The 56,865-nt window shown below is 38.3% G+C and carries 50 protein-coding genes, 1 other RNA gene and 1 pseudogene (1 of these 52 running past the window's edge); 27 read left to right on the forward strand and 25 right to left on the reverse strand.

All coding sequences use genetic code 11. From position 1 onward, the window contains the following. The 14 genes from WA338_RS11960 to WA338_RS12025 form a co-directional block, all read left to right on the forward strand. A protein-coding gene (locus WA338_RS11960) for a M48 family metallopeptidase (protein WP_273016962.1) crosses the window boundary here: on the forward strand, positions 1-341 show its 3' portion. Its footprint begins 892 nt before the window's first position; only the last 341 of its 1,233 coding nucleotides appear in the window; the start codon falls outside the window, past its left edge; the stop codon is at positions 339-341. 86 nt (positions 342-427) lie between these two features. Then, positions 428-2,644 (forward strand): RelA/SpoT family protein, encoded by a 2,217-nt coding sequence (locus WA338_RS11965; RefSeq protein WP_009780488.1) that lies wholly within the window; start codon positions 428-430, stop codon positions 2,642-2,644. Between the two features lie 23 nt (positions 2,645-2,667). Beyond that, positions 2,668-3,156: a Fur family transcriptional regulator gene (locus WA338_RS11970; protein WP_009780489.1), complete on the forward strand. Its 489-nt coding sequence runs from the start codon at positions 2,668-2,670 to the stop codon at positions 3,154-3,156. Further along, positions 3,157-4,428: an adenylosuccinate synthase gene (locus WA338_RS11975; protein WP_272984857.1), complete on the forward strand. Its 1,272-nt coding sequence runs from the start codon at positions 3,157-3,159 to the stop codon at positions 4,426-4,428. Positions 4,429-4,560: 132 nt separating this feature from the next. Next, positions 4,561-5,613, forward strand: coding sequence for a zinc-binding metallopeptidase family protein (locus tag WA338_RS11980; RefSeq protein ID WP_272984859.1), 1,053 nt, complete (start codon positions 4,561-4,563; stop codon positions 5,611-5,613). Between the two features lie 48 nt (positions 5,614-5,661). Further along, positions 5,662-6,231 (forward strand): class IV adenylate cyclase, encoded by a 570-nt coding sequence (locus tag WA338_RS11985; RefSeq protein WP_272984861.1) that lies wholly within the window; start codon positions 5,662-5,664, stop codon positions 6,229-6,231. An 89-nt stretch (positions 6,232-6,320) separates the two neighbouring features. Then, the gene (locus WA338_RS11990) at positions 6,321-8,150 is read left to right on the forward strand and encodes an OstA-like protein (RefSeq protein WP_273016963.1); all 1,830 of its coding nucleotides are present in this window, start codon (positions 6,321-6,323) and stop codon (positions 8,148-8,150) included. Next, a complete protein-coding gene (locus WA338_RS11995; RefSeq protein WP_009780494.1) occupies positions 8,140-9,330 on the forward strand; it encodes an aspartate aminotransferase family protein in 1,191 nt (396 codons plus the stop codon). Before WA338_RS11990 ends, WA338_RS11995 begins: the two co-directional genes overlap by 11 nt. Positions 9,331-9,445: 115 nt before the next feature. Then, the gene (locus WA338_RS12000; RefSeq protein WP_009780495.1) at positions 9,446-10,843 is read left to right on the forward strand and encodes a tetratricopeptide repeat protein; all 1,398 of its coding nucleotides are present in this window, start codon (positions 9,446-9,448) and stop codon (positions 10,841-10,843) included. 129 nt (positions 10,844-10,972) lie between these two features. Further along, positions 10,973-11,953 (forward strand): DUF368 domain-containing protein, encoded by a 981-nt coding sequence (locus tag WA338_RS12005; RefSeq protein WP_009780496.1) that lies wholly within the window; start codon positions 10,973-10,975, stop codon positions 11,951-11,953. After that, positions 11,943-12,965, forward strand: a complete 1,023-nt coding sequence (locus WA338_RS12010) for a DUF368 domain-containing protein (protein ID WP_273016964.1) — start codon at positions 11,943-11,945, stop codon at positions 12,963-12,965. The genes WA338_RS12005 and WA338_RS12010 overlap by 11 nt, the downstream gene beginning before the upstream one ends. A gap of 57 nt (positions 12,966-13,022) precedes the next feature. Further along, positions 13,023-13,754 (forward strand): shikimate dehydrogenase family protein, encoded by a 732-nt coding sequence (locus WA338_RS12015; protein ID WP_272984870.1) that lies wholly within the window; start codon positions 13,023-13,025, stop codon positions 13,752-13,754. Between the two features lie 84 nt (positions 13,755-13,838). Continuing rightward, positions 13,839-15,884: a DUF349 domain-containing protein gene (locus WA338_RS12020; protein ID WP_009780499.1), complete on the forward strand. Its 2,046-nt coding sequence runs from the start codon at positions 13,839-13,841 to the stop codon at positions 15,882-15,884. Positions 15,885-15,887: 3 nt separating this feature from the next. Continuing rightward, positions 15,888-16,517, forward strand: coding sequence for a class I SAM-dependent methyltransferase (locus WA338_RS12025; protein WP_272984872.1), 630 nt, complete (start codon positions 15,888-15,890; stop codon positions 16,515-16,517). Between the two features lie 177 nt (positions 16,518-16,694). On the opposite strand, the gene WA338_RS12030 is transcribed toward WA338_RS12025, so the two are convergent. The 6 genes from WA338_RS12030 to WA338_RS12055 all read right to left on the reverse strand — a co-directional run bounded on the left by WA338_RS12030 (position 16,695) and on the right by WA338_RS12055 (position 21,226). Then, entirely contained in the window at positions 16,695-17,708 is a 1,014-nt protein-coding gene (locus tag WA338_RS12030) for a hypothetical protein (RefSeq protein WP_009780502.1), read from the reverse strand. A gap of 225 nt (positions 17,709-17,933) precedes the next feature. Further along, the gene (locus WA338_RS12035) at positions 17,934-18,062 is read right to left on the reverse strand and encodes a hypothetical protein (protein ID WP_009780503.1); all 129 of its coding nucleotides are present in this window, start codon (positions 18,060-18,062) and stop codon (positions 17,934-17,936) included. Between the two features lie 43 nt (positions 18,063-18,105). Beyond that, positions 18,106-18,471: a 1-acyl-sn-glycerol-3-phosphate acyltransferase gene (locus WA338_RS12040; protein ID WP_009780504.1), complete on the reverse strand. Its 366-nt coding sequence runs from the start codon at positions 18,469-18,471 to the stop codon at positions 18,106-18,108. Next, a complete protein-coding gene (gene kdsB / locus WA338_RS12045) occupies positions 18,471-19,223 on the reverse strand; it encodes a 3-deoxy-manno-octulosonate cytidylyltransferase (protein ID WP_272984874.1) in 753 nt (250 codons plus the stop codon). The genes WA338_RS12040 and kdsB overlap by 1 nt, the downstream gene beginning before the upstream one ends. Further along, a complete protein-coding gene (locus WA338_RS12050; protein WP_272984876.1) occupies positions 19,220-19,789 on the reverse strand; it encodes a DUF4126 domain-containing protein in 570 nt (189 codons plus the stop codon). The genes kdsB and WA338_RS12050 overlap by 4 nt, the downstream gene beginning before the upstream one ends. A 6-nt stretch (positions 19,790-19,795) precedes the next feature. Then, entirely contained in the window at positions 19,796-21,226 is a 1,431-nt protein-coding gene (locus WA338_RS12055) for an ATP-dependent DNA helicase (protein ID WP_272984878.1), read from the reverse strand. Between the two features lie 116 nt (positions 21,227-21,342). Between WA338_RS12055 and WA338_RS12060 the strand changes: the two genes are divergently transcribed. From WA338_RS12060 to rsmD, 3 genes are read left to right on the forward strand one after another with little or no spacing between them, the layout of a single operon-like run. Continuing rightward, on the forward strand, positions 21,343-21,996 hold the full coding sequence (locus WA338_RS12060; RefSeq protein ID WP_009780508.1) for a hypothetical protein: 654 nt from the start codon (positions 21,343-21,345) through the stop codon (positions 21,994-21,996). Continuing rightward, positions 21,986-22,777 (forward strand): DUF3822 family protein, encoded by a 792-nt coding sequence (locus WA338_RS12065; RefSeq protein ID WP_009780509.1) that lies wholly within the window; start codon positions 21,986-21,988, stop codon positions 22,775-22,777. The genes WA338_RS12060 and WA338_RS12065 overlap by 11 nt, the downstream gene beginning before the upstream one ends. After that, a complete protein-coding gene (gene rsmD, locus WA338_RS12070) occupies positions 22,774-23,319 on the forward strand; it encodes a 16S rRNA (guanine(966)-N(2))-methyltransferase RsmD (protein ID WP_009780510.1) in 546 nt (181 codons plus the stop codon). Before WA338_RS12065 ends, rsmD begins: the two co-directional genes overlap by 4 nt. A 425-nt stretch (positions 23,320-23,744) precedes the next feature. Here the strand turns inward: rsmD and rnpB are convergent. Then, an RNA gene (gene rnpB, locus WA338_RS12075) (RNase P RNA component class A) lies at positions 23,745-24,064 on the reverse strand. Positions 24,065-24,246: 182 nt separating this feature from the next. Here rnpB and WA338_RS12080 point away from each other — a divergent pair. Both WA338_RS12080 and WA338_RS12085 read left to right on the forward strand, forming a co-directional pair. Then, positions 24,247-26,015 (forward strand): annotated as a pseudogene (locus tag WA338_RS12080) (DNA polymerase III subunit gamma/tau). After that, the gene (locus WA338_RS12085; RefSeq protein ID WP_009780514.1) at positions 26,015-26,596 is read left to right on the forward strand and encodes a tRNA-(ms[2]io[6]A)-hydroxylase; all 582 of its coding nucleotides are present in this window, start codon (positions 26,015-26,017) and stop codon (positions 26,594-26,596) included. Before WA338_RS12080 ends, WA338_RS12085 begins: the two are co-directional and overlap by 1 nt. Positions 26,597-26,654: 58 nt before the next feature. Here the strand turns inward: WA338_RS12085 and WA338_RS12090 are convergent, their stop codons facing one another. The 10 genes from WA338_RS12090 to WA338_RS12135 form a co-directional block, all read right to left on the reverse strand. After that, positions 26,655-27,242 (reverse strand): porin family protein, encoded by a 588-nt coding sequence (locus tag WA338_RS12090; protein ID WP_009780515.1) that lies wholly within the window; start codon positions 27,240-27,242, stop codon positions 26,655-26,657. A gap of 71 nt (positions 27,243-27,313) precedes the next feature. Further along, positions 27,314-28,213 (reverse strand): Ppx/GppA phosphatase family protein, encoded by a 900-nt coding sequence (locus WA338_RS12095; RefSeq protein ID WP_009780516.1) that lies wholly within the window; start codon positions 28,211-28,213, stop codon positions 27,314-27,316. 3 nt (positions 28,214-28,216) lie between these two features. After that, on the reverse strand, positions 28,217-30,301 hold the full coding sequence (ppk1, locus tag WA338_RS12100; RefSeq protein ID WP_336093499.1) for a polyphosphate kinase 1: 2,085 nt from the start codon (positions 30,299-30,301) through the stop codon (positions 28,217-28,219). Further along, complete coding sequence (locus WA338_RS12105) at positions 30,302-30,787, reverse strand: SixA phosphatase family protein (RefSeq protein ID WP_272984880.1); 486 nt, start codon at positions 30,785-30,787, stop codon at positions 30,302-30,304. 11 nt (positions 30,788-30,798) lie between these two features. After that, entirely contained in the window at positions 30,799-31,443 is a 645-nt protein-coding gene (gene pdxH, locus WA338_RS12110) for a pyridoxamine 5'-phosphate oxidase (RefSeq protein ID WP_272984882.1), read from the reverse strand. Positions 31,444-31,559: 116 nt separating this feature from the next. Beyond that, positions 31,560-32,480, reverse strand: a complete 921-nt coding sequence (locus WA338_RS12115) for a ribonuclease Z (protein WP_272984884.1) — start codon at positions 32,478-32,480, stop codon at positions 31,560-31,562. A gap of 43 nt (positions 32,481-32,523) precedes the next feature. Further along, a complete protein-coding gene (locus WA338_RS12120) occupies positions 32,524-32,859 on the reverse strand; it encodes a hypothetical protein (RefSeq protein WP_009780521.1) in 336 nt (111 codons plus the stop codon). Further along, positions 32,856-33,788, reverse strand: coding sequence for an aspartate carbamoyltransferase catalytic subunit (locus WA338_RS12125; RefSeq protein WP_009780522.1), 933 nt, complete (start codon positions 33,786-33,788; stop codon positions 32,856-32,858). Before WA338_RS12125 ends, WA338_RS12120 begins: the two co-directional genes overlap by 4 nt. A gap of 15 nt (positions 33,789-33,803) precedes the next feature. Further along, positions 33,804-34,343: a bifunctional pyr operon transcriptional regulator/uracil phosphoribosyltransferase PyrR gene (pyrR, locus tag WA338_RS12130; RefSeq protein WP_009780523.1), complete on the reverse strand. Its 540-nt coding sequence runs from the start codon at positions 34,341-34,343 to the stop codon at positions 33,804-33,806. Between the two features lie 221 nt (positions 34,344-34,564). Beyond that, positions 34,565-35,311, reverse strand: coding sequence for a DUF4294 domain-containing protein (locus WA338_RS12135; RefSeq protein ID WP_272984888.1), 747 nt, complete (start codon positions 35,309-35,311; stop codon positions 34,565-34,567). Positions 35,312-35,363: 52 nt separating this feature from the next. Here WA338_RS12135 and WA338_RS12140 point away from each other — a divergent pair, with 52 nt between their 5' ends. The 6 genes from WA338_RS12140 to WA338_RS12165 all read left to right on the forward strand — a co-directional run bounded on the left by WA338_RS12140 (position 35,364) and on the right by WA338_RS12165 (position 46,969). Then, positions 35,364-36,452 (forward strand): M42 family metallopeptidase, encoded by a 1,089-nt coding sequence (locus WA338_RS12140; protein ID WP_088124386.1) that lies wholly within the window; start codon positions 35,364-35,366, stop codon positions 36,450-36,452. Positions 36,453-36,647: 195 nt separating this feature from the next. Next, positions 36,648-37,724, forward strand: a complete 1,077-nt coding sequence (locus tag WA338_RS12145) for a DNA topoisomerase IB (protein ID WP_009780526.1) — start codon at positions 36,648-36,650, stop codon at positions 37,722-37,724. Positions 37,725-37,837: 113 nt separating this feature from the next. Continuing rightward, positions 37,838-40,669 carry an excinuclease ABC subunit UvrA gene (gene uvrA / locus WA338_RS12150; RefSeq protein ID WP_009780527.1) on the forward strand — a complete coding sequence of 944 codons (2,832 nt, stop codon included), beginning with the start codon at positions 37,838-37,840 and terminating at the stop codon, positions 40,667-40,669. Positions 40,670-40,701: 32 nt separating this feature from the next. Continuing rightward, on the forward strand, positions 40,702-41,391 hold the full coding sequence (locus WA338_RS12155) for a TIGR00730 family Rossman fold protein (RefSeq protein WP_040532753.1): 690 nt from the start codon (positions 40,702-40,704) through the stop codon (positions 41,389-41,391). A gap of 115 nt (positions 41,392-41,506) precedes the next feature. Beyond that, the gene (locus WA338_RS12160) at positions 41,507-44,338 is read left to right on the forward strand and encodes a metalloprotease (RefSeq protein WP_336093506.1); all 2,832 of its coding nucleotides are present in this window, start codon (positions 41,507-41,509) and stop codon (positions 44,336-44,338) included. Between the two features lie 219 nt (positions 44,339-44,557). Then, positions 44,558-46,969, forward strand: a complete 2,412-nt coding sequence (locus tag WA338_RS12165) for an alpha-ketoacid dehydrogenase subunit alpha/beta (RefSeq protein ID WP_273016969.1) — start codon at positions 44,558-44,560, stop codon at positions 46,967-46,969. A gap of 7 nt (positions 46,970-46,976) precedes the next feature. Here the strand turns inward: WA338_RS12165 and WA338_RS12170 are convergent, their stop codons facing one another. The 8 genes from WA338_RS12170 to WA338_RS12205 all read right to left on the reverse strand — a co-directional run bounded on the left by WA338_RS12170 (position 46,977) and on the right by WA338_RS12205 (position 54,663). Beyond that, complete coding sequence (locus tag WA338_RS12170; protein WP_272984897.1) at positions 46,977-48,509, reverse strand: PH domain-containing protein; 1,533 nt, start codon at positions 48,507-48,509, stop codon at positions 46,977-46,979. Next, entirely contained in the window at positions 48,502-49,020 is a 519-nt protein-coding gene (locus tag WA338_RS12175; RefSeq protein ID WP_272984899.1) for a PH domain-containing protein, read from the reverse strand. The genes WA338_RS12170 and WA338_RS12175 overlap by 8 nt, the downstream gene beginning before the upstream one ends. A 56-nt stretch (positions 49,021-49,076) precedes the next feature. Next, positions 49,077-49,916 carry a 1,4-dihydroxy-2-naphthoyl-CoA synthase gene (locus WA338_RS12180; RefSeq protein WP_009780534.1) on the reverse strand — a complete coding sequence of 280 codons (840 nt, stop codon included), beginning with the start codon at positions 49,914-49,916 and terminating at the stop codon, positions 49,077-49,079. A 42-nt stretch (positions 49,917-49,958) separates the two neighbouring features. Beyond that, a complete protein-coding gene (locus WA338_RS12185; RefSeq protein WP_272984901.1) occupies positions 49,959-50,804 on the reverse strand; it encodes a CvfB family protein in 846 nt (281 codons plus the stop codon). A 155-nt stretch (positions 50,805-50,959) separates the two neighbouring features. After that, on the reverse strand, positions 50,960-51,301 hold the full coding sequence (locus WA338_RS12190) for a DUF2853 family protein (protein ID WP_009780536.1): 342 nt from the start codon (positions 51,299-51,301) through the stop codon (positions 50,960-50,962). A gap of 74 nt (positions 51,302-51,375) precedes the next feature. Further along, a complete protein-coding gene (gene menD, locus WA338_RS12195) occupies positions 51,376-53,091 on the reverse strand; it encodes a 2-succinyl-5-enolpyruvyl-6-hydroxy-3-cyclohexene-1-carboxylic-acid synthase (protein WP_336093511.1) in 1,716 nt (571 codons plus the stop codon). A 31-nt stretch (positions 53,092-53,122) separates the two neighbouring features. Continuing rightward, the gene (locus tag WA338_RS12200) at positions 53,123-54,235 is read right to left on the reverse strand and encodes a chorismate-binding protein (RefSeq protein WP_040532755.1); all 1,113 of its coding nucleotides are present in this window, start codon (positions 54,233-54,235) and stop codon (positions 53,123-53,125) included. A 2-nt stretch (positions 54,236-54,237) separates the two neighbouring features. Next, positions 54,238-54,663: a PaaI family thioesterase gene (locus WA338_RS12205; RefSeq protein WP_272984904.1), complete on the reverse strand. Its 426-nt coding sequence runs from the start codon at positions 54,661-54,663 to the stop codon at positions 54,238-54,240. 142 nt (positions 54,664-54,805) lie between these two features. On the opposite strand from WA338_RS12205, the gene WA338_RS12210 reads away from it, so the two are divergent. Together WA338_RS12210 and WA338_RS12215 are read left to right on the forward strand one after the other, a co-directional pair. Next, positions 54,806-55,450, forward strand: a complete 645-nt coding sequence (locus WA338_RS12210; protein ID WP_336093514.1) for an alpha/beta hydrolase — start codon at positions 54,806-54,808, stop codon at positions 55,448-55,450. A gap of 583 nt (positions 55,451-56,033) precedes the next feature. Beyond that, complete coding sequence (locus WA338_RS12215; RefSeq protein ID WP_272984907.1) at positions 56,034-56,759, forward strand: leucine-rich repeat domain-containing protein; 726 nt, start codon at positions 56,034-56,036, stop codon at positions 56,757-56,759. Positions 56,760-56,865: the final 106 nt, after the last annotated feature.

Here is a 56,865-nt window from a genome sequence, read left to right on the forward strand (position 1 = left end):
GTTTTACGCTTTGGCTTTTAGGCATGTTCATCAGCAACGCTGTTTTTTCTGAAGCTTTAGGTGTTGATGAACCCAGTTTTCATATAGGCCTTATCGCTTTTGGTATTTTATATAGCCCCATTAGTGGAATCACCGGATTTTTAATGAGCGTGCTTTCCAGAAAATTTGAGTATCAAGCCGATAATTTTGCCAAAAACACCTACGCGGGAGACCCTTTGATCACTTCGCTTAAAAAATTGTCCCGCAACAATCTGAGTAATTTAACTCCGCATCCATTGTATGTAAAATTGCATTATTCTCATCCTACGCTTTTGCAGCGTTACCGCAATTTAAAAGCGTAAAAAACACGCTTTTTATTTATTCAGATAAACCTCAAACACTGTCAAAATCCATTTGCTTTTTTAGGATATAATTGTACTTTTAAATTATGACTCCCGTTGATATAGAAAAAGAAAATAAAGAGCTCGCCAGACAGTATAAAGAACTGTTACGCATAAGTTATCGTACGCTTTCTGATGATGATAAAAAATTGATCAGAGAGGCGTTTGACGTAGCTGTTGATGCGCACAAAGATCAACGTCGTAAGTCTGGTGAGGCTTACATTTTTCACCCGCTTGCTGTTGCACGCATTGTAGCCAGTGAAATTGGGATGGATGCGACCTCTATTGCTGCAGCGCTCTTGCACGATGTTGTTGAAGATACTATTTATACGCTTGAAGATTTAGAGGAACGTTTTGGCCCTACAGTTGCCAGAATCGTTGACGGACTCACAAAAATCTCAAATCTTAAAAAACACCGGGACGTCTCGCTACAGGCAGAGAATTTTAGAAAGATGTTACTTACCATAAACGACGACGTTAGGGTAATTATCATCAAGATCGCAGACCGTTTGCACAATATGCAAACAATGGATTCTATGCGGCCTGATAAGCAAATTAAAATTGCAAGTGAAACACTATACATCTATGCTCCTCTTGCGCATAGAATAGGGCTTTACAACATCAAAACCGAACTTGAGGATCTTGGTCTAAAATACACAGAGCCAGAAATATTCAAAGATATTTCTCGCAAAATGAAAGAGACCAAAGAGCAGCAAGATCAATATATTGAAGAGTTTACACGCGCGGTTCAGCAATCGCTTGATAAAGAAATTCTGGATTACGAGATCAAAGGCCGCCCGAAATCTATCTATAGTATTCGTCGTAAAATGCTCAAACAGAATATTCCGTTTGACGAGGTTTATGACAAGTTTGCGATCAGAATTATTTACAAGGCAACCCCTGAAAGCGAAAAATTTCTGGCTTGGAAAATCTATTCCATAGTTACAGATCACTTTAGACCCAATCCCACACGCTTACGCGACTGGATTTCATCTCCAAAATCAACTGGATATGAAGCGCTTCACATCACCGTTATGGGCTTAAAAGGACGTTGGGTTGAAGTGCAAATACGTTCTGAGCGTATGAACGAAATTGCAGAAAAAGGTTATGCTGCGCATTATAAATACAAGCAAGGAGCTTCCAATGAAAATGAAGAAGACCAAACCCTTGATGAATGGCTTAACCGTCTACAAGATGCCCTCGAGAATAATGAGACCAACGCTGTTGACTTTGTAGAACAATTTAAACTCAACCTTTACAACAAAGAGATTTTTGTATTTACGCCGCAAGGGGATCTAAAATCCTTACCAAAAGCGGCTACACCGCTTGATTTTGCTTTCAGTATTCACACCGAAATAGGAATGCATACCCGCGGCGCTCGTGTAAATGGAAAATTGGTTCCACTAAGTCACGAATTAAAAAGTGGAGATCAAGTGGAGATCATCACTTCTGAGCATGCAAAGCCTAACAACAACTGGTTGGATTATGCAACGACTGCCCGCGCCAGATCTAAGATTAAATCTTCGCTTAAAGACGAGAAGAAAACCATCGCCGAGGACGGTAAAGTGATTCTTACCCGCAAGTTGCGCTCTCAAAAAATCTCGTTGGATCAAAACATCATCAATGAGATGGTCATTTATTTTAAGCTTAAAACGAGCCTGGATCTTTTTTACAGAGTAGGTATCGGAACGATCGACAATAAAATGATCAAAGAGTATGCAGCCTCACGCAGCAGTGCCATTGTAAGCTTCTTTAAGAATAAGATCAGAAAAACACCGGTTGCAGAAAACGTAGACAAAGATGAGATTACCGATAAATTTGACCTCCTTGTTTTTGGTAAAGACGAGCAAAAGTTAGACTACACCCTAGCTCCTTGCTGTAACCCTATTCCAGGTGATAAAGTTTTTGGTTTCACTACCGTTTCAGACGGTATCAAAGTGCATAAACAAAACTGTCCTAATGCGATTCAATTACAAAGTAATTATGCCTATCGCATTATTCCTGCAAAATGGATAGACTCCTCTGCTCAAGAATTTAGAGCAGATCTTGAATTAACAGGAATCGACACCCTCGGACTGGTTAATCACGTGACCCGTGAAATTTCAGAACATATGCACGTAAATATGCGTGGCTTGAATTTTACCACCAACGATGGCGTTTTTAAAGGTAACATTACGGTCATCGTTCAAAACAAGAAGCATTTACACAGGCTCATCGAAAACTTGAAAAAAATAAACGGTATCGACAAAGTCATACGTCTGTAAATGCGTAAGTTTGCAAAACTATTATGATACCAAAAGCTACAATAAATAAAGATCAGGAAGTCGTTAAAAACGTCTTCACTAAGTTTCTAGAAGAAAACGGTCATCGTAAAACTCCAGAGCGTTATGCGATCTTACAGGAGATTTATAATTACAATGATCATTTTGATATCGAGACCCTGTACATCAGTATGAAGAATAAAAAATATCGGGTAAGTAGAGCGACGCTTTACAACACGATAGAACTTCTACTGGCTTGTGGTTTAGTGCGTAAGCATCAATTTGGCCAAAACCAATCTCAATATGAGAAATCCTATTTTGACAAGCAGCACGACCACGTTATTCTTACAGATACCGGTGAGGTCATAGAGTTTTGTGACCCGCGTATCGAGTCTATCAAAAAAACCATAGAAGAGGTTTTTGATATTGATATCAATAAACACTCCCTTTATTTTTACGGTAACAGAAAGCAAAAAGATTCAACCGAAAATACAACCGAAGACAACAACTCATAAATGGCAGTAGATTTACTTCTTGGTCTCCAATGGGGAGACGAAGGTAAGGGCAAAATCGTAGATGTTCTTACAAAAGATTATGATATTATTGCGCGCTTTCAAGGCGGGCCTAATGCAGGACACACCCTTGAATTTGATGGCATCAAACACGTTTTACACACGATCCCATCGGGTATATTTCACGAGAACGCCATCAACCTTGTTGGTAATGGCGTCGTGATTGATCCTGTCATCTTTAAAAAAGAATTAGACAATCTAGCGCAGTTTAAACTGAATATCGCAGAGAAACTTCTTATTTCGCGCAAAGCGCACTTAATCTTACCTACGCATCGCTTACTTGATGCTGCTTCTGAAGCTTCAAAAGGAAAGGCAAAAATTGGTTCTACTTTAAAAGGTATCGGCCCAACGTATATGGATAAAACCGGGCGTAACGGTATTCGCGTAGGAGACCTTGAGCTTGAAGACTGGAAAGACCGCTATGCAGCATTAAGAGACAAGCATATTGATATGATTGACTTTTATGATGCAAAAATTGAATATGATCTTGACGAATTAGAAGCTGAATTCTTTAAGGCTGTCGAAGTTTTAAAAGAGTTAACCTTCATCGATTCTGAAGAATATCTATACCAGGCACAACAAGCCGGAAAATCTATTTTAGCTGAAGGTGCACAGGGATCTTTATTAGATATTGATTTTGGAACCTATCCTTTTGTAACATCTTCAAATACTACTGCCGCCGGTGCTTGTACAGGACTTGGAGTAGCACCTAATCAAATAGGTGATGTATTTGGGATTTTTAAAGCATACACGACACGTGTAGGCTCTGGCCCCTTCCCTACCGAACTTTTTGATGAAGTTGGTGAAACTATGGGACGCGTAGGTAACGAGTTTGGAGCAACTACAGGAAGACCTCGCCGTTGTGGATGGTTAGACCTTGTAGCACTAAAGTATGCTGTTCGCGTAAACGGGGTAACCCAATTGATGATGATGAAAGGCGATGTTTTGAGTGGTTTTGACACGCTTAAAATTTGTACGCAATACAAATATAAAGGCGAAGTTATTGACCACCTTCCTTACAACATCGAGCCTGAAAATGTAGAACCTGTATATTCTGAAATGAAAGGCTGGGAAGAAGACCTTACCAAAATGAAAGGCGATGAGCAACTTCCTAAAGAGCTTAATGCGTATATCGAATTCTTAGAAAAAGAATTAAATGTACCTATCAAAATCGTTTCTGTGGGACCAGATAGAACACAAACGATTCACAGATAGTTACAAGACCATATTAATTGATAAAAATCCGAAGTACTGCTTCGGATTTTTTTATGCATTATTTCTAAAAGCATTAAGAAAAGTTAGTCCAGCTAAACACTACATTTACAACAAACTACCAACCATAAGCCCATGAAACTTTTTCAGTGTACTAATTGTAAGAATCCGGTGTATTTCGAAAATACAACCTGCGAAAAATGCGGTAATAATTTGGGCTACTTCAATACAATTGAAGAAATTCTTTCCTTCCCTGCAGCAAGCAAAACAGTTTATAGTCCGTTACAGCAAGGGAGCGCACTCACCTACTGCGCCAATCACAAGCACAATGCTTGCAATTGGCTGGTTTCTACCGAAAGTGGCACTTCTTTTTGTGAAGCTTGTAGTTCTAATCGAACTATTCCCGATTTGAATGATGCAGAGAATAAACTGGATTGGCAGAAAATTGAAACAGCAAAACATCGCTTATTTTACTCACTTCATAAACTGAAGCTTCCTACAAAATTCAACATTAATGATCAACCGCTGAATCTTAGGTTTGATTTTTTGGCTCCAGATCCTAACAATCCTTCTGCCATAAAAACAGGACACGCAAACGGATTGATAACACTTAATATTCAGGAAGCCAATGCAGCACATAGAGAATACATCAAAGAGCAACTTTCAGAACGCTATCGAACGCTTTTGGGGCATTTTAGACACGAAGTTGGTCACTTTTACTGGGAAGTTCTAATTCAGCCTAACCCAAAAAAACTTGAAGAATTTAGAGCACTTTTTGGGGATGATACTCAAGACTATGGTGCTGCCTTGCAAGCGCATTACAAAAATGGCGCACCTGAAAATTGGCGCGAAAATTACATCAGCAGTTATGCAACCATGCACGCTTGGGAAGATTGGGCAGAAACTTGGGCCCACTACCTGCATCTAATGGATATGCTAGAAACCTCGTATAGCTTTGGTCTAAGCTTAGATCCAGAAATATCTAAAGTACCTAACCTTGAGGTTGCCTGTGATTTTGACCCCTATGAGGAAAAAGATTTTCAGAACATCATTAAACATTATTTACCCCTAACCTACGCGCTCAATTCGCTTAATCGAAGTATGGGGCATCAAGATGCTTACCCATTTGTGCTTTCCCCTCCGGTTATAAAAAAATTGACTTTTATTCATAAAGTCGTTCAGTTTTAAATTTCTTCTAAGCTTAGATGTGTATTTTTAGTTTACAAAAAGCATTTTATGTACGAAGTAGAACTTACTGCACGGCTAAAAGATTATGAGCAAACACGTACTCAAATTCAAAAGCTGAATATTGATTCGCACTACAAATTAGATTACGACGATCGCTATTATGACATAAACGCTAAGCTCACTCAGGAAGATCAAGAATTTAGATTACGTACGAAAACAAATCTGGATACTGCTGAGGCCAAACACTACCTCACCTTTAAAGACAAGCCTTTTGAGCAAGTAACACGTTCAAAGCCTGAATATGAAACCTTAGTTTTAGACCATTATAACACGGAGCAGATCCTTTTTAAGTTAGGTTACCAAAAAAGCGCGCATTATACCAAGCATTGCGAAATCTTCAATCTAAGGTATTTAGAGGCTTCAGTTGAAATTGCTTTGGTCCAATTTGACGAACTCAAAGATTCTTTCATTGAAATCGAAACCAACACCAACGTAGAATCTCACACCGATGCACTTTTTGAAAAGCTTTACGCGCTTATGGAAAAAATAGGCGTTTCAAAAAGTCAACTTACTAAAGATTTTTACATCGAGATGATCAAAGCGGCGCAAAGGGAATAGAATTCACAGGTTTTAAACGCTTTAGATTTTTGATTTGAACACATACTTGAAGCGGCTGTTTTTCCGTTATATTTGCATCAAAATTTGCTATGCTCAATTTTTTTAGAAAAAGCGCACTTCTGTTTCTCGTTCTTTTTTCGATTAGTCTTTCGGCTCAAGAAAAGAAGGAGTTGGATATTCAATCTGACGTTTCACAAATCGATGAAGAGAAATATCCCGGAGCCTTGGTAATGTACAAAAGCACTAAGCAAGTATACATTCAGCACGAAGGTATTGAGATGTGGTGTGATCTAGCTTTTCATTATAAAGCTGAAAATTTTGTGCGCGCCATTGGTAATGTACGTATGAAGCAAGGCGATACCATAAGTATGCGCAGCAATTATGCCGAGTATAATGGCGACACACAATTTGCCTGGGCTTCTGGTGGTGTCAATCTCAGAACACCAACCGCTACCTTAGACACAGATACACTTTATTTTAATCGAATAAAACAACAGGCCTATTACAGAACCGGAGGTACATTACGCGATACTGCTAGTGTTATCGAAAGTAAAATAGGACGGTATTATTTAGATCAGGATAAATATTCCTTTATTCAAAATGTAGTTGTTACCAATCCTGAATATGTAATTAATAGCGACCAACTTGATTTTTATTCAGAATCTGGTGCCGCTTATTTATACGGCCCGTCTACCATTACAAGTGAAACCAGCACCGTGTATTGTGAGCGTGGGTATTATGACACGCGCAATGACAATGGGTATTTTGTTAAAAATTCGCGCATAGACTATGACAATCGCACCGTGTATGGCGATAGTTTATATTTTGACCGTCCTACAAGTTTTGCTTCGGCCACAAACAATATACGCGTTATAGACACCGCAAATAACAGTGTGATCAAAGGACATTATGCTGAAGTGTTCAAGGATAAAGATTCAGTATTCATTACAAAAAGAGCCGTTGCGATAACGGTACAAGATCAGGATTCGATTTATGTACACGGCGATCGACTTGTGGTAACCGGAGTTCCTGAAAAACGCATCGTACGCGGCTATTACAATGTACGGCTTTTTAAAAGTGATATGAGCGGTAAAAGTGACTCCATTCATATCAACCAAGCCAATGGTCTTACCCAGCTCATTGGGAGGCCTGTGTTATGGAGCGGCCTAAGCCAGATGACGGGCGATTCTATTCACTTACAAAGCAACACAAAAACCGAACAATTAGATTCACTTCATGTTTTTGACAATGCATTTTTGGTACAACAGGATACGATTCCGCTGTTTGATCAAGAGAAAAGTGGATTCAATCAAGTGAAAGGAGATGTCCTCTACGGAACATTTCAAGACAATGCGCTTCATCAGATAGATATTATAAAAAATGCTGAAAGCATCAATTATATGCGTGCTGATGATGGAGAATTACAAGGAATAGACAAAAGTAAATCGGCGTCGATTAGAGCCATTTTAGAAAATAATGCGCTGGTAACGATTACAAAATTTAAGCAGGTTGATGGTGAGGTTTTTCCACTTTCAAAATTCCCTAAAGAATCCAGAGAATTTGAAGGATTGGTCTGGCGTGGTGACGAACGTTTGCTCACAAAAGAAGATATTTTTAAAGGAGAGGCTCCTTTTACACTTACAAAAATTGAAGGTATACCTCTGCCAGAAATCGATGAAGACTTCTTTGATAACAGCATTCCTGATGAAGAACTCGATATTCCTGAAGCCTCAAAACTGACTCCCTCAGATCTAAAAAATCGAGAGGAAGACGCTCCAGAGATTGGCGTCCCAATGAGTGATAAGGCAACCATAAAAAAGGAAACTAAAACTCCGAAAAGAGAAAAACCTACTCCTAAATTTAAAGTCAAAGAATTGCCCAATTTAAAAGCTAAAGATTCAACAGATAATGAAAGCTGATTTCCTTAAATATCAGGCGCAAACGAGTCCGCATCCTCTTGCGATGGAAGTTTCGCACGCTAAAGGCAGCTACATTTATGATACTTCAGGAAAAGCGTATTTAGACTTTGTAGCCGGAGTTTCTGCTGCGAGTATCGGGCATTGCCATCCTGCGGTAGTAAAAGCCATTCAAGAGCAAAGTGAAAAATATTTGCATGTGATGGTATATGGTGAATATGCCCAAGACCCGGCAGTTGAATTGACACGTTTAATTGCTGCAAATCTTCCTGATCCACTAGAACAAACCTATTTGGTAAACAGCGGTACTGAAGCTATAGATGGCGCAATGAAACTCGCCCGTCGAGTCACCGGCCGTAGTAAGATCATTTCTGCAAATCAAGCCTATCACGGGAATACCTTTGGCGCATTGAGTTTGATGAATTATGAGGAACGCGTTGCACCGTTTAGACCAGTTGTAGGTGACATCTCTCATATCAACTTCAATAGTTTTGAAGATCTAGAAAAGATTACCGAAGATGTAGCGGGTGTTGTTTTAGAAACCATTCAAGGTGGTGCCGGATTTATTCAACCAGAAAATGGCTGGCTTACTGCGGTAAAAAAGCGCTGTGAAGCAGTTGGCGCACTTTTAATACTAGACGAGATACAGCCTGGGTTTGGAAGAACAGGAGCTTTTTTTGGTTTTGAGAATTATAACGTGGTTCCTGATGTTGTGGTAATGGGAAAAGGAATGGGCGGCGGAATGCCCATTGGTGCTTTTACCGCTTCAACGGCGCACATGCGTTTACTTTCAGACAATCCTAAAATGGGACATATAACCACATTTGGTGGTCATCCTGTCATTGCAGCAGCAGCTTTAGCAACCTCAAAAACGATCTTAGAAGGAGACCTCATTCAGCAAACTTTAGAAAAAGAAAACCTGTTTAGAAGCTTATTGAAGCATCAACTCATTACCGAAGTTCGCGGTAAAGGGCTTATGCTGGCTGCCCTTACGCCTTCCGCAGAAATTACAAACGAGGCCATCTTGATGGCTCAAGATGAAGGTTTAATTTTATTTTGGTTGTTGTTTGAAACTAAGGCCATTCGCATCACCCCACCACTCACCATCTCTGAAGATGAGATTGTTAAAGGTTGTGAGATCTTGCTTAAGGTTTTAGATAAAATAGCGACTAAATTGTCATAATCAGCTGTTTGGGCGCAATTGTTGATTACTTTGTTAACAACAATATGTAGCGCACAGCCTTCTGCCTATTATCCTTTATAAATTTATATAGGCAGAAATTTTAAAAGCAACGTGTATGAAGTTTAATCAAGAACACGAAGAGAATAATTTCCCGCTCACCCGTTTTGAATCTATGTTAAAGACAAATGATGTCCTTTTCTTCGATTCGGATGAATTTGAGAATATTGTCAACCATTACTTAGAAAATGGCAAAATTGCACTCGCAAAGAAAGCTGTAAAACTTGGTCTTGACCAGCACCCTTCCTCCTCAAACCTCAAGCTTTTTAAGATTGAAATTTTAATTTTTGAGAACAAGCTTGATGAAGCAGATCGTTTACTGGCAGAACTTTATGAATTAGAACCTCAAAACGAAGAAGTTTACATTCAAAAAGCCAATATTTTCTCTAAACGAGATGATCATAAAATGGCGATCGAATTGCTAGAAACTGCTCTTGAACTTACAGACGCCGATGCCGATATCTATTCTCTTATAGGAATGGAATATTTGTTTATGGACGACTTTCAAAAAGCTAAATACAGCTTTATGAAATGTCTGGAAGTTGATGAAGATGACTATTCGGCATTGTATAATGTGATTTATTGCTTTGACTTTTTAGAACAACACGAGGAAGCAATAGATTACCTCAATATGTTTCTTGACAAAAATCCATACTGCGAAGTGGCTTGGCATCAAGTAGGGAAACAATATTTTGACCTGAAAAATTACACCAAAGCACTCGCTGCTTACGATTTTGCGATTATTAGTGATGACACCTTTATCGGCGCTTATTTTGAAAAAGGAAAAGTGCTTGAAAAATTAGGTCGCTATAATGAAGCGATAGAAAATTATCAAATAACTTTAGGCTTAGATGATCCCACATCATTTGCCTACTTAAGAATGGGTAAATGCTATCAAAAGTTGCATTGTGATGATCTTGCCATTGAATTCTTTTTAAAAACGGTAAAAGAAGATCCATTGCTAGACAAGGGTTGGATCGCGATAACCGATTTCTATACCAAGAAGATGGATTATCAAAATGCGCTCTACTACATCAACAAAGCCATAAATATTGATGGTGAAAATGTTTTGTATTGGAAACGCTATGCGAAAATAAACAACCGTTTAAAATTTTACGAGGAAGCAGAACGCGGTTATCGTAAAACCTTAGAATTAGGTAACTATGAACTAGACACCTGGTTGACCCGATGCGATATTCTTATTTACCTGGGTGAATATGAAGCAGCCGTAACCAACTTGTTTGAAGCCATAGAGTTTTATCCTGAATCTCCTCAGATTGAATTTAGATTAGCAGGCTTATACTTCAGCCTAAATCAAGATGAAAAAGGATATTTTCACCTGGAGAATGCTTTACGTTTAGAACCGGATTATGACATCATTCTCGAAGAACTTTTTCCTTTTGTCTATGCCAAACGCAGCGTCTTGAAAAAAATAAAAAAGGCAAAAAAATCCTAAAATTAAAGGCAAAATTTAAACAGAAGCCACATTGTAAAAACGATGTGGCTTTTCTTTATACTATCCCTGCGGTTTAGAGATAGATTTTATATTTCTTTCATACATTTGAGGCATAATCAAAACCAAACCATGTCTCAGAAACGATCTCTAGTTAATTATGCTGTCATTACTTTAAAAGGTTTGGCTATGGGTGCTGCAGATGTAGTTCCTGGAGTATCAGGAGGAACAATCGCATTTATCGCCGGTATTTATGAAGAACTCATCGCCACGATAGATAAGCTAGATACATCCTTTTTTAAAGTTTGGAAGAAAGAGGGATTCAAAGCTGCTGCAGAAGCATACAATTTAAAATTTCTTGGTGCTCTTTTTTTAGGTATTGGCCTCAGTATTCTATCCCTTGCAAAGCTCATTACCTTCTTATTAGAAGAACACCCGCTGTTGCTTTGGGGATTCTTTTTTGGACTCATCGTTGCCAGTATTCTTTATATAGGATCTCAAATTAAATCCTGGAATGTTGGTGTAGTTATTTCAGGCGTAATAGGCATTGTGGTCTCATACTACATCACCATTGCAGAGCCTTTGAGTACCGGTGCGAGTTATTGGTTTATTTTTCTTTCAGGATTTATAGCAATCATTGCAATGATCCTTCCGGGAATATCGGGTTCTTTTATCCTATTACTTTTAGGCTCCTACAGTATTGTTTTAGGAACCGTACGTAATTTTGTTGATGCGCTTTTAGCCTTAGACTTTTCGGCGCTTAAAGACGCTTTATTACGCCTCATTCTTTTTATGTTGGGATGTGTTACCGGTTTAAAAGCATTTTCTAAAGTACTCACCTACCTCTTTAAAAATTATCAAAACCTTACGCTGGCATTACTCACCGGTTTTATGATTGGTGCTTTAAATAAAGTTTGGCCTTGGAAAGAGGTGCTTTCTTATCGCACAAATTCGCACGGGCAGCAAGTTCCGCTTCTAGAAAAAAGCATTTTGCCACAAAATTTTGAAGGCGACCCTAAAATCATTTTGGTAAGCGTATTGGCAATAATTGGCTTTTTAACTATTTTTCTGTTAGAACGCTTTGCGAATTCTAAACAAAATAATGGAATCTAAACACCGCTCTTTTTCAGATAAAATCTGGCTGGTACTTAAGGGGCTTGCTATGGGAGCGGCCAATAAAGTACCCGGCGTTTCTGGTGGTGTTGTAGCTTATGTTGCAGGGTTTTATGAAGAATTTATTTATTCGCTACAAAAAGTGAATAAAAATGCGTTCAAACTCCTTTTGAACGGAAGGTTCCGCAGTTTTGTACGCTATGTAAATGGAAGATTTTTATTTCTGCTCATTTTAGGAATGATCATCAGTTATTTTAGCGTTTCAAAATTACTTGATGTAGCGATTGAGCATTATCCGCTTCATGTATGGAGCACATTTTTTGGGATGATCATTGGCAGTATTTACTACATAGGTAAAGATTTTGACGACTGGTCTCAAAAAAATATCATTATTCTTTCACTGGGAATCATAACCGGAGTCTTGATAAGCTTGTTAGAACCTGCTACACAAAATGACAATCTCATCTTTGTATTTTTCTGCGGAATCATTGGCGTCTCTGGGATGACCTTACCCGGATTATCAGGATCATTCATTTTGATTCTCCTAGGTAACTATGTGTTACTTCTGGTAGATTCTGTAAATGCGCTATACGACACCCTATCCGATTTGGTTCAAGCTGATTTTTCTTTCATAAACGATCCGCATCGTGTGCGTTTATTAAAAGTAATTGCGGTATTCACCTTAGGTTCGGTTACCGGTTTAGTCACCTTGTCTAACTTTTTAGGCTACTTGTTAAAGCACTATAAAAATCAGACAAACGCCGGAATCATTGGGTTTATCGCAGGTTCTTTAGGCGTTGTTTGGCCTTGGAAAAACCCTGTTTTTGAACGCAACGAATTAGGCGAAATTAACTACGACCGCGTAGGTGATCCTATTCTTACCAATTATGATCGTTTTTGGCCTTCGAGTCTTTCTTTAGAAAACTGCCTGGCAACGGTTTTTATTCTTATAGGTATTTTTAGTGTGGTTGCTTTAGGAAAATACGGGGAAAAAACCCGTGCAAAGAATTAAACTAAAGCTGACATTTGCAGCCAACCCAACCAAAAACTATTGAATTACCCAACCGATATGATTAAACTTGGACTTATAGGAAAAAACATTGACTACTCGTTCTCTCGAAAATATTTTACCGAGAAATTTGAAAATGAATCCATTGACGGTTTATATTCAAATTACGACTGCACTACACCAGAAGAGGTAAAAAATCTTTTAGACACCAATGAGGATTGCGATGGTTTTAATGTGACTATTCCGTATAAAGAAGTGGTAATCCCCTATCTTGATGAGCTTAACAAACACGCAAGTGCTATAGGAGCTATTAATACCATCAAGCGCCTGACTAACGGCAAACTCAAAGGCTTCAATACCGATTATTTAGGCTTTCGCAAGTCGCTTCAACCGTTTTTAACTGTTCAAAAACATACACACGCGTTGATTTTAGGTACCGGCGGCGCATCAAAAGCGATTGCTTATGCGCTTGAGCTCGAAGATATTTCGTTCAAATTTGTATCAAGAACTCCTAAAAAAGACCAATTTTCTTACGATGCGCTCAATGCTGCATTGCTTTCAAAATATACCCTGATCATCAACACGACTCCGTTGGGCACCTACCCCAACATAACAGATTGTCCTAAAATACCTTACAGGTTGCTTTCTAAAAATCACTTGCTGTATGATCTTGTGTATAACCCGGTTGAAACTCAGTTTCTTAAAAACGGAAAAGAACACGGAACCCGCATCTGCAATGGTTATGAGATGTTGAAACTTCAAGCCGAGGCCGCCTGGAAAATCTGGAATTAGCAGCCTTCTACCCTTCTGCTCTTGTTAATTGCTTACTTAATAGTATCTTTAAATACTTATTAAAGCACCATAACATTGAAACAAATGTCAGAAGAAAAAAAAGCATCCAATACCGATAAGAATGTTGAAGAAACTGCTTCAAAAGATTCAATAAAAGAATCTCAAGAAGCTAAAACTTCGGCTAGCGAAACTCAGGAAGCATCTACTACGCAAGAAGAAGAGCTGGTTACAGAATCTATAGATGTAATTAAAGACGCAAAAACCAATGACGCTAATGAAGAAGAGCATGACGAGGATTTTGTAGCAGAAGATGAGGAGGATGATCAAGATAGTGATCCTGATGATCTTGACGCTGCTCTTAATGAAGATAGTGAAGATGAGAGCGCCTCTGAGCGTCACGACATTCCTAAAAAGGATTATGACAGCCTAAGTAAAGAAGAACTCATCAAAGAGTTTAAATATTTGCTTAATAATCATAAAGTTCAAGCGATTAAAGAACATGTAACCGAGTTGCGTGCAGCTTTTATTTCGCAATTTGAAGATGAGCAAGAGCAGGCTAAAGAAAAGTTTCTTGAAGAAGGTGGAAACATCATCGACTTCAGGTATTATAGCCCGCTTAAGAAAGAATTCAATTCGCTTTATTTCGATTATCGCGACAAGCGCAACAACTACTATAAAAATCTCAAAAAAGATCTCAACGCCAATCTGGAGACACGCAATGCACTAATTGAAGAGTTGAAAGAGCTCAAAAATGAAGTTGGTGGTGAAGACAGTATAAATACCACTTTTGAGAAGTTCAAAGACATTCAGGAACGCTGGAGAAATGCCGGTAATATTCCACGTGATCGTTACAATCTTGTGTGGAACAATTACCACCATCACATTGAAAATTTCTACGATTTTCTACATCTCAACAGAGAGTTTAGAGATAAAGATTTTAAAGAAAATCTTGACAAAAAACTTAAGCTTATCGAGCAAGCAGAAGAGCTTGCGCAGGAACCTGACGTAAATCGCGCATTTAAGGAGTTACAAATGCTTCACAAAATCTGGAAGGAAGAAGTAGGTCCTGTGTCTAAAGAATATCGTGAAGAAATCTGGGAAAAGTTTAGTGCAGCTACGCGTAAAATTCACGATGCACGTCAAGAATACTTCAAAAACATTGATAAGGTTTATGAAGAAAATCTTGACAAAAAACAGGAAGTAATCGCAAAAATTGAAACAATTGCTGCTAATCCTGCCTCAGCTCACAATGGCTGGCAAAAGCAAATGAAAGAGGTTAATGCCTTGCGTGAAGAATTTTTCAAAATAGGTAAAGTGCCTAAAAAGGAAAATGAACCTACCTGGAAAGCTTTCAAAAAGGCTACTCGAGAATTTAATCATAACAAGAATAGCTTTTATAAAAACCAGAAAAAACAGCAATATGAAAACTTACAGAAAAAGCTAGAACTGGTTCAAATAGCCGAAGACAATAAGGACAACGAAGACATCAAAGTGACCATAGATCTGATGAAACGCATTCAGGCAGATTGGAAAAAAATTGGTCACGTTCCTCGTAAAGACAGTGATAAAATTTGGAAACGCTTCAAAAAAGCGTGTAATCACTTCTTTGACCGTCTTCACGCTGAAAAGAAAGAAGTTCTTGAGGAAGAAAAAGGCAATCTAGAAGAAAAAAATACTTTACTAGAAAAAGTAAAGAATATTGAATTATCGGGTAATCATGAAGATGACCTGAAAACGATCAAATCAATCATTAAAGAATGGAAAGATACCGGCCGGGTACCGCATTCTAAAAAGAGCATCGAGCAAGATTTTAATAAAGTTTTAGACGGCTTGTTTAAGAAGCTAGACTTAAGTAAGAAAGAATCTGAACTTATCAAATATGAAAATCGAGTTGCAGCGATCGCCGATGAAGACAGTAATCAAGCACTCAATAAAGAGCATTATTTTATAACCAAAAAGATTGATGAAGTAAAAGCCGAAATCAATCAGCTTGAAAATAATTTAGGGTTCTTTCAACACGTTGATGATGATAATCCATTAGTCAAAGAAGTGCATAAAAATATTGCCGCACACAAAAAGACTCTAGAAATCTGGAAAGCTAAGTTAAGTAAGCTTAAATCGCTTTATTAAGCTATGTCTTGTCCGCTCTGTAAGCACGATTCAGATTATTTTGGGACATATCAGGGCAGAATTTATAACAGATGCACATTTTGTGCATCTGTTTTTTTAGACCCTAACGATCTTCCTTCAGCAAAAGCTGAAAAAAAACGCTACGACAAACACGAGAACAGTCTAGACAATAAGGGCTATCTAAAATTTCTAGAACCGCTGCGTAATGCTGTTGTTAAAAATCAAAGTGCTTCTCAAACGGGTTTGGATTATGGTTGCGGTCCTAATCCTGTATTATCTAAGTTATTGAAGAAAGAAGGGCTTCGGATCAGGCAATATGACATCTATTACCACAATGAAGCTTCGGTATTACAAGAAACTTACGATTATATTGTTTGTTGTGAAGTCATTGAGCACTTTCACAATCCTTATGAAGCGTTTTCACAATTAAAATCCCTATTAAAACCAAAAAATAGTAAGCTCTACTGCAAAACAGCACTACTTCAGCCCGAACAAGATTTTGAATCCTGGGCATACAAAAATGATTTTACCCATAGTTTTTTTTATTCAGAAAAGGCTTTACAGTTTTTGAAAGAAGAGTTTCAGTTTAGTGAACTAGTAATGCAGCCTGATTATTTTATACTTGAAACGTAATCTATCTCAGAGCAAGCCTGGCTGGTGACAAAGGCGGGCACATAAGAGTTTGTCAAAAATGAATTTTCAATTTCGCGGCATCCTGATAGCTATAGGGACTTCCTAATAAACCTATCGGCGGTACCAATAAAAAAAGCGCAGCAAAGCTGCGCTTTTTCATTCTATAAGATGAATGAATTAATCTTTATATAAGTATAATGAAGATACACCGGCAAGTGATGCAGCAGAGCTCGGCGCTACATTACCTCCACCAGCTGTAGATACATTTCCATAGGCTAATACTTGTCCGCCTCCGTTTGCAAGTTCAGCAACGTAAACAGCATCTGTATCGGCGTCATACACCACATTTACAGGATTACCTAATAATGTTGCACTACCTTCATAACGAATTTGATTTGTTACAGAAAGTGTTCCTCCGTTTTCTACTGCATCAAATTTTGATTCAAAGTCTGAAATCACGTGGAATGCACCATCAGTATCAAAATCTCCTCCTGAAGCCGCTGCGATATCGGTCATAATCATCGTATCACCATCAAAATCTAAACCGTGCGTTCTTACAATTCCTTCAACAGTAATCCGTTTACTAGCAGCTACGGTAGCATCGGTCATATTTGAAGAAGCAAAATCTGTAAATACAGCAAGATCGCTGCTGCTATCAACAACTGCATATAAATCATCACCTACAAATTCAATACCCCATACAGCAAATTCTACAGTTACTGTATTTCTAAGTTCAAAAGAATCTCCATCTTTTTCAAAAACGAAAAATCTTCCGTCATCATTAGCATTATCTGAAACTACATAGATGTTTCCATTTACTGCTAGGTCACGTGGACTTTGTAAAGCCGAAGGCCCGGTAACATCAACATTGAGATCAACAGTAGCTTCGATAAAATCACTGATTCCGAAGTAAGATTGCAAAGAAGTTTGTGTTGCTCCTCGTGCTGCAATCGTAAAACCATCATCATCTGGACTATAATAAATACCTTCAGCATCAGTTGCTGCTGTTGTATAAACGGTAGATCCTCCTCTTAATAAGTCATATTTTGTCACATTACCATCAGCGTGACTTGTCGCGTATAAATCTGCAGTACCAACGATTACTGTTCCGGTATTATCATCATCGTCACTACAAGAGGCTAATGTAAAAAGGCCTAAAGCGCCTGCAAAAAGAAATTTTGAAATGTTCATAAATTGAGTTTTAGTTTAATTTGTTTGTTCATCTAAGTAACGTAAATGCAACAAGCTCAGTTCTTAAATAATTACAAACGAATCAACACACAAGCACAACTAACTGAATATCAAATTATTAAAAATAAAAATTATAGAAGTTTAACGAAGATTTAGTAACTCTTTAGCACATGTTAAGAAAGAAGATTTTCACAATTATTGCCAAAATCTTTAAAGAAAACTTAATTAACTGCGTTCGGGAATTTTTCCCTGAACATCCTTAAAGAATAATCTCAGACGGGCCATATCCTGTTTTAAATTGCCTGAAGGATAAAGCGGTACACCTATACGATGTTCTTTTTTTCCGAAATCCATCGTGATGGGTACTATGGGTACTTGCGCTTTTAAAGCAATATAGTTAAAATCCGGTTTTCCAGTTTTCTACTTTCTTTCGAGTACCTTCAGGAGAAAGCGCTAATCTAAAAACCTCGTGCTCTTTGAACATATTGGCAATTCGATCTACTTTATTTTCGTTCTTAAATCGGTCTAAAGGAATTCCGCCTACTTTTCTAAAGTACCATCCAAAAGGCCATTTGAATAATTCCTTTTTACCCAAAAAATTGATCGTAACTCCAATACAACTTCTAAAAAGCAGTCCCATATAGAAATCGTGCCAACTGGTATGTGGCGCAGCGATGACTACCATTTTGTTTACCTCTTTAGGAAATCTTCCTTTAATTTTCCACCCTAAGGCTTTATAAATGAAAAGAGCGAATCGCTGCATCAGCTTTGTTTATTTTTTAAAATAGCGCGAGCTTCCTCTAGATCTTGAGGTGTATCAATGCCAATAGCTGGAGCGTCAGAAGGTACCATCTTGATACGTTTACCATATTCTAAGTAACGAATAGCTTCAATCTTTTCTGCAGCTTCAAGCATGCGCATGGGCAATTTGGCAAAATCTAAGACCGCTTGCTTTCTAAATGCATAAATACCTTTATGTTTATAATAGACACTTTCTACATCGCGATCTCTTCGATAAGGGATAGGTGCTCTCGAAAAGTAAAGTGCAAAACTCGCCTGATCTACAATTACCTTTACATTATTTGGATTTTCTATATCCTCAATTTTTGAAATGGGCGTCATTAACGAAGCCAAGTCTATCGCATCTGCATCTTTTTCATAAAAAACCTGTAGCACATTGCGCATATCTTCGGTATTGGTAAACGGTTCATCTCCCTGAACGTTCACCACAATATCAATATCAAGATCTGCAACAGCCTCTGCAATTCGATCGCTTCCGCAGCTATGTTCTTGCTGGCTCATTATCGCATGGCCGCCGGCGCCGGTAATGGTTTCATATATTAATTCACTATCGGTAACCACGTAAACCGTGTCAAATAATTGTGTTTGAACGGCAGCCTCATAAGTGCGTAGAATCACTGGTTTCCCCTCGAGATCTTTCATCAATTTACCGGGAAATCTAGACGCCTCATAACGTGCCGGAATCATTGCTATTGTTTTCAATTTCTTAGTCATTTCTTAAGAGCATTCTTTTTTAGCTTTCGCTTACGGTACCATTTATAAACTCGGTAGGCCAAAAGCACTACCAAAACGCCTGCAAGAATAGGAATAAAAATGGCAAGCACAGCAAGTATTGTTGAAACTATAGATTCTAAAGTCGAGAAAATAGGATTAGCAATCCCTAAGGTTGAAGCAGTCGAAGTCGCCCTAATAGCTGCTGTAGAACCGGCAATAAGTCCGGCTGTTCCTCCCCCTCCAATAATCGCCAGAGCCCAAGAAATCCAAGGTGCATCATCACCAAAAGTCACAAAAAATAACATGGTCCCTGCCACGCTGGCAAGTGGAACAGCTATACTGTCTAAAGCATTGTCAAACCAAGGAATATAATATGCGAGTACTTCAAGACAGGAAGCCACTCCCAATAGCACTAAGGCTTGCCAGTTTCCTAACCATTCCCAAGCACTGAGTTCTATAACCTCAAAGTAGGCTGCCGCACTTAAGGCCAATAAAGGCAGAAATATTCTAAATCCCGCCGCAGCTGCAAGGCCAATTCCTAAACAAATACTTATGACTAGTTCCATTAGTGCTTATTCAACAAACATATCGTCTTTAAAACCTATAAGATACAGTTTTTTGCGCGCACGCGTGACCGCGGTGTATAACCAACGTAAGTAATCTTTATCCATTCCGTTAGGTAAGTATGGCTGTTCTACCATAATAGTTTCCCATTGACCACCTTGAGACTTATGGCACGTGATGGCATATGAAAACTTCACCTGCAGCGCATTGAAGAACTTGTTGTTTTTGACTTTCATAAACTTCTTATACTTAGAAGTCTCGTCTGCATAATCTTTCATCACTTCCTGGTAAAGCTTATTACCCTCCTCATAAGATAAGGATGGTGTTTCTGAAGTAAGCGTATCTAATAATAAAACCGTTTCAAAAGGAGCCAAATTAGGATAATCTGTCATTTGTATTTTCACTTCCGCGAAGCGAAAACCATACAACTCTTTAATACTGAAAATTTCCAGAATCTCAATGATATCTCCATTTGCAATGAAACCTGCCTCGCTTTTTGTATCTAACCAAAAATAATTATTCTTAACCACCATAAAATAATCCCCTGCACTTACTTCCTCTTCCTTAAAAAGGATACGTGAGCGAATTTGCTGATTATACAGATTAGCACGTTTATTTGATCTTACGATGATGGCAGTACCTTCATTACCATATTCTCTGTAAGAGTCTCCCAGAGCATCCATAATCTCGTGGCCATCTATAAGCCGAACTACATCATTTTGACCGCTTAAATCAAATCTGAAATCCTCATAGAGCTCGTCGTTTAGAAATTCTCTAATTCGAGTCGCATTTTTTAGAATACCACTCGTTTCAGCTTGCCGCATTACTTCATCGAGCTCAATACTTTTTACTGTCTTATCAAATTGCATTTGAAGGTTACGCTCATCCAATGCCGGACTCAAATCCATTTTTACAGGAGGAAGCTGAGCCTGATCTCCTATTAAAAGTAATTTACATTTATGACCGCTATACACATAAGACATCAAATCATCCAGTAAAGAGCCATTCTCAAAGAGTTTAGACTCTGAAGCATTATCAGAAATCATTGAAGCTTCATCTACGATAAAAATCGTGTTTCGGTGCTTGTTGCGTTGTAGCGTAAAAGAAACACCTCCACCCCGTTCTTTTTTGGGGTAATAGATCTTTCGGTGAATGGTATTCGCCGGTTTATCGCTGTAATTAGAAATCACTTTAGCTGCCCTTCCTGTAGGCGCCAATTGCACAGACGACATTTTAATTTTCCACAAGTTTTTAACAATTGCACCAATCACCGTAGTTTTTCCGGTTCCGGCAAAACCTTTTAAAACGTAAATTGAATTATTTTTAGGCTCGAATAAAAAAGCGCTAAGTTGTTGTAATAGAATGTCTTGTTTCTGGGTTGGCGTAAAAGGAAAATCTTTGAGTAAAAGCTTATAAAATGCGTGCTGATCCAGCTCCATAAAAAATTATTGAAAGTGTAAAGATACTAATGAATTTAAGGGGATATCCTTTAACGATTAAAAAAAAATTGTAGATTTGCTTATAACCTTAATTAAAATCTAAAACCACACATCGAATGAAAATAGTAATTCAGTTAGTACTTTGGGTTGTTATCGGAGTATTAGGATATTTACTTTTTAACGCTGTTTACGGCGAAGTAAAATTTAATGACCTTAAAGTTGTACGTTATCAAAAAGCGATTGAAAATCTAAAAGATATACGCGCAGGTCAATTAGCTTTCAAACAAATCAATGGAAAATTTGCAGAAAACTTTGAGCAACTAGAAAGTTTTATTGACACAGCTGAATTTGTACTTACCGAGCGTCGTGACACTATGGTCCTTGACGAAGAAGCAACACGTCGTTATCGTGTAGATACACGTAAAGAAATTACTATTATTGATACTTTAGGATATAAGTCTATTAAAGATTCTCTTTACCAAGGTACCAACCGTTACAAAACAATGAAGAACGTACCTATTGCAGGAACTGACGCTCAATTTGAAATGGAATCAGGTACTCTTCTTAAGAGTGATGTGCCAATCCCGGTTTTTGAAGCTAAAGTATCTAAAGATGTATTATTATTTGACCAACCAAAAGACTACGTTTCTAAAGAAAAACAAGTAGTTTCTGTTGATGGTGTAAATGGTGCTTACCTTTCTGTAGGTTCTATGACTGAAGTTAATACGAATGGTAACTGGCCAAAGAGTTACGGCGACAATGACGAATAAATCTCTGGAGCATCCAGAAAATCTTATAGTGTCCATCCAGGTTAGCCTGGATGGATTTTCTTTTTTTATCAAAAAAAGTACAGATGGATTGTGCATAGAATCAAAAAGTTTTGATTTTAAAAATGTGCACACGCCTCAACGCGCTTTAGAAGAGATCCAAAAGATCTTTGAGGCTACGCCTAGCCTCAATCAAGCATTTGAAGAAGTGATCGTGCTTTATGCAAACGAACTTTTTACAGTTGTACCGAAAGCTTTATTTGATGAAAATAGGCTTACCGATTACCTTAAGTTTAATACCAAAATTCTTAAGACAGATTTCATCGTTTATGATGAGATCGAAACTTTAGATCTTGTCAATGTTTATGTTCCCTACACCAACATAAACAACTTCTTTTTTGATCACTTTGGTACATTCACCTATTACCACAGTCAATCAATACTTTTAAACAGCATTTTATCAAATGCTCAAAACAAACGTGCTGAAGTTTTTGTACATTTTGAAAAAACCTCACTAACACTTATTGCTTATCAGGGTCAAAAACTTCTGTTAAGCAATCAGTTCAAATTTGAAACACCTCAAGATTGTATTTACTATATTTTGTTTTGCTATGAGCAATTACAGCTTGATCCTGAAGTACACCAGCTTACTTTAAGCGGTAAAATATCTGAAGATGATGCAAACTACAAGCTTATTTACGATTATGTTCGAGAGGTAGTGCTCAATAATAACAGCAAAGAAGATCATCAAAGCAGCTTTTTAAAATATCAACTGGGTTTATGAGAATAATAAGTGGAAATTATAAAGGAAGACGCATCATCGCTCCAAAAAAATTACCTGTACGTCCAACTACAGATATGGCCAAGGAGTCCTTATTCAACATTCTCAGAAATCGCTACAGCTTTAGCACTATAAGCGTTTTAGACCTGTTTGCCGGTACAGGAAATATAAGTTATGAATTTGCTTCTAGAGGAGCTAAAGCGATCACAGCTGTAGATGCAAACGCAGGTTGTGCTCGATTTATACAACAAACTTCAGAGCAGTTAGAAATGAACATCAATGTGATTAAAGCAGATGTTTATGGCTATTTATCTAGAGCGGCAGAACAGCACGATTTAATTTTTGCAGACCCTCCATATGACTTTGAGACGACCGAATTTATAAAAATAGTAGATCTAGTCTTTGAGCAAAACTTGCTTTCTCAAGAAGGAACGTTGGTTATAGAACATAGTAAACATACCGATTTGCAAGAACATCCTTTATGTTTTGAGACGCGCAAATATGGCGGAAGTGTCTTTAGCTTTTTTTCTAAAAAAGATTCGTAAAATACTGGCTTTTAGTTAATTTTGCTGAAAAATACACCCAACTTGAATCCACTTAAAACTATTAAGTTAGACTTTTGCGTCTTGAACTTTTACGATACGTTTGTCATTTCTGAAGTAAATGAAGGTGTAAACGTAAGTAAAGAACACATTGCAAAGGCACATCAAACCATTGTTGATTTTTTTGGAAGCAATACCTATTATGGGTATATCTCGCTACGAATCAACGATTACAACGTAGATCCTACAGACTATTTATCGTGTCCTTTCTATGACCACATTACCGGTATGGCAATTGTAAGCGATAAAGCTATTAAAAGGGAAACTGCAAATTTTGAACGTGCGTTCTTTAAAAAGTCGCTAGAAGTTTTTTATACTGTTGAAGAAGCTGTAAACTGGATCACGACCTTACCTACAGAAAATTTAAATAAAAAAGCAGACCTATAAGCCGGATTCTGTTCTTACTCAAGAGTAATACCTTATCATTTATCTAGACAAACAATTACTTGTTTGCTCAATCTGCCTACCCTCCGACATCGCACGAGAAGCACTTAATTGTCGGTATACATGACATTGCACCGCATAGAGTTTACCTGATTTCACTACAGCATTACCTGTACATCCTTTCTGTTGCACTGGTCCTAATAACCTAGAAAAATAGATTATTGACGGCCGTTAGCCGCTATGCCTCTCTGTGGTGTCCGGACTTTCCTCTCATTAAAAAACGAGCGATAAGGCGGTCTGCTTAGCGCAAAAGTAAGCTTTTAATTAGAGCCGGTATACTGCTTACTGAAAATTGAAATTGAAAATTGTTGATAACATAATGGGAAAAATAGTCCAAGTTGAATGGCTATTGCTCAAGCTCTTTTTATATTTGTTTCCTTTAGAAATTATAAGAGTTTCTATTCTAATTTTTACCACAATTCTGCATTGGAACAGTTTATAGTATCAGCCCGAAAGTATAGACCTGCGACGTTTAAAGACGTTGTAGGCCAGCAGGCCATTACCAATACACTCGAGAATGCAATCGCAAACAATCATCTGGCTCAGGCCTTGTTATTTACAGGACCGCGCGGTGTAGGTAAAACTACCTGTGCTCGTATTCTTGCAAAAAAAATAAATCAGGAGGCTGATGAGGTTGTTGATGAGAACGAAGACTATGCATTCAACATTTTTGAATTGGATGCTGCATCAAACAACTCGGTTGATGATATTAGAAATCTTATAGATCAAGTACGTATCGCCCCTCAAGTAGGAAACTACAAAGTCTATATTATTGACGAGGTGCATATGCTTTCTTCTGCGGCTTTTAATGCGTTTTTAAAAACCCTTGAAGAACCGCCAAAACACGCGATTTTTATTCTCGCTACTACTGAAAAGCACAAAATTCTACCTACGATTCTTTCAAGATGTCAAATTTTTGACTTCAAAAGAATCACGGTAAAGGATATTCGTGAACATCTTGTTGATATAGCAAAACAAGAAGGTATCACAGCAGATGAAGAAGCTTTGCATATTATTGCACAAAAAGCTGATGGCGCCCTGCGCGACGCGCTTTCTACCTTTGACCGTGTAGTGAGTTTTTCTGGTGAAAATCTAACTCGTGCTGCAGTTACAGAAAATCTCAACGTTCTTGATTACGACACGTATTTTGAAACTACAGACCTCATTTTAAATAATGATATCCCACAGCTATTGCTCAATTTTAACGAAATTCTGGCAAGAGGTTTTGATGGACATCATTTTATTGCAGGTTTAGCTTCGCACTATCGCGACTTGATGGTTTGCAAGCAACCGGCAACCATTGCGCTTCTTGAAGTTGGTGATCAAACCAAAAAGAGGTATCACGAGCAAGCGCAAAAAACAAGCTTCAGCTTTTTAATGCAAGCTTTAGAAAAAGCTAACGAATGTGACCTTAAATACAGAACAAGTCGCAATCCAAGACTACTGGTTGAACTTTGTTTAATGCAAATGGCCTCTATCACTTTTGATGGAGAAAAAAAAAAGCCCGTGACTTTATAATTCCGGCTTCTCATTTTAAAACAGCTCAGCAACAGCAACCGAAACCAGCTACTGCTCAAGAACCTCGGAATACTCCAACTCCAGCTGCTCAACAACAGGACATACCGTCTCAAAATAACAATACAGCTACAGAAACTTCAGTACAAGCAGAAACAGTTGAAGAACCTAAAGTAGTTCAAGAGCGACCACGCGTTAAGCCAGATCTATCGTCAAACAATCAACGTGTTTCGGGACTTTCATTAAAAGGATTAAGGCGAAAAAGAGAAATCCTCGAAAAACAAACCGAAAAAGAGGTTGACGCCAGCCAATTACCAAGAAAGCCTTTTACCGAAATTGCAATGCAAGCAGCCTGGAAAGAGTATGTTGCCAGATTGCAGAAAAAAGGTGAAAAAATATTAGCGTCAAATCTTGAGACAGACACACCTACGCTTAAAGGAACTACCATTCTACTGGAGTTCCCTAATGATACTATGCGTGTCGAACTCGAGCGTGCACAACACAACCTACTTGAATTTTTAAAGCGTAAATTAGAAAATTACGACATAACGATTGACATCACGGTTAATGAGGCGGCAGAACGCAAATACGCTTATACAACTCGTGAAAAATATGAGAAACTGAAGGATAAGAATCCTGATCTCGACTTATTACGTAAAACTTTTGATCTCGATATCTAATGTTAGGACTAAAATTACCCACAGACCCCAGATGGGTCAACATCGTAGAAATGAATATCGATGATATTCTCACAGACCATGCATTTTGTGAACAGAAGGCCGCATCTACAGCCATATCTCTAATGGTGTCATTTCCTGAATATACAGAATTGGTACAAGAAATGATCGCTCTCGTAAAAGAAGAAATAAGCCATTTTAAGTTGGTACACGATAAGATCATTGCCCGAGGAAACACCTTAGGTCAAGACCGGAAAGATGCTTATGTAAACAAACTTTTAAAGTTTTTCCCTAAAGGAGGCAGCAGAACTACACAACTAGTGCATAGACTTCTTTATGCGGCGTTAATTGAAGCCCGAAGCTGCGAACGCTTCAGATTGCTTTCTCAAGAATTACAAGATGAAGAGTTACGTACTTTTTATCATAATCTAATGGTAAGTGAAGCCAACCATTACACGATGTTTTTAGGGTTTGCAAGAAAGTATGGTGATGAAAAAGAGGTTAACCAAAAATGGCAAGAGCTACTCGATTTTGAAGCCGAAATCATGAAAGACCTCAGTAAAGATCAAACCATTCACGGTTAAACTAAAAAAGCCATCTTAGAATTAAGATGGCTTTTTTATATCTAAATTATTGCAGTCATTATAGGCGGTAAGATGCCATTAATGCAAAATATTGATTAGTTCCTTCAATGTTTTGATTGTTAGGTTCAATCACATTTCTAAATCCTACAGAATAACGAGCTTCTAAGGCAAGGAAATCAAAGATTTGAACTCCGATCCCACCAATACCCGAATAGTCAAAGTTCTTATAAATACCGTTGTTGTAAGAATTCCAAACGGCAATACCCACTTGTGGACCTAGGTGAATATTGAATTTACCAAAATTCTTTTTGATCAAAAGCGGCAACTGAATATAATCAAGTTCTGCGCGTTCGTCAAAAGGTCTTTCTGGCACACCATTCACATCAAAACCAAAGTTTCCCTCAGGACCGGTGTTGGGCTTAATACCTTGGCCAGAGTACAATAGTTCTGGTTGAAACTGAAACGCACTACCTAAAGGAATTTCTGCAAAAATACCGGCTGCAAATCCGTAACGGGTACTTGAGTTCTCAAAAGCATCTCCATCAAGCGTTGAAAAGTTCATCCCCATTTTTGCACCGTAGCGCACTCCTTGAGCAAAAGTGCTTATCGAAGCTAAAAGAAATATTCCAAGTAAAAATTTCTTCATAAGTTAAAAGTTTTGTTTTGTTGAAGTTCAGTTCATTAACAAACAATAATACTATTATTTTTAGTTTCAGCCTATGCCGGCTGTGTTTTATCGTTGTAAAGCGATTTTATTATACCATCTGATAATCCAATCTTGGGAACATAGATATTTTTTGACCTACTCCACTTCATTGCAGAAAGGTATATACGTGTCGCCGGAATAATTACATCAGCTCGGTCAAGGTTTAGTCCAAGTTCTGTAACACGCTCCTCATAAGTATACGACTGAATAAACTCATAGAAAGTTACCATATAGAAATAGGTAAGTGGTTTGCCGTCTTTCTTACCACTTAGTTTAAAGATCTTATTGATATTACCTCCAGAACCTATCAAGTCAATTTTTTTATGCCCTTCGGTAACTTCTTTAATCCACTGCTCTACTTCGTTCCAGGTGTTGTGTCCTACAAGTCCTTCAAGCAAACGTACAGTTCCTAATTTAAAAGAGCGAGAGGCAACTACTTCTCCTCCGCTATACAGTGTAAATTCTGTACTACCACCACCAACATCTACATATAAATACGATCGATCTGAAGTTATTAACGATTGCAAATCGGTATTGGCAATGATTGCCGCCTCATCGCTTCCGTCAATAATATTTATTGATACTCCGGTTTTTTTCTTGATCACTTTTACTACCTCACTCCCGTTGATAGCTTCACGCATTGCGGAAGTAGCACAAGCTTTATAGTCAACCACCTTATGCGACTTCATCAACAATTTGAAAGCTTCCATAGTGTCGATCATTCGCTGAATATTCTCTTCAGATATTTTTTTCTCCTTAAAAACATCAGCCCCTAATCGAATAGGCACACGTACTAAAGAACTCTTTCTAAAAATAGGATCACGACCTTCAACTTCTATTACGTTGGCAACCAGCAAACGTACGGCGTTAGATCCTATATCAATGGCTCCATATTTCTTTAGTTCAATCATAATTTAATTTAGTTTATTCAAGTAGTAATCGTAAGTGGCAAATTGAGAGCGTAGCGGAGCTTCATCGTTTTTACGGTATGCGTTATCCTGTGCTGCGGTAATCTCTCGCGCTTTTACGTTATCATTCCAACATATTGTATACGTGTCAATAATCTCCTGCTTGATGTCTTCATCATAAATGGGGCAAGTAACTTCTACCCTATTGTCTAAGTTACGCGTCATCCAGTCTGACGAAGAGATAAAGACCTTCTCATCACCTTCTTCACCAAAGATCATCACTCTTGGATGCTCAAGAAACTTGTCTACAATACTTATAAGACGAATGTTTTCACTCATTCCTTCAACCCCGGGAATCAAACAACAAACCCCGCGTATGATCATATCTATTTGAACTCCGGCTGCACTGGCTGCATACAATTTATCGATGATCGCATAATTTGACATGCTGTTAAGTTTCAGTCTGATATATCCTTTACCTCCAATTTTGACTTTCTTGATTTCATTTTCGATCAACTTGTAAAACGTGTTGCGCGCGTAATGTGGTGAAATAACCAAATGCTGATACGTGTTTACGATGTAGTTGGTATCAAAGAAATTAAAGAGTTTACTCAGATCTTTAAGTATCTGCTTGTTTGCCGTAAAAAGCGTGTAATCTGTGTAAATACGGGCGGTCATCCCGTTGAAGTTTCCGGTACTTATAAAACCATAACGTTTTAAGCGCGAACCTTCTTGACGCTCAATGACACAAACTTTACTGTGCACTTTAAGCCCTGGAACGCCAAAAATAAGTTTAACGCCTTCGTCCTGCATTTTATTGGCATAGCGCATATTGCTCTCTTCGTCAAAACGCGCACGCAATTCGATTTGCACGGTAACCTCTTTACCATTTTTAGCAGCATTTATCAATGCACTTGCCACGTGGCTTAATTTTGCCAAACGATAAATCGTAATTTTTATCGTCTTTACCTTAGGATCTAATGCTGCCTCGCGCAAAAACTTGATCACGTATGCAAAAGTGTGATAGGGTGTATATTGTAAAAAGTCTTTCTCTGCAACCTTTTTAAACATACTGTCATTCAAGCTGATGCCCTTTATAGGAAGTGGCTTTTGCTTGGCATAGAGTAAATCGTTGCGCCCCAAACTCGGGAAGCCCATATAATCCTTTCGGTTATGATAACGCCCTCCGGGAATAATACTATCTGTATATTCTATTCCTAATTTTTTTAGCAGAAAAGCCAACGTATCGCTGTCTATTGTTTGATCGTGAACAAAACGTACAGGCTCTGCATCTTCTCTTCCTTTTACACTTTTTGAGAGTTTTTCAATAAAACTTTTTCCAAGATCAGATTCGAGATCTAACTCGGCATCACGCGTGATCTTAATCATATGAGCAGAAATCTCATCGTACTCAAATATGCTGAAGACCGACTCTAAGTTATACCGAATCAAGTCATCCAAAATCATAATGTAATCATTACCATCTACCTGTGGAAGTACAACAAAACGATCGAGTTCGCTTGGGATTTCTACCAAAGCATAAATAGGTTTTTTACTGCCCTTTTTCTTCATGGTTATCGTGAGATAGGCTTCTAAATCCTGGATACGCGGAAGCTCTAGATCATCGTTTAGAACAATGGTAACAAGCGCCGGACTCACCTTTTCTGTAAAAAAAGATTTGATATATTCGCTATGTTCGGGGAAGTGAACTTCGTTTTCTTTGATCACATAAATTCCTTCCTCTTTTAAATGCTGAAGAATATCATCAATGATATTTAAACTTTCTTCTTGCTGCTGAATAACGATTTTTGTGATCTTCTCCAGAAGCTCATCTGCGGCATAAACACCTAAAGCCTTTCTACCTTTTTTACCGGCTTCTACAATACGTTTTACCGTAGCATATCGTACTTTAAAAAATTCGTCAAGGTTGTTAGAAAAAATACCCACAAAACGCAAGCGCTCAATTAACGGAACGCTTTCATCTGCTGCCTCTTGCAATACTCTGGCATTAAACTGTAGCCAGCTAATTTCTCTATTGATATAACGAGACTCGTCTGCCCCTAATGTTGCCATATTTAATCTGTTATCCATTTATTTTAATTGCTTCGGTTTTACGTAAAGCTTAGTTTCTCCTCGATCTATGGCTTCCCACCGGTCTACATCAAAGGTGATCATAGTAAATGCAGCCGTTGCCACATTGTCTATCGCTTTACTTCCGTACTGATTTACCCAATAAGTCAAAGCATTATTATGACCAAAAAGCATCAAACGATCGACCTCATCATCACACGATCTTATAAAATTATCTAGTCCCGTCCCGTTAAAATCATACAATTCGTGTGATAGCTCCAAGCATTCTTCGGGAATGCCCAGTTCTTTTAAATACAGTAAAGCTGTAGTTTTTGCACGCACAGCATCGCTACTTACAATACGCTGTGGTAAACTGATTTTTTCTCGAATATACGCACCCATTTTAGGAGCATCGGTAAGACCGCGCTCATTTAAAGGTCGCTTATGATCTTCAAGGTCAAATTCCCATGAAGATTTTGCGTGACGTACTAAATATAATGTTTTCATAGATTTTTTAATTAAGGAGCAAGACGCTCCAACTTCCAAGGCACTCCACCCGGCGTATAGCGCAATCTGTCGTGAAGACGATTGGGTCTTCCCTGCCAGAATTCAAATTCGGTAGGAACTACGAGATAACCTCCCCAATGCGGTGGTTTTGGTATTTCGCCTGTACTATACTTTTCTTCCAACTCCTTTAAACGGTTTTCTAAAAATTCCCGATCCGGAATCACTTCGCTCTGCGGAGACGTCCAAGCGCCTAGCTGACTGCCAGCCGGTCTGGAATGAAAATATGCTGTAGAGGTTTCTTCTGAAACTTTTTCGGCACGTCCTTTTATTATCACCTGGCGTTCTAGATGAGGCCAGAAAAAAGACAGACAAAGATTCGGGTTTTGGGCGATAGCTTTTCCTTTTTCACTATCGTAATTCGTATAAAAAACAAAGCCATTTTCATCGTAGCTCTTCAGCAATACTACACGACTTTTGGGAAAACCATCAAGACCAATTGTAGAAACCGTCATTGCGTTGACTTCGATATCTCCGGCAATAGCTTCGGTCTCTTTAAACCATTTTCTAAACTGCTCAAATGGATTGTTTTCGCTCTGCGCAATGGTGAGTTCACTCTTTTCGTAAGACTTTCTATAATCACTTAAATCTTCTGCCATATTCATATTTTGAAGCAAGGTACATCAATGTGCTATAAAGGTAAAAAGCACAAACGTATCTTTTACTATAATTTAAAATTAAATAAAGAGATTATTCTGAAGACTCGTGATTAGCTTTAGGCCGTCAATTCGTCAAAATCAAAGACTTTACCATCATCTGCGGTAAGCACATTCTCAAAGACTGCTTTGGCTTCATTGGCAAACAGCGTAAGATCTGGATAACGCGTGCTATAGTGTCCTAAAATAAGATACTGCGCGTTTGCTCCTTTTGCCATAAGACCCGCTTCTCGAGCAGTAGAATGCCCAGTTGGGTTTGCTAATTTGGCGTGCGCTTCTAAAAAAGTAGACTCGTGATATAAAAAGGTCACATCTTTTAACTGCGGAAGATTATCTGGCTTGTAAACCGTATCACTGCAAAAGGCATAGCTGCGCGGCGGATCAGGATCAAAGGTAAGCTCAGCGTTGGGAATCACGGTACCGTCTTCTAAAGTTGCATCTCCACCCGCTTTGATCTTTCGGTAATACACCACATCGATCTCATGTTGTAAACACGCGTTCATATTGAGTTTACGCTCTGCCGGTTTTTCTTTAAATAAAAATCCGTTAGCATAAATACGGTGTTTTAACGGAATGGTTTCTACGGAAACTTTTTCGTCCTCAAAAATGAGCTGTGGCTCTTTGCTTTCTAACTCGTGAAAATATAGCGGATAGTTGGTCCAGGAATTAGAAAGTTTCAGCTGAAGCGTTATCGCTTGTTTGATTCCTTTTGGGCCGTAAACATGAAGTTCTTTTTCTCTATTGAGTAATCTAAAGGTAGAGATAAGTCCGACTAAACCAAAAAAATGATCGCCGTGCAAATGGGAGATAAAAATGTGCTTTATCTTAGAAAACTTGACCTTATTCCGTCTTAATTCTACCTGAGTTCCTTCACCACAATCTATAAGAAATAAGTGGTTTTTGATTTGCAAAACCTGAGAAGTAGGATTGGTAAAACTACGAGGTGTAGCTGCATAACAGCCAAGAATGGTAAGCTTCATGTAAGATTGAACGATTTTATGCGGTAAGTTAACCTATATAACGTTAAAACCCTAAATCGCGTTGTATTTCTTCAAGATCGATAACGTCTTTCGCTTCTTCAAGCGTAGGAACCACCATAAGTTCTTCGGGAACGTGATCAATATGAACGGCTTTATTTACCAACACAAAAGACTTTTGTGCAGCGCGTTGCTGATTTGAAATTTCTAAAAAGCACAACAATTCTTCAAGAGTTAGTTGCTCATATTTTAATAGATCGATCACCAAGTTCTTTTCGGCGTGTGCTTTAGGAACGATAAAATCAAGAAAAGAAGCAAAGCTTTTCACTCCTTTTTCTTCATCAGCTAGAATGGTATAGGTATCTTTTTCGGTTACGATCATTGTTGTTTGATTTTTGAAGCCAACAAATATATTACTGCCATTCTAATTGCCACACCATTTTCAACTTGATTTAGAATGATAGATTGACCACTGTCTGCCACGTCACTGGTAATTTCCACACCGCGATTGATGGGTCCCGGATGCATCACGACGATTTCTTTATCAAGCGAATCGAGTAACTCTTTATCTAAACCGTATTGTTGCGTATACTCTCGGGTTGATGGGAAATAACTGATATCCATACGCTCATTTTGAACGCGTAGCATATTGGCAACATCACACCATTCTAATGCTTTTCTCAAGTTGAGTTCAACCTCAACCCCTAGCGATTCAATATATTTTGGCATCAAAGTTTTTGGTCCACAAACTTTAACTTCGGCTCCCAAATGCTTCAGCGCATATATATTAGAAAGTGCCACGCGACTGTGAAGAATATCCCCAACGATCACCACTTTCTTACCGGCTACTTCCCCAAGTTTTTTTGTTATAGAATAGCTGTCGAGCAAGGCTTGTGTGGGATGCTCATGCGCACCATCTCCCGCATTTACAATACTCGCTTTGATATTTTTAGAAAGGAAAACACCCGCTCCCGGATTTGGATGACGCATAACAACCATATCTACTTTCATAGATAAAATGTTGTTCACCGTGTCTATTAAAGTTTCCCCTTTTTTAACGGAAGATGCACCCGCAGAAAAATTGATCACATCTGCACTTAAGCGCTTTTCTGCAAGTTCAAAAGAAAGCTTGGTACGTGTAGAATTCTCAAAGAAAAGATTGGCAATAGTGATATCTCGTAACGAAGGAACTTTCTTAATCGGCCTATTGATTACTTCTTTAAAATGATCTGCCGTTTCAAAAATGAGATCGATATCTGCTTTTGTGATATACTTAATCCCCAATAAGTGGTTTACACTTAACTCGCTCATTCTATTACTTTATAATTACTTATTTACAAGATATACAACATCTTCTCCCCCATTCTCTACCCATTTGACCAGAACCTTTTCCTCATTGATCGCATCTACCTGACGCCCACGATAATTTGGCTGAATAGGCAAATGCCTGCTAAAACGTCTATCGATCAATGTAAAAAGCTCAACGTTTTTAGGTCGGCCAAAACTTTGTATTGCCGTTAAAGCAGCATTTATGCTACGTCCAGTGTACAAGACATCATCAATAAAAACCACGTTTTTATCTTCAACTACAAAATTGATCTTGGTTTTATTGGCCTCCAGCGGTTTATCACTACGTCTAAAATCGTCTCTAAAAAAAGTAATATCAAGATATCCTAGTTTGATATCTTCAATATTATAATCGGTTTCTAGCAGTTTTTTTATGCGCTCTGCGACATAAATTCCGCGTGGTTGAATACCTATGAGAACGGTATCTTTAAAATCTTTATGATTTTCAATGAGTTGACAAGCCAGTCGATTTAAAATGATGTTTATTTCTTTTGCATTAAGCAAGACTTTCTGGCTCATAATAGGAGAACTACAATTTTGGTAGACAAAGGTATTTATTTTTTTTAAACGAGGCTTTTCAACCTGAGGGCAATTGTAAAGAATTTAATCCTTCTTTTTTCCGAACCAATTAAACCCAAAGGGTATCGCAAAAAACAGAAAGAAATATTTGCCGGTGATCAACCCTATTAGCGTAATTGTCGCAGCAATAATGTAAATCCAGTTGGTTTTTGAAATCTTCACTACTTGATTCCTTTAGATGGTTTACGCCATTTATTTTCTAGTTCTAAAAAGTTGACATCTATTGCCGGTTCTTGAAACTCCAACACCTTGGCTTGAAAGGAGCGCTGCAGAATATCTTCTATTAAATAATCTTCTTGAACTTCGGCGGGATCGTAAATCTCTTTTAGCGAAATATCAAAAAAGCTCGCGGTGGTATTCAGCAAAAAGGCTTTTAAACCACTTCGGTAGTTTTTGATAAGATCAAAAGTAGTTTGACCGGTTTGGCGATACATAAGTTTTACAAGAATTTGACCTTCGGTACGGGTGAGTTTTTTGAGTTCCTCTTTAAATTCATCTTCAACATACCGCTGAATGATCTTTGTATACCGCTTACGGTCCCGTTTGGTTTTCATAGAATCCAGTCGCTCATTAAGTTCAACCAGACGTTCCCCTGCCAATTTTGCATAAGGCCAAACCTTTCTGGTTTTTCGTCTTAAAATAAGATACCTGCGTCTTGCAGTATTGTCATCAAATTTAAGCCTTCCCAAAACCACAACATCATCAAGAAAAATTGCTGAACGTGCAATACTATCCCCTTCTACAAAATAGTATTCTGCAGCAGTGGTGTCGTTTTCTTGCTCTCTTGTTTCGGTAGTTTGAGACCAGAGTGTTGCGCTAAGAAATAGAAAAAACAGGTAATTGAAATTCTTCAAATTCTTTTTTAAATAATGTTGTGCTAAAACTGTTCCAAAAGTACATAATCGCATAGATTGCTTTATGCTTTTGGCATGAATATTCTTACTTTCGTACAAAATCACAATTATGTCAAAAAGCATTTTAAATAAAAAATCGCTCGACTTTTTAGAGTCGTACCTCAATAATGCCGCTCCTACCGGTTATGAGTGGGAAGGGCAAAAAATATGGATGGATTACTTAAAACCGTACGTAGACACTTTTATTACCGACAATTACGGTACTGCGGTAGGTGTGATCAATCCTGATGCAAAATATAAAGTGGTTATTGAAGGCCACGCTGACGAAATCTCGTGGTATGTGAATTACATCACAGACGACGGACTCATCTACGTTATACGTAACGGAGGAAGTGACCATCAGATTGCCCCTTCAAAATTGGTTAACATTCATACTAAAAACGGAATCGTAAAAGGTGTTTTTGGCTGGCCTGCAATTCACACGCGTGATAAAAGCAAAGAACAGGCCCCTAGTCTTGACAATATTTTTATCGATACCGGATGCAAAACCAAAGAGGAAGTTGAAAAACTTGGTGTACACGTTGGTTGCGTAATCACTTATCCAGATACGTTCACCGTACTTAACGAGAATAAGTTTGTATGTCGCGCACTCGACAATAGAATGGGTGGCTTTATGATTGCTGAAGTTGCGCGTCTGCTTAAAGAAAATGAGAACAAGCTCGACTTCGGGTTATACATCGTAAACTCTGTACAAGAAGAAATTGGACTTCGCGGTGCGGAAATGATCACACACACGATTCAACCCAATGTGGCGATCGTGACCGATGTTACTCACGATACCACTACCCCAATGATCGAAAAGAAAACCAACGGTCACGCAGCAATTGGTGAAGGACCCGTTATTTCTTACGCGCCTGCGATTCAACAGAAACTTAGAGATTTGATCATTGATACTGCCGAAGAAAAGAATATTCCGTTTCAACGTGCCGCAAGCAGTCGCGCTACAGGTACCGATACTGATGCATTTGCATACAGCAACGGCGGAGTACCATCGGCATTGATCAGTTTACCTTTGCGCTATATGCATACCACGGTAGAAATGGTACACCGTGACGATGTAGAAAATGTAATTAAAATGATCTACGAGAGCGTGTTAAAAATAAAAGATGGTCAGAGTTTTAGTTATTTTGACTAAATTTAAATTCTTACTAATCATCAAAAGAAATGTCCGGATTGACTTTAAGTCACCGGACATTTTTTCTTGTACTCACTTTTTCTACGGAAACTTTCATTTTTTCTGAAAGTTCTTTCACAAATTATTAGAAATACGGCTTCTAATATTATTATTTCCTTAGTACGCTTCCGCTCAAATTGCATTTAAATTTGAGTCATGACCATAACTGAAGAAAAACTCGAGAACATCCTATCTAGTCGGGAAGAAGCTGCACGTATTGCAGATCTCATCTATGTTACAGATAAACATCTTACCATTTGTCGGAAAAAACACGGTAAAGGATTTACCTATTGCAAGAACGACAAAACCATAAAATCCAAAACTGTTTTAAACCGAATCAAAAAACTGGTGATACCACCAGCCTGGCAAGATGTGTTGATTTCAGAACCCGCTAATGGTCATTTGCAAGCGGTAGGTCGCGATGAAAAAGACCGCAAAGTTTATCTCTATCACGAAACGTGGAACAAACTCAGAAATGAAACCAAGTTTCTAAAACTTGCAGCATTTGCTAATGTTTTACCACAGATACGCCAACAAGTTGATGCAGATCTTGACGAAGAAAAAATGACTAAACGTAAGGTTTTGGCTCTCGTAATTCGGCTTATGGAAGAAACACATATTCGTGTGGGTAATGATTGCTATGCTAAACGCAATAAAACCTACGGCCTTTCAACTTTGCGCACCAGACACGTTAAAACTACAGAAAGTGATATTCGGTTTCAGTTTGTTGGAAAAAAAGGAAAAGAGCACGATATCGCCATCACAGACCCCGAACTTATAGAATTAGTAAACCAATGCGAAGAAATCCCGGGATGGGAATTGTTTCAGTTTTATGACCAATCCGGGAATAAAGATCACGTAGACAGTACAATGATCAATGAATACATTCACGAGTTAAGTGGCGATTTATTTTCTGCTAAAGATTTTAGAACCTGGGCCGCTACAAAAATCTTCTTTGAGGCTTTGAGAGAACTTGGTTACGTTGAAGATGAAAAACAAAACGCAAAAAATATACTTACCGCTTATGATGCTTCAGCAAAAGGCTTAGGAAACACACGCAGCGTTTGTCGTAGCTACTATGTGCATCCGGTTATCCCCGAAGCTTACACTGATGGTTCCATTGTTCCTTACTTTGAAAAAGTAGATCAAGTAGAAGTAAATTCAGACACACAGCTTTCACAAACAGAAACTGTGATCCAAGAAATGCTGGGTAATTACGAAGTAAATATTTAAACATTCTTCCTTAGCGATACACACATTTGCAATGTTCACTTAACATTCAGCAAACCTGTACTTGCTTCTATTTTTCACTCAATTACAGTACCTTTGCACACTTGAAAAAGAAAATGGCAGACACACAAGAATACATTGAAGTTTATGGCGCTAGAGCCCATAACTTAAAAAATATAGACGTACATATTCCCCGAGAAAAACTGGTTGTTATCACCGGTCTTTCAGGAAGTGGAAAGTCATCCCTAGCTTTTGATACGATTTATGCTGAAGGACAGCGAAGATACATCGAGACGTTTTCGGCCTATGCGCGCCAATTCTTAGGGGGTTTAGAGCGACCCGATGTAGATAAAATTCAAGGCCTTTCACCCGTAATCGCTATTGAGCAAAAAACTACGAGCAAAAGTCCGCGATCTACCGTTGGTACGATTACTGAGATTTATGACTTTTTGCGACTGCTTTATGCTCGTGCCAGTGATGCATACAGCTACGAGACGGGAGAAAAAATGGTGAGCTATAGTGATGAGCAGATCAAGGATCTTATCAAAACAGAATATGCAGGCAAACGGGTAAATGTGTTGGCGCCTGTTATCAGAAGCCGTAAAGGGCATTATCGCGAACTTTTTGAACAAATTGCAAAGCAAGGTTTTGTAAAAGTGCGCGTTGATGGTGAAGTTCGCGACATTGAAAAGGGAATGAAGATCGACCGCTACAAGACCCACGATATTGAGATCGTGATCGATCGGTTAAAAATTGAAGACGGTCAGGATATCGATAAGCGTATTTTGGAAACCATCAATACCGCGATGTATCACGGTGAAGATGTAATGATGATTCTGGATCACGACACCAATGAAGCGCGCTATTTTAGTAGAAGCTTGATGTGTCCTACTTCCGGGATTTCATACCCTAATCCAGAACCTAATAATTTTTCGTTCAACTCGCCTAAAGGTGCCTGCCCCAAATGCAACGGTATTGGCGAACTGCGCGTGGTGAATGTGGATAAGATCATTCCTGATCCTAAACTATCGATTAAAAATGGTGGACTAGCGCCACACGGAAACCAAAAAAGCAATTGGATCTTTAAGCAACTTGAGATCATTGCGCAACGCTTTGACTTCAAATTAACCGATCCTATCAAAGATATTCCTAAGGAAGCAATAGATATGATTTTGTACGGTGGAAAGGAAAAATTCACCGTCGATTCTAAAACCTTAGGCGTTAGCCGCAATTATAAAATTGATTTTGAAGGTGTCGCAAATTTTATAGAAAGCACTTACGAAAACAATGATTCTGCATCCCTCAAGCGTTGGGCTAAAGAATATATGGAGAAGGTAATCTGCCCGGAATGTGAAGGATCACGCCTGCGCAAAGAATCCTTATACTTCCGCGTACGCGAAAAAAACATTGCCGAACTCGCACAAATGGATGTGCTGGAACTGGCTGCTTGGTTTAAGGACTTACCGGATAATTTAAGCGAAAAACAAACCGCGATCGCCACCGAAATTTTAAAAGAGATCAATGCGAGACTTCAGTTTTTGGTTGATGTTGGTTTGACATACCTCTCCTTAAACCGAAGCTCAAAATCCCTTTCTGGTGGTGAAGCACAGCGTATTCGCCTTGCGACGCAAATTGGTTCACAACTGGTAGGCGTGCTCTACATTCTTGATGAGCCGAGTATCGGTTTGCACCAGCGAGACAATGAGAAACTCATCAATTCGTTAGAATCGCTTCGTGATTTAGGCAACTCAGTCCTGGTCGTTGAGCACGATAAAGATATGATTGAGCGTGCCGATTATGTTATTGATATTGGTCCGTTTGCAGGAAAGCACGGTGGTGAGATCATCAGCGAGGGAACGCCGAAGCAGCTTGTAAAACAGCATACGCTTACCGCACAATACCTTAATGGTGAAAAAGAAATCGCAGTTCCTGCTGAGCGCCGCAAAGGAAATGGAAAAAAAATCGTTCTTAAAGGAGCTACAGGCAACAACCTTAAAAAGGTAGATGTAGAATTTCCGTTGGGAAAAATGATCGTGGTCACAGGAGTTTCAGGAAGTGGAAAATCTACGTTGATCAATGAGACGCTCTACCCTATTATGAATGCGCATTATTTTAATGGCGTCAAAAAACCTGCACCATATAAAAGCATTAAAGGTCTAGATGAATGTGATAAGGTTATTGATATCAACCAATCACCAATTGGCCGTACACCACGATCTAATCCGGCAACGTATACCGGAGTTTTTGGTGAAATACGCAGTTTGTTTGCAAAAATTCCTGAGGCGCAAATTCGGGGTTACAAGCCGGGACGTTTCAGTTTTAATGTTGCTGGAGGCCGCTGTGAAACCTGTAAAGGTGGCGGGTTGCGTGTGATAGAAATGAACTTCCTCCCGGATGTTTACGTAGAATGTGAAACCTGCCAGGGAAAACGCTTCAACAGAGAAACACTTGAAATAAGATATAAAGGAAAAAGTATCGCCGATGTGCTGGAAATGACCATTGATGAGGCGGTTCCGTTTTTTGAGCATATTCCTAAAATCTACCGAAAACTCAAAACCATTCAAGATGTTGGATTGGGTTATATTTCGTTAGGACAACAATCTACTACACTTTCCGGTGGAGAGGCGCAGCGTATAAAACTGGCCACAGAGCTTTCTAAGCGCGATACGGGAAATACCTTTTATATTCTTGACGAACCCACTACCGGATTACATTTTGAAGATGTACGCATCTTAATGGACGTACTCAACCGACTTACCGACAAAGGAAACACCATGTTAATTATAGAACATAATCTTGACGTAATTAAGATGGCAGACCACATCATAGACATTGGTTATGAGGGTGGTAGAAACGGCGGCCAACTTGTTGCAAAAGGTACGCCTGAGGAAGTGGCTAAAGATAAAAAGAGCTTTACCGCTAAGTTTCTCCGAAATGAATTAAATTAGGCTCTTGCCGAATTTTTTAAACAAAATTAAATATGAGAACTGAACATAAACCTAAGGGTTGGAATGAGATAAAAACAAACGACTCTTGGGCTATATTTAAAATAATGGGTGAATTTGTAAGCGGTTTTGAAAAGCTTAGCAGAATTGGCCCCTGTGTATCTATTTTTGGTAGTGCACGTACAAAACCTGATGAAGAATATTATAAGCTTTCTGTAGCTATAGCAGAGAAAATCGTTGAAAACGGTTACGGTGTGATTACAGGCGGTGGCCCGGGAATTATGGAAGCTGGTAATAAAGGAGCCCACCTTGCAGGAGGAACTTCTGTAGGTTTAAATATTGATCTTCCTTTTGAGCAACACGATAACCCCTACATAGATAGTGATAAGAGCATCGACTTTGATTACTTCTTTGTGCGCAAAGTGATGTTTGTAAAATACTCACAAGGCTTTGTGGTGCTTCCGGGAGGTTTTGGTACACTAGACGAACTTTTTGAATCGATTACACTAATTCAAACACATAAGATTGATAAGTTCCCGATCATTTTAGTAGGTACAGAATACTGGCAAGGCCTTTTTGATTGGATCAAAAATACTTTACTTGAAAAATTCAATACTATAAGTCCGGGGGATATTGATTTATTACATCTTGTAGATACCGAAGATGAAGTTCTTGAAGTCTTAAACAACTTCTACAATGAATATGAATTGAGTCCTAATTTCTAAAATATTTAAAACCAAGACGCGCTATTTTGCGTTAGGTATGGTAATTGATTTATATTAAAGAAAAACGCCTAGTGCTCAACGCAACTCCATTCACCATAAACGTATCGGTAGAACTATGAAGAAGTTTTTAAAAATGCTTCTTCCGGTTTTGTTAACGCTTCCTTTTACAGGTGAAGCGCAAAACCGTATTGAGATCACTGCCCGTTTGGTTGAATCGGATAAGACTTTGTTCATTCAGCAGGATATTTATTTCAAGAACAACTCAAACGATACGCTTACGCAATTGTATTTTAACGATTGGGCGCATAGTTTCTCATCAAAACAGTCAAAATTAGGTAGACGCTTTGCAGAAAATTACGATCGTAGATTTCACTTAGCAGATGATTATGCGCGCGGCGCTTCAAAAATAAATACCATCATTGGTGAGCGTTTTAGTAATCTCAGTTTTAAACGACTTGAAGATGCCGAAGATGTTCTTGAAATAAACCTTCTTGAACCGTTGCCTCCCGGTCAAACCACGCGGATTAAGCTCAATTACAACATACGTATTCCTGATGCCAAATTCACAGGTTATGGCGCATTAGACAACGGTGACTTCAATCTAAAATATTGGTTTATTGCACCCGCAGTTTACGATGGTGAATGGCATTACTACAGCAATAAAAATCTGGATGATCTGTACATGGCGCCAACTGATTTTTCAATTGATTTTTCGTTTAAGAAGAATTATCGCTTCATTAATGAACTCGAGCAAACCAACGCGACTGTCAATGAAGAAAGCAGTTTTAAAACAGTTCATTTAGAAGGAAGCTCCCGTAATAACACTACGATTTATCTACGTCAAATTTCTGAATTTCAAATCACTGAAACCGATGATTTGACCGTAGTAACCAATATAACAGACGACAAAGTCATTGCTGAACGCGAAGCGCTGATCATTGATAAAATAAGTCATTTTCTTGTTGAAGAATTGGGTGAATATCCATTTAAACAGTTGGTGATCTCCAATATTGATTATGCTGAAAATCCTGTTTATGGCCTAAATCAGTTACCCGATTTTCTGAGTCCGTTTCCGGAAGATTTCAAATACGAATTAAAGATCTTAAAAACCGCGATTGACAATTTTGTTGATCGCACACTATATGTTAATCCAAGAGACGACCGGTGGATTGCCGATGGATTAAAAATGTACACCATGATGAAGTATATGGATCATTTTTATCCCAACCTAAAAGTTGTAGGGACGCTCAATCGCTACTGGATTGCGCGACAATTTCACCTTGCTGATCTGGAGTTTAATGAGCAATACAATTTGCTTTACATGCACATGGCTCGTATGAATCTCGATCAACCGCTTACTACACCAAGTGACTCGTTGATCAAATTCAACAAAAACATAGCGAACGCATACAAAGCCGCCAGCGGAATCAATTATCTTTCTGAATATCTTTCTGATGCTATAATTGAAGAGAGTCTTGATGAGTTTTATCTGGAGAACAAATTAAAACTTACTTCTTCAAAAACATTTGAAGCGATCTTAAGATCAAAAACCGATAAAGATCTCGATTGGTTTTTTGAGGATTTTGTCAACTCGAGAAAAATCATTGATTATAAATTCAACGAAGTTAAACGCGAGGGTGACAGCATTAAAATTGAAATAAAAAACAAAACCGAAAGTCAAATGCCCATTCCGGTTTATGGGATGAATAAAGATAAGATCATCTCAAAAACTTGGGTTGATGGTTTTGAAAAAGAAAAAAATATCAACATTGCCGGCGATAGCATAGACCGCGTCGTAATAAATGCTGAAGGTTTTGTGCCGGAATACAACAGACGTAACAATTACAAAAAAGTAAACCCGTTTCTGGGAGTCAACAAACCTTTTCAATTTAAACTGCTTCAGGACCTTGAAGACCCTTCAAAAAATCAAGTGTTTTTTATGCCGGTCTTTGAGTATAACTTTTATGACGGTCTCAAATTAGGAGCAAAAATGTACAATAAAACCCTCCTGTCTAAAGCCTTTAACTATCGCATTGAACCACAATACGGTTTTAAATCTGATAAATTAACAGGAAGTGCAGGGTTCACTTACACCCAAAACGTAAATGAAGGAAACCTGTATGCTATTCGCTACGGAATTTCAGGTTCGTTATCGTCTTACGCACCAGATGCACTATACAAATCTTACAGTCCGTTCATAACGTTCGGATTTAGGACTTCAGATTTTAGATCAGATAAACGACAATTTCTTACCGTAAGTAATATCAACGTGTATCGAGACGAGTCTGATGTGATCACCAATGATGATCCCAACTATAGTGTTTTTAACGTGCGGTACACTAATAGTAATCCGGGTGTTATCAATGCGCTTACCTATAATACAGATTTTCAACTCGCGCAGAAGTTTAGTAAGTTTTCGGTTACTGCCAAATATCGCAAGGTCTTTTTAAACAACCGGCAATTTGATCTAAGGCTTTTTGGTGGAATCTTTTTATACAACGATACGCGTTCGCAAGGAGATTATTTCAGCTTTGCATTAGACCGACCAACCGACTATTTATTTCGCTACAACTATTACGGAAGATCTGAAAGTTCTGGGATTTTCAGTCAGCAGTTGGTTTTAGCTGAAGGGGGCTTCAAGTCTAAACTCGACACGCCTTTTGGTAATGAGTGGCTCACCACCATCAATACCAGCACCACTATTTGGAATTTTATTCACGGTTATGCAGATATTGGTCTTGTAAAAAACCAAGGAGATCCGGCACGCTTTTTATACGACAGCGGTATACGTACCGTTTTGGTTGAAGATTATTTTGAACTTTTCTTTCCCGTATATTCTTCTAATGGCTGGGAAATTGGCCAACCCAATTACGATCAAAAAATACGCTTTATTGTAACGCTTGATCTACGCACGATGTTGAGCTTATTTACCCGCAAATGGTATTGATGGCTTTATAAACTTAAGCCCGCTAAACCCTTATTCAATCTATAAAAACAATATAGATTGATTTTCAAATATCATTAGCAAAATAGTTTTAAAACCTCTTTGAATTACAATATTTTCAGTAAAACTCAATTTTAATGAAAATTTATCATTTTTTAAAGAAATTATTGAATTGTATAAGAGTTGAATTTTGCGTATTTTTACCGAAACCGTTTGAAAATTATGCACACGCAATCTGAGCCCACTTCTGAAATTTCATTTGACGATTTTAAAGCCACTGTTATTAACGACTATAAAATTGCAGTCACTAGCCGTGAATGCAGTTTATTAGGTCGTAGAGAGGTTTTAACCGGTAAGGCAAAATTTGGGATTTTTGGCGATGGTAAAGAGGTGCCGCAACTCGCTATGGCCAAGGCCTTTAAAAAAGGAGATTGGAGATCGGGCTATTATCGCGATCAAACGTTTATGATGGCTATCGACCATCTTACCATTGAAAACTTTTTTGCCGGTCTGTATGCACATACCAGTCTTGAGCACGATCCTATGAGTGCCGGTAAGCAAATGGGAGGTCATTTTGGAACGCACAGTTTAGATGATAGCGGAAACCTTAAAAACCTTCTTGAGCAATACAATAGTAGTGCAGACATCTCTCCCACTGCCGGTCAAATGCCAAGATTACTAGGACTTGCCCAAGCTTCTAAATTATACAGAAAGGTCCCTGAGATGAACACAGACGGACTTTCCAATGAAGGAAACGAAGTTGCTTGGGGAACTATAGGAAATGCCAGTACTTCTGAAGGGATGTTTTTTGAAACCATCAACGCAGCTGGCGTACTGCAAGTTCCTATGGTGATTAGTGTTTGGGATGATGACTATGGAATTTCGGTACACGCAAAGCATCAGACTACAAAAGAAAATATCTCTGAAATTTTAAGTGGTTTTCAACGTACTGACGATGATCAAGGTTATGAAATCATTCGTGTAAAAGGATGGGATTATCCGGCACTTATCGATGCTTTTGAACAAGCCGGAAAAATTGCACGTGAACAACATGTACCTGTTATCTTACATGTTACAGAACTTACACAGCCGCAAGGACACTCTACTTCTGGTTCTCACGAACGTTATAAAAGTAAAGACCGCTTGCAGTGGGAAAAAGAGCACGACTGTAACACCAAGATGCGCGAGTGGATGATCAACAATCAAATCGCCACAGATGAAGAGCTTTCAGAAATAGAGAAAGATATCAAGCGCAAGGTGCGCGAAGGAAAACGCAATGCCTGGGACGCCTTTCTTAATCCCATAAAAAAAGAGAAAAAAACCGTTTTAAGTCTTATCGACACCATTATTGCAGAAAGTGAAAACGGTCAATTTATAAAAAGTATCAAACAAACCCTTGTTGATGAAAAAGATGCGCTAAAGTCTGATGTACTCATCGCTGCACGTAAAACGCTTCGGTTTGTTTCAAAAGAAAATAGCGAAAGCATCACAGCATTAAAAAATTGGGTAAGCGATTATATCGCAAAAGAGCAACCTAATTATAGCAGTCACGTGTTTAGCGAGTTTGACTCTAAAGCTACAAATATTGCTGAAGAGCTTCCGCAGTACGATGATGACGCCAAAACTGTTGATGCGCGTATTGTACTTCGTGATAATTTTGATGCGCTTTTCAGTAAGTATCCTAACAGCGTTGTTTTTGGCGAAGATACCGGGACGATTGGTGATGTCAACCAAGGACTTGAAGGATTACAAGATAAATATGGTGAACTACGTGTCGCAGATGCAGGAATACGTGAAACTACTATTATTGGTCAGGGAATAGGTCTTGCCTTACGTGGTTTACGCCCTATTGCCGAGATTCAATACTTAGATTACATTCTTTATGCGATGGCGACATTGAGTGATGACTTGGCTACGCTGCGTTACAGAACGCACGGAAAACAAGCAGCACCATTGATCGTAAGAACCCGTGGTCATCGTCTCGAGGGAATCTGGCACAGTGGTTCGCAGATGGGTTCATTACTGGGACTTTTACGCGGAGTTTACATACTTACTCCAAGAAATATGACTAAAGCAGCCGGATTTTACAATACACTGATGCAAAGTGATGAACCTGCTGTAATTGTAGAATGTCTCAACGGGTATCGCTTAAAAGAAAAGCTACCAACTAATCTGGCAGAATTCAAAACCCCTATTGGTAAAGTTGAAGTGCTGCGTGAAGGAACAGATATCACAGTACTTTCTTACGGAAGTACGCTTCGTCTAGTAGAACTTGCCGCTCAGGATTTACAAGCTGCAAACATAAGTGTAGAAGTTATTGATGCGCAATCCTTACTTCCGTTTGATTTAAATCACGATACGGTAAAAAGTATCGCAAAAACCAACCGTATTCTTGTAGTTGATGAAGATATGCCCGGTGGAGCTTCGGCTTACTTATTACAGCATATACTTGATGAGCAAAAAGCGTTCAGGTATTTAGACAGTGCGCCGCAAACACTTGCAGCAAGACCACATAGACCTGCTTATGGAACAGACGGTGATTATTTTTCTAAACCTTCTGCTGAAGACATTTATGAGAAGATCTATGACATTATGCACGAAGTAAATCCAAACGAATATCCTTCAATTCGCTAGTTTAGATTTACATCCAAGGCTTCTGAGCAACTTCTACTCTAAATAGCGCATAATTTATGTAGCGCTGAAGTTGATGCGTTGTAACAGGAAACGAGATATCGCCGCCTGCGGTATGAAATGTATAATTGTATAGGTTTCTTTTCTTATACCATATAGGCTGACTCACGGTTACCGATTGCAGTTTAAATAACTCAATAATTTCTGTCTTTTGATTCCATACGCCTTTGCGCATAATCACAAATTCTGGGGTGATCTCTAGGGAAAGTGCTTTATACCAATAATATTGATACGGAATAATTAGCATCCCAAAAATGATAAAGAGAATACTCAAAATCTCTACCATATAATTAGGTACGAGAATCGATGCTACGATCGCAGTAAGGACTAACGGCAATCCTGCAATAATCAGCAATCGAATGTAGAGTATAAACGCCGGTTTAAATATACGACCGGGACGCATTTGATGACTGAACAGAAAACGCTTTACCTGCTCTACGTGTTTACGCTCTAATCCAGGAATAGAAATTTTTGATTTATTTAAATCATCCTGACTACTGGCCAGTGCAACTTGCGCTTCACTGAGGTTCAATCGCTTTTGAATAGGGTTTGTAATCACACGCATAAGCTGCACACGTCTTGGTTTGAGACTCACTTTTGTATTGGTCTTTAAGCCCATTTCAAGTTCTAAACTCTCATTGGTTTGCGTCAATTTTAGATCAAAGTACTTGATAAAAATTTCAACACAGGAGATAAACATCCCCAATAAAAACACACCTACAAAGATGATCGCTGTGATTATGAAAAGTTCTACAGGTTTGCTATATCCATCAAGATAACCTTTGATTCCTTCTGTATATTGATCTTCTTGTAAAACTTCAAAATCCCCTATTTGCTGGTAAATCGAACCTACAAAAATCAGAATAAGCCAAACGCCTCTAAAATAATTACTTGTTAAACCAAGTTTTAAAAGCCCTAATGGACTCAACCTATGCGTCCAGTTTGCTTTTTGATTTTCTTTTATCTTAGGTTCATGTATTATGTCCTGAGTAGTCGAAGAAGTAGTTTGCTCCTCACGCACCGCTTGCATCAAAATCTTTTGCAGTTGCTGCGCTTGCGCTTCGGTAAGAGCTTTAATATCGATCTCTTGAGTGCTGCTTCCTGCGGAATCTACAACAACGCTATTTACGCCAACCACGCGCTGCACCAAAGATTTCTTAAAATAAACTTGCTGAATTTTTGAAAATGGAATCGCCACAACATTAGTCGAAAAGACACCTTCCGTAAGGACAAACTCGGCGTTTTTATAATCTATATAAAACTGAAACTTTTTATACGCTAGAAAACTATATCCCAAAATAAGAGTCAACAAAACAAGAGCACCCAAAGAAATAGGTAAAATAATGTCTGAAGGGATTCCTTTAATGACAAAGTAAAGAATAGCTGCACCAAAAGCTCTCAGAAATTTATACGCGTGAGATAAAAAGATGATGAGTATCCCGAGCTTAGATTGTAATTGTGGGGTTTCAAATGGCTTAGACATCTGCTTCGGTTAGATGATGAGCAATTTTATCCTTGAGTCTGGCTGCAATTTCCGGAGTTAAACCGGGAATATTAATATCGCTTCCAGATCCGCCGGCAGTAAAAATATTGAGATTGGCGATTTTGAAAAACTTATCTAAAATCCCAACAGAAGTAGAAATATGCTGAATGCGATTGAAAGGTATTATGGTTATTTTTTCGAAAAGCACACCGCGCTTAAAAGCGATATCCCGCTCTCGTAACGCGTAACCAATATTTTTTTGTAAAGCTAATTGATATGCTGTGAGCAGCGCAAAAAACAACACGATCCCCGCGGACAAACCTAAAGTCACGTAAGGAACATCTGCAAAAATATAGAGCACCGTAATCCCAACAATCACAAGAAGCAACCAGATCGCAATAACAGAAAATACTTTATGTAACCGCGCTTTTGAAACCGGAGTATACGTCAGTTCTTGATGGTTTGGTAAAGTATCTAGATCTACCGGAGCATTTGTAAACTTATATTCCATGGAGCAATTTTTGACTGCATTCTTTTAAAAATACTAGAACACATTCAATTTCTCTGCTATGGAATCCATTTTTTATCAAAATTGGGTTTTCTTTTTTCTAAGAACGCATTTCGACCTTCTTTAGCTTCGTCGGTCATATAAGCCAATCGCGTTGCTTCACCGGCAAAAACCTGCTGCCCCACCATACCATCATCGGTAAGGTTCATGGCAAACTTGAGCATTTTAATAGAAGTTGGTGATTTGGCTAAAATTTCCTGAGCCCATTCAAAAGCGGTGTCTTCCAATTCTTCATGCGGAATAACAGCATTTACCATTCCCATTTCATAAGCTTCCTGTGCAGAATAATTTCGCCCTAAGAAAAAGATTTCCCGAGCCTTCTTCTGCCCCACCATTTTCGCCAAATATGCAGACCCATAACCACCATCAAAACTGGTCACGTCGGCATCTGTTTGTTTAAAAATGGCATGCTCTTTACTGGCTAGTGTAAGATCACAAACTACGTGCAAGCTGTGCCCTCCTCCTACTGCCCAACCGGGAACAACAGCAATAACTGCCTTTGGCATAAAACGAATTAATCGCTGTACATCTAAGATATTTAAACGGTGATAGCCATCTTCACCTACATAACCTTGATCGCCACGCGCTTTTTGATCACCTCCGCTACAAAAGCTATACACACCATCTTTAGGCGAAGGACCTTCGGCAGACAGTAAAATCACACCCACAGAAGTATCTTCCTGAGCGATATGAAATGCGTCAAGCAATTCAGAAGTTGTTCTTGGCCTAAAGGCATTACGCACTTCGGGACGGTTAAACGCAATACGCGCTACTCCATCGGCTTTTTTAAAGGTAATATCTTGATATTCTTTTACTGTTTTCCAGTCTGGCTTTTGCATAATATGGTAAAATTGCTTGAGTGCTTAAAACTGCCTCACCTATTAATTGTTGTCTTGATCCTTCAGCTTAATCCCGTCATTTGAGATCGTAATCATGCGGTCTTTATATAATGCACCGATTGCCTTTTTAAAGAGCTTTTTACTGATCCCAAAATAAGCGTGAATATCTTCTGGCGAACTTTTATCATGCACGGGTAAAAAACCATCATTTTCTTTCAGCTCCTCGTAGATGAATTGTGCATTGGGTTCTATGCTTTTATAACCTTCTGGCTGAAGCAAAACATCGATCTTTTTATCTTCACGCACGCGCTTGATATATCCCGGTAATCTGTCGCCGATTCTGATATCTTCAAAAATCGTGTCTTTATGAACCAAACCTTGATACTGCTCATTGATTATTACGTGAGCACCGTGTTCTGAAAAATGAGATACAAGGATCTCGACTTTATCATGTTTCTCAACAGTTGCATCAGAATTATCTAAAAACTTATTGAATTTTGAAGAACCTACAAGCCGGTTTGTGCGCTCATCAAGATACATATACACCAGATACCAACTGCCTTCTTTCATCGGTGTCACCTGATTAGAAAACGGAACAAAAAGCTCTTTATCTAATCCCCAATCTACAAAAGCCCCGATTTTGGTAACCGAAGTACATTCGAGATAAGCAAAACCATTTTTTAAAATATAAGGCTTGAGAGTGGTAGCAACAGGGCGCTCTTCATTATCTAAATAAACAAATACTTCGATCTCATCTTCAAGCTGAAAACCTTCGGGAGCGTATTTACCAGGAAGCAAAACTTCGTTTTCTTCGGCATCACGCAAATAAAGTCCCGGACTTACATCGCGATCAATAATCATTTTATGGTATTCTCCCAGTTCGAGCATATGTATAATTTAGTCTTCAAAAATAGCAAAAATTGCATGATTACATCCGTAGCTTTTGCATTAGATTCCTAGGAAAGGCGCTTGTAATCGGAAATCCTTATGCATAAAAAAACCGCCATAAAATTTATGACGGTTTCTAAATGTTGTTGTTGAGTTTAACTGTAAACTTCTTCTTTACCAAAATGCTTGGTTAATAAGTAATAAACAACCGCTCTGTACTTATTGCGATTCGATTTACCATAATCTTCAATTACTTTATTGATTCCTTCCATCAATTGAGGACCATCGCTAAGACCTAACTTTTTAATCAAGAAATTTTGTTTTACGGTCTCCAATTCAGACTCACTGCTTCCAGAAACTGTAGATGAATCCTGATTGTAGATTGATGGGCCACAGCCTATGGTTACTTTGGTTAGCAAATCCATATCTGCATCGTGTCCCAGTTTTTCTTTTAGATCAGCCGCATATTTAGCGATCATTTCATCTCTTTTACTCATAAAATATTAGGTTAATTAAGAATTAAAATTTTTTGCTCACTAAAGATACATAAAATTCAAAATTTTTAGACAAACTATCTTAAGTACTTAAAATAACCTAGCAAAACCTTATCGTTCTCGATACGTGGCGTTTTAATTTCAAGCAGACAAGGCTGCTCTTGTTCTTTATAAAAAGCATCTTGAGCTGTTGCTAACTCATCCTCATTAGAGGCAGAAAAATAAGCCAGTCCAAACATCTTGCACAAATGAGATGCATCGAGATTATGTATCGTTTCAAAATAGGTTTCAAAAGCCTGCGAAGTCTTATCTCCCGGAAGAATTCTAAAAATCCCGCCTCCGGAATTATTCACCAGAATAATTTTAAAGTCTTTAGGTAAATAGGAATTCCATAGGCCATTACTATCATAAAAGAAGCTTAGATCGCCGGTGATGAGCGTTGTGGGTAATTGACTTCCCACCGCAGCGCCAACCGCGGTAGAAGTACTTCCATCTATACCACTGGTACCTCGATTACAAAAAACCTTTAAGCTCTTATCGATATCAAAAAGCTGCACATAGCGCACAGTAGAACTGTTTCCTAATTGCAGCTGTGTATTGGGTCGCAATCTTGACAAAATGCCATCAAAAGCTTTAAAATCACACCAAACCATATCTTTTATATATGCCTGATGCTTAGCATCGCGATGACCGCGCACCTCGAGCCATTCTTTTTGATAATCGCTTAAAGTTTGATTAGTCTGCGGTAAAAATTTATCCCAGAAATAATTTACAGGCACTTTAAAATGTTTATTCAAACAGAAAAACGTGTCATAGGCTTTCTTGGGATCAATATGCCAGTGTTGCTCAGGCTGATATTCTCTTAAAAAGGCTTTGATCTTTTTAGAAATGATCATCCCTCCTATCGTGATCAAAATCTCCGGTTGAAGTTGTTTAAAACCTGCATCATCAAGCGAACCTATTATATTGTCAATTCGTGTGAAAAAATTGGGATGATTAAGATTGGATGTCGTTTCAGTAAAAACCAAAACACTTGGATCGTTGCCTAAACGATCTAAAAACTCTTGCTCGATAGTATTGGGCTGTAAAACACCAACAATAACTAACTTCCGCTTTGCGGAATTCCATTTTTCTACAAACGGTTTTAAATAGGCTTCAGATAACTCTACCGTTTTTAAGGGCTCCTCAACAATGATAGGATCTACAAGTTTTTCTTCGGTGGTATTGTAAAGCGGTTCGTAAAACGGAACATTAATATGCACCGGTCCTTGGCCAAAAACCGCTTCATTTAAAGCCTTATTGATTTCCTGTTGATTGTGTTTTGTGGCCTCACGTTGCTTTTGAATAAGCTTAGGATCTGTAAGCGCAGTATCTGGGACATATTCAGAATATAAGTTGGCAGAATACAAAATGTGGTTCTCAAATACATTGCGCTGCCTGATTGTTTGTCCGTCGCCAATGTCAATACGCTCGATAGGTCGATCTGCCGAAATTACCACAAGTGGAATATCACTGTAAAACGCTTCTGAAATCGCCGGGTAATAATTTAAAACCGCACTTCCTGAAGAACAGACTAAAGCTACGGGCTCTTGAAGTTGCTGTGCAAGACCCAATGCAAAGAACGCTGCTGATCGCTCGTCAACTATACTATACGTATGCATATCGGGATGATGAGTAAAGCCAATTGTGAGCGGTGCATTACGTGATCCCGGTGAAATTACGACGTGGTTTATTCCTTTTTCGTTACAAAGCAAAACCACCGATTGGGCGACTGGTATACTAGAATATTTCATTAAAAATCAAAATTACAACAAAGCCAAAAGCTTAAAGAATGCTGGCAATAGTTTGTGCTTTATTAACAGTTTCTTCCCATTCGGCTTCCGCATTTGACGCCTCGGTTATTCCTCCTCCTACGTATAATGTAGCACGATTAGGTTTAAACTGCATACATCGCAAGTTTACATAGAGACTAGAAGTGGCTTTTAAGGTTTTATAGGCAAGATTCTCTACATTACGTCTGGATCGCGCTTTAGAAGCATCGGTAAGCATATTGATTTCGCCTAAAAAACCGGTATAAAATTCACGATCATAGGGCTCTTCCGTTTCAATAAATGACTTAGCCAAATCTCTAGGTAAGCCACAAACAGCCGGTGTTGGATGCAAAGCGCTTAAAAGGGCTTTGAGTGTATCTTTTTCCAAATTCAATCCACCACTAATTTTAGTACGCAGGTGCAACAAGTTTCCTGCTTTGTAAGTCTCTCTATCATGAACCTTGAATGATTTAAAATCAAACGGCTTTAGTTTATTCACGATCTCATCAGTTACCAGTTGTTGCTCTTCCTGCTCCTTCTTCCCCCAATTCACATCTAGAGTTCCTTCAAAAGACTGTGTACCGGCTAAAGCCATAGTCTCCAGACTTCTTCCATTTAAAGCTAAAAGCGTTTCGGGAGTGGCGCCTAACCAAGTACCAACTTTAGGATGATGCCATAAATAGGTAAAAGCGGTTGTATATTTTTTGTTCAGTGCTAAAAATAAACCCACCGGACTCGTCTGCGGAATGCTGATGTTTTGCTTTCGCGAAAGCACCACTTTTTGCAAATCGGCTTTCTGAATTTGAGCTACCGCTCTATTTACCAAATCAATATGCACTTGAGGATTTTCAGTCTGCCAAGTTACAGTAGAAGTAACCGGCATCTCGTCGCTTTGAGCTTCTAGTGTAAAAACTTCAGGAGATCCCGATAGCAATATTGCTTTCTTATCCCAATCAAAGGGTGCAAAAACAAAACCGCGTTCTTGAAAATCTTCAGTAAATAACAAGCTGTCGTCCTCTTGAAAAAGCAAAGACACCTCTGTAGCTTCAGGCTTTCGGTATACTACAAAAGGTAAATGCTGGGCGTATAGATCCTCTATTTTAGCAATAAATTCCTTCTGGGTCATGTTCATTTTTTGGGTAAGGCAATGGTGGTAAGTTTTACAAGAGAGATCAATTCGTCCTGTTCGTTGGTGATTTTAATCTCCCATAATTGCGTGGTACGACCTTTATGAATAAAAGTGGCTCGAGCAAAAACTTTTCCGCTGGCAATACTCTTTACGTGATTTGCAGAAATCTCTATACCGCGCACAAAAACTTTTGAGATATCTAGAAACATCATACTGGCTGCACTTCCTACACTCTCTGCTAAGGCTACCGAAGCTCCGCCGTGTAAAACTCCGTCAGGTTGATGAACCCTTTCATTTACCGGCATAGATGCCGTAAGAAAATCTGCACCAATATCAATAAACTCAATATTCAGTGTTTCCATCAATGTATTCTTACAAATAGCATTGCAACGCTTGAGTGCCTCTTCTTTATTATCTTGAAACATGTCTTATATATTAACGTTCTTAAATATGCTGCTGAAGCTTTATACAAGTTCCAGCTATTGCTTTAATTTGCTCTAAAGCTATCTAAGAAAAGAACTTTTAAACGGTTCTTATTATAATGGTAAAGATACTTAAACCTACATGATGCGCGAAGAAAAAACCGTAAGCTATACTACGACAAACACCTATCAGACACTCAACACATTCACCCTCAAAACTGAAGTGATCTGGATGGTTTGTCACGGCCTGGGTCATTTAACCAAATACTTTTTAGACCATTTTGAAAAACTTGATCCTGAAAAGCATTACATCATCGCACCACAGGCTCCCAGCAAATATTATCAGGACAAACGCTATAAATACGTTGGCGCTTCTTGGCTTACGCGTGAAAATACAGATATAGAAATCGAAAACGTACTGAACTACCTTGACCAAGTTTATATGACAGAAATACAACCCAAATTAAATAGTCATATTAAGTTTTGCGTTATGGGTTTTTCTCAAGGTGTTTCGGTTGCAAGCCGCTGGATTAGTCGGCGCTCAATTTCGTGTGATTCTTTTATTGTGCATTCAGGAAGTATTCCAAAAGATATCGATAAAGATACATTTAAAAAGACCAAAGGTTTTCTTACCTACGGAAAAGAAGACGCACTTTTAAATAATTCCAGACTGAAGCAGCAAACCTCCTTAGCAAAAGAACTTTTTGATGAAAGGCTGAACATCCTTCCCTTTGAGGGTAAACATATTGTTAATGAGGAAATACTAGCTGAAATCTCAAAAAAGTTATAGGTAAATAGTCCTCCGCGAAAGCTTTTAAGCATTCAATTTACAGTATTGAATAAATAGCGCCATCCTCGTTAGTCTAAAAAAACTTACAACACCACTTACAAAAAGCAAACGATTGTATTTTATCGATTTTATTTGCTTTTAATACTTGTAATTAGCTATCTTAGAACAAATTAGCCAAGAAGAAAATTGGTTTCAATTTCTTTTTATGTTTTAAATCGAGTATTCCTGCTCGATTTCTTAACGTTTGTTGTTTGTTTTATATTAGTTTTTAGTTGGTAATGAGTCTGATTTTAAAAAATCAGACTCATTTACTTTAGACGAAATGCACATTTAGGCATTTGAACTGTAATTAAGTAAGAAAAATACTACTTTAAAACATTGATTGAGTTAGTTTTACCTGTGAAAAGCAACTTTCAAACTAACAAATACCTTGTGAAAATTGTACAAAACAACTGTTTTTTAATTGTATAAAACAACTATTTACTAATTATATAATAATTACTGTGTATTTCATCGATTATAATTGCTTTTTAGGGTTAAACGGTATTATATTTACGTTGTTAAACAAATTAATCAACCCACTATGAAATCAATTTTTACTCTTTTCGCAGTAGCATTCCTAAGCTTATCAGCTTTTGCTGAGGTTTCTAGCAATCAGAAGCAAGCTTTAATTGATTTATACAACGCCACAAATGGTTCTGAGTGGAATACTACTTGGAATCTTGATGCTGATGTTTCTACTTGGCACGGTGTACGCGTGATAAACAATAATGTGGTTGGTCTTAATTTAAGTATGAATAACCTCAACGGTCACTTACCAGAGTCATTAGGTGATCTTGATGCCCTTGTAACTCTTGAATTATTCTTTAATAGAATTCAAGGAGAACTTCCAAGCTCTATAGGAAACCTTAAAAATCTAAAAGTTTTAGTTCTTAACGGAAATATGCTAGACGGTAAGTTGCCAGAGAGTATTTATAACTTAACTAAACTGGAGCAACTAATGCTTACCAGCAATAATCTAAGTGGTAGTATATCTAATGACGTGAGTAAACTTGAAAATCTTGAAGTTTTAAATCTTTTTGATAACAACCTTAATGGTAACCTTCCATTAGCAGTTCTTAAATTAGAAAACTTAAAAGAACTTAATCTTTCTAATAATCAATTGGCAGGCGTAGTACCAGTAGAACTTAAGAATATGAAAAATCTTAAGACACTTGCACTAGCGGCTAACAATTTTGATAATTATAATGAAGGTGTAGCTTTCCAAGAAGATACCAATGCTACTTCTACATTAGCCTCAAACGAATAATTTATTCCCCAAATCATAATAAATTAGTTTTAATGAGTCGTCCTAAAATAGGTTGACAGTTTTTAAAAGTTTAAATCAATCCGGTGAAGCTAGCTTCACCGGATTT

This window comes from Leeuwenhoekiella sp. CH_XMU1409-2 (assembly GCF_037029365.1).
Taxonomy (GTDB): Bacteria; Bacteroidota; Bacteroidia; order Flavobacteriales; family Flavobacteriaceae; genus Leeuwenhoekiella; species Leeuwenhoekiella blandensis.

Coding starts and splice junctions, on each gene's coding strand:
- WA338_RS11965 (WP_009780488.1), top strand. CDS start 428: ATGACTCCCGTTGATATAGAAAAAGAAAATAAAGAGCTCGCCAGACAG.
- WA338_RS11970 (WP_009780489.1), top strand. CDS start 2,668: ATGATACCAAAAGCTACAATAAATAAAGATCAGGAAGTCGTTAAAAAC.
- WA338_RS11975 (WP_272984857.1), top strand. CDS start 3,157: ATGGCAGTAGATTTACTTCTTGGTCTCCAATGGGGAGACGAAGGTAAG.
- WA338_RS11980 (WP_272984859.1), top strand. CDS start 4,561: ATGAAACTTTTTCAGTGTACTAATTGTAAGAATCCGGTGTATTTCGAA.
- WA338_RS11985 (WP_272984861.1), top strand. CDS start 5,662: ATGTACGAAGTAGAACTTACTGCACGGCTAAAAGATTATGAGCAAACA.
- WA338_RS11990 (WP_273016963.1), top strand. CDS start 6,321: ATGCTCAATTTTTTTAGAAAAAGCGCACTTCTGTTTCTCGTTCTTTTT.
- WA338_RS11995 (WP_009780494.1), top strand. CDS start 8,140: ATGAAAGCTGATTTCCTTAAATATCAGGCGCAAACGAGTCCGCATCCT.
- WA338_RS12000 (WP_009780495.1), top strand. CDS start 9,446: ATGAAGTTTAATCAAGAACACGAAGAGAATAATTTCCCGCTCACCCGT.
- WA338_RS12005 (WP_009780496.1), top strand. CDS start 10,973: ATGTCTCAGAAACGATCTCTAGTTAATTATGCTGTCATTACTTTAAAA.
- WA338_RS12010 (WP_273016964.1), top strand. CDS start 11,943: ATGGAATCTAAACACCGCTCTTTTTCAGATAAAATCTGGCTGGTACTT.
- WA338_RS12015 (WP_272984870.1), top strand. CDS start 13,023: ATGATTAAACTTGGACTTATAGGAAAAAACATTGACTACTCGTTCTCT.
- WA338_RS12020 (WP_009780499.1), top strand. CDS start 13,839: ATGTCAGAAGAAAAAAAAGCATCCAATACCGATAAGAATGTTGAAGAA.
- WA338_RS12025 (WP_272984872.1), top strand. CDS start 15,888: ATGTCTTGTCCGCTCTGTAAGCACGATTCAGATTATTTTGGGACATAT.
- WA338_RS12030 (WP_009780502.1), bottom strand. CDS start 17,708: ATGAACATTTCAAAATTTCTTTTTGCAGGCGCTTTAGGCCTTTTTACA.
- WA338_RS12035 (WP_009780503.1), bottom strand. CDS start 18,062: ATGGATTTCGGAAAAAAAGAACATCGTATAGGTGTACCGCTTTATCCT.
- WA338_RS12040 (WP_009780504.1), bottom strand. CDS start 18,471: ATGCAGCGATTCGCTCTTTTCATTTATAAAGCCTTAGGGTGGAAAATT.
- kdsB (WP_272984874.1), bottom strand. CDS start 19,223: ATGACTAAGAAATTGAAAACAATAGCAATGATTCCGGCACGTTATGAG.
- WA338_RS12050 (WP_272984876.1), bottom strand. CDS start 19,789: ATGGAACTAGTCATAAGTATTTGTTTAGGAATTGGCCTTGCAGCTGCG.
- WA338_RS12055 (WP_272984878.1), bottom strand. CDS start 21,226: ATGGAGCTGGATCAGCACGCATTTTATAAGCTTTTACTCAAAGATTTT.
- WA338_RS12060 (WP_009780508.1), top strand. CDS start 21,343: ATGAAAATAGTAATTCAGTTAGTACTTTGGGTTGTTATCGGAGTATTA.
- WA338_RS12065 (WP_009780509.1), top strand. CDS start 21,986: ATGACGAATAAATCTCTGGAGCATCCAGAAAATCTTATAGTGTCCATC.
- rsmD (WP_009780510.1), top strand. CDS start 22,774: ATGAGAATAATAAGTGGAAATTATAAAGGAAGACGCATCATCGCTCCA.
- WA338_RS12085 (WP_009780514.1), top strand. CDS start 26,015: ATGTTAGGACTAAAATTACCCACAGACCCCAGATGGGTCAACATCGTA.
- WA338_RS12090 (WP_009780515.1), bottom strand. CDS start 27,242: ATGAAGAAATTTTTACTTGGAATATTTCTTTTAGCTTCGATAAGCACT.
- WA338_RS12095 (WP_009780516.1), bottom strand. CDS start 28,213: ATGATTGAACTAAAGAAATATGGAGCCATTGATATAGGATCTAACGCC.
- ppk1 (WP_336093499.1), bottom strand. CDS start 30,301: ATGGATAACAGATTAAATATGGCAACATTAGGGGCAGACGAGTCTCGT.
- WA338_RS12105 (WP_272984880.1), bottom strand. CDS start 30,787: ATGAAAACATTATATTTAGTACGTCACGCAAAATCTTCATGGGAATTT.
- pdxH (WP_272984882.1), bottom strand. CDS start 31,443: ATGGCAGAAGATTTAAGTGATTATAGAAAGTCTTACGAAAAGAGTGAA.
- WA338_RS12115 (WP_272984884.1), bottom strand. CDS start 32,480: ATGAAGCTTACCATTCTTGGCTGTTATGCAGCTACACCTCGTAGTTTT.
- WA338_RS12120 (WP_009780521.1), bottom strand. CDS start 32,859: ATGATCGTAACCGAAAAAGATACCTATACCATTCTAGCTGATGAAGAA.
- WA338_RS12125 (WP_009780522.1), bottom strand. CDS start 33,788: ATGAGCGAGTTAAGTGTAAACCACTTATTGGGGATTAAGTATATCACA.
- pyrR (WP_009780523.1), bottom strand. CDS start 34,343: ATGAGCCAGAAAGTCTTGCTTAATGCAAAAGAAATAAACATCATTTTA.
- WA338_RS12135 (WP_272984888.1), bottom strand. CDS start 35,311: ATGCGATTATGTACTTTTGGAACAGTTTTAGCACAACATTATTTAAAA.
- WA338_RS12145 (WP_009780526.1), top strand. CDS start 36,648: ATGACCATAACTGAAGAAAAACTCGAGAACATCCTATCTAGTCGGGAA.
- uvrA (WP_009780527.1), top strand. CDS start 37,838: ATGGCAGACACACAAGAATACATTGAAGTTTATGGCGCTAGAGCCCAT.
- WA338_RS12155 (WP_040532753.1), top strand. CDS start 40,702: ATGAGAACTGAACATAAACCTAAGGGTTGGAATGAGATAAAAACAAAC.
- WA338_RS12160 (WP_336093506.1), top strand. CDS start 41,507: ATGAAGAAGTTTTTAAAAATGCTTCTTCCGGTTTTGTTAACGCTTCCT.
- WA338_RS12165 (WP_273016969.1), top strand. CDS start 44,558: ATGCACACGCAATCTGAGCCCACTTCTGAAATTTCATTTGACGATTTT.
- WA338_RS12170 (WP_272984897.1), bottom strand. CDS start 48,509: ATGTCTAAGCCATTTGAAACCCCACAATTACAATCTAAGCTCGGGATA.
- WA338_RS12175 (WP_272984899.1), bottom strand. CDS start 49,020: ATGGAATATAAGTTTACAAATGCTCCGGTAGATCTAGATACTTTACCA.
- WA338_RS12180 (WP_009780534.1), bottom strand. CDS start 49,916: ATGCAAAAGCCAGACTGGAAAACAGTAAAAGAATATCAAGATATTACC.
- WA338_RS12185 (WP_272984901.1), bottom strand. CDS start 50,804: ATGCTCGAACTGGGAGAATACCATAAAATGATTATTGATCGCGATGTA.
- WA338_RS12190 (WP_009780536.1), bottom strand. CDS start 51,301: ATGAGTAAAAGAGATGAAATGATCGCTAAATATGCGGCTGATCTAAAA.
- menD (WP_336093511.1), bottom strand. CDS start 53,091: ATGAAATATTCTAGTATACCAGTCGCCCAATCGGTGGTTTTGCTTTGT.
- WA338_RS12200 (WP_040532755.1), bottom strand. CDS start 54,235: ATGACCCAGAAGGAATTTATTGCTAAAATAGAGGATCTATACGCCCAG.
- WA338_RS12205 (WP_272984904.1), bottom strand. CDS start 54,663: ATGTTTCAAGATAATAAAGAAGAGGCACTCAAGCGTTGCAATGCTATT.
- WA338_RS12210 (WP_336093514.1), top strand. CDS start 54,806: ATGCGCGAAGAAAAAACCGTAAGCTATACTACGACAAACACCTATCAG.
- WA338_RS12215 (WP_272984907.1), top strand. CDS start 56,034: ATGAAATCAATTTTTACTCTTTTCGCAGTAGCATTCCTAAGCTTATCA.